General features: G+C 62.5%; 48 protein-coding genes and 2 tRNA genes (2 of these 50 running past the window's edge). 19 read left to right on the forward strand and 31 right to left on the reverse strand.

Annotation, left to right across the window (positions count from 1 at the left end; all coding sequences use genetic code 11):
• Positions 1–682, reverse strand: partial view of a collagen-like protein gene (locus BV071_RS32800; protein WP_075090884.1) — the 5' end (the start) only. It extends 713 nt beyond the left edge of the window; only the first 682 of its 1,395 coding nucleotides appear in the window; its start codon is at positions 680–682; its stop codon lies off the left edge, out of view.
• Positions 682–1,023, reverse strand: a complete 342-nt coding sequence (locus BV071_RS10700; protein ID WP_035606258.1) for a hypothetical protein — start codon at positions 1,021–1,023, stop codon at positions 682–684. Before BV071_RS10700 ends, BV071_RS32800 begins: the two co-directional genes overlap by 1 nt.
• A gap of 48 nt (positions 1,024–1,071) precedes the next feature.
• Here BV071_RS10700 and BV071_RS10705 point away from each other — a divergent pair, with 48 nt between their 5' ends.
• Positions 1,072–1,872, forward strand: coding sequence for a hypothetical protein (locus tag BV071_RS10705; RefSeq protein WP_035606260.1), 801 nt, complete (start codon positions 1,072–1,074; stop codon positions 1,870–1,872).
• A gap of 63 nt (positions 1,873–1,935) precedes the next feature.
• On the opposite strand, the gene BV071_RS10710 is transcribed toward BV071_RS10705, so the two are convergent.
• From BV071_RS10710 to BV071_RS10725, 3 genes are all read right to left on the reverse strand, one after another.
• The gene (locus BV071_RS10710) at positions 1,936–3,120 is read right to left on the reverse strand and encodes a tyrosine-type recombinase/integrase (protein ID WP_035606264.1); all 1,185 of its coding nucleotides are present in this window, start codon (positions 3,118–3,120) and stop codon (positions 1,936–1,938) included.
• Positions 3,121–3,416: 296 nt separating this feature from the next.
• The gene (locus BV071_RS10715; RefSeq protein WP_035606267.1) at positions 3,417–3,824 is read right to left on the reverse strand and encodes a hypothetical protein; all 408 of its coding nucleotides are present in this window, start codon (positions 3,822–3,824) and stop codon (positions 3,417–3,419) included.
• Positions 3,825–4,173: 349 nt separating this feature from the next.
• Positions 4,174–4,614, reverse strand: coding sequence for a hypothetical protein (locus BV071_RS10725; RefSeq protein WP_035606272.1), 441 nt, complete (start codon positions 4,612–4,614; stop codon positions 4,174–4,176).
• Positions 4,615–4,859: 245 nt separating this feature from the next.
• Between BV071_RS10725 and BV071_RS35305 the strand changes: the two genes are divergently transcribed.
• The gene (locus BV071_RS35305; RefSeq protein WP_265594317.1) at positions 4,860–5,345 is read left to right on the forward strand and encodes a hypothetical protein; all 486 of its coding nucleotides are present in this window, start codon (positions 4,860–4,862) and stop codon (positions 5,343–5,345) included.
• Complete coding sequence (locus BV071_RS10740; RefSeq protein ID WP_035606281.1) at positions 5,342–5,776, forward strand: hypothetical protein; 435 nt, start codon at positions 5,342–5,344, stop codon at positions 5,774–5,776. Before BV071_RS35305 ends, BV071_RS10740 begins: the two co-directional genes overlap by 4 nt.
• A 665-nt stretch (positions 5,777–6,441) precedes the next feature.
• Here the strand turns inward: BV071_RS10740 and BV071_RS10745 are convergent.
• Positions 6,442–10,209, reverse strand: a complete 3,768-nt coding sequence (locus BV071_RS10745; protein WP_035606284.1) for an autotransporter-associated beta strand repeat-containing protein — start codon at positions 10,207–10,209, stop codon at positions 6,442–6,444.
• A gap of 42 nt (positions 10,210–10,251) precedes the next feature.
• Here BV071_RS10745 and BV071_RS10750 point away from each other — a divergent pair, with 42 nt between their 5' ends.
• Positions 10,252–11,328, forward strand: coding sequence for a substrate-binding domain-containing protein (locus BV071_RS10750; RefSeq protein WP_035606288.1), 1,077 nt, complete (start codon positions 10,252–10,254; stop codon positions 11,326–11,328).
• 86 nt (positions 11,329–11,414) lie between these two features.
• Positions 11,415–11,915, forward strand: coding sequence for a hypothetical protein (locus tag BV071_RS10755; protein WP_035606291.1), 501 nt, complete (start codon positions 11,415–11,417; stop codon positions 11,913–11,915).
• 150 nt (positions 11,916–12,065) lie between these two features.
• Here the strand turns inward: BV071_RS10755 and BV071_RS10760 are convergent, their stop codons facing one another.
• From BV071_RS10760 to BV071_RS10780, 5 genes are all read right to left on the reverse strand, one after another.
• Positions 12,066–13,667 (reverse strand): hypothetical protein, encoded by a 1,602-nt coding sequence (locus tag BV071_RS10760; protein WP_035606293.1) that lies wholly within the window; start codon positions 13,665–13,667, stop codon positions 12,066–12,068.
• 432 nt (positions 13,668–14,099) lie between these two features.
• Positions 14,100–15,116 carry an aminopeptidase gene (locus BV071_RS10765; protein ID WP_075090885.1) on the reverse strand — a complete coding sequence of 339 codons (1,017 nt, stop codon included), beginning with the start codon at positions 15,114–15,116 and terminating at the stop codon, positions 14,100–14,102.
• Between the two features lie 17 nt (positions 15,117–15,133).
• Entirely contained in the window at positions 15,134–15,586 is a 453-nt protein-coding gene (locus tag BV071_RS10770) for a DUF5069 domain-containing protein (protein WP_052573143.1), read from the reverse strand.
• Positions 15,587–15,663: 77 nt separating this feature from the next.
• Positions 15,664–16,215: an NADPH-dependent FMN reductase gene (locus BV071_RS10775; RefSeq protein ID WP_035606296.1), complete on the reverse strand. Its 552-nt coding sequence runs from the start codon at positions 16,213–16,215 to the stop codon at positions 15,664–15,666.
• Between the two features lie 259 nt (positions 16,216–16,474).
• Positions 16,475–17,311 carry a hypothetical protein gene (locus tag BV071_RS10780; protein ID WP_035606299.1) on the reverse strand — a complete coding sequence of 279 codons (837 nt, stop codon included), beginning with the start codon at positions 17,309–17,311 and terminating at the stop codon, positions 16,475–16,477.
• A gap of 229 nt (positions 17,312–17,540) precedes the next feature.
• Here BV071_RS10780 and BV071_RS10785 point away from each other — a divergent pair, with 229 nt between their 5' ends.
• A complete protein-coding gene (locus BV071_RS10785) occupies positions 17,541–18,917 on the forward strand; it encodes a Gfo/Idh/MocA family oxidoreductase (RefSeq protein ID WP_035606839.1) in 1,377 nt (458 codons plus the stop codon).
• A gap of 102 nt (positions 18,918–19,019) precedes the next feature.
• Here the strand turns inward: BV071_RS10785 and rtcR are convergent, their stop codons facing one another.
• On the reverse strand, positions 19,020–20,624 hold the full coding sequence (gene rtcR / locus BV071_RS10790; protein ID WP_035606302.1) for an RNA repair transcriptional activator RtcR: 1,605 nt from the start codon (positions 20,622–20,624) through the stop codon (positions 19,020–19,022).
• A gap of 209 nt (positions 20,625–20,833) precedes the next feature.
• Here rtcR and BV071_RS10795 point away from each other — a divergent pair, with 209 nt between their 5' ends.
• The 10 genes from BV071_RS10795 (at position 20,834) to raiA (ending at position 29,992) form a co-directional block, all read left to right on the forward strand.
• Complete coding sequence (locus BV071_RS10795) at positions 20,834–22,408, forward strand: TROVE domain-containing protein (protein WP_035606303.1); 1,575 nt, start codon at positions 20,834–20,836, stop codon at positions 22,406–22,408.
• 270 nt (positions 22,409–22,678) lie between these two features.
• Positions 22,679–22,735: transfer RNA gene (locus BV071_RS35310), tRNA-Ser, on the forward strand.
• Positions 22,735–22,858 (forward strand) — tRNA-OTHER (locus tag BV071_RS35315). Before BV071_RS35310 ends, BV071_RS35315 begins: the two co-directional genes overlap by 1 nt.
• Positions 22,859–23,193: 335 nt before the next feature.
• Positions 23,194–23,661: a hypothetical protein gene (locus BV071_RS10800; RefSeq protein WP_035606306.1), complete on the forward strand. Its 468-nt coding sequence runs from the start codon at positions 23,194–23,196 to the stop codon at positions 23,659–23,661.
• A 331-nt stretch (positions 23,662–23,992) separates the two neighbouring features.
• Complete coding sequence (locus BV071_RS10805) at positions 23,993–24,448, forward strand: DUF6714 family protein (protein ID WP_035606308.1); 456 nt, start codon at positions 23,993–23,995, stop codon at positions 24,446–24,448.
• Positions 24,449–24,480: 32 nt separating this feature from the next.
• Positions 24,481–25,269, forward strand: coding sequence for a DUF6714 family protein (locus BV071_RS32805; RefSeq protein WP_075090886.1), 789 nt, complete (start codon positions 24,481–24,483; stop codon positions 25,267–25,269).
• Positions 25,270–25,306: 37 nt separating this feature from the next.
• A complete protein-coding gene (locus BV071_RS10815; protein ID WP_035606311.1) occupies positions 25,307–26,791 on the forward strand; it encodes an RtcB family protein in 1,485 nt (494 codons plus the stop codon).
• Positions 26,792–26,842: 51 nt separating this feature from the next.
• On the forward strand, positions 26,843–27,853 hold the full coding sequence (gene rtcA / locus BV071_RS10820; protein WP_035606313.1) for an RNA 3'-terminal phosphate cyclase: 1,011 nt from the start codon (positions 26,843–26,845) through the stop codon (positions 27,851–27,853).
• Positions 27,854–28,548: 695 nt separating this feature from the next.
• Positions 28,549–29,211 carry an HAD family hydrolase gene (locus BV071_RS10830; RefSeq protein WP_035606319.1) on the forward strand — a complete coding sequence of 221 codons (663 nt, stop codon included), beginning with the start codon at positions 28,549–28,551 and terminating at the stop codon, positions 29,209–29,211.
• A 184-nt stretch (positions 29,212–29,395) separates the two neighbouring features.
• Positions 29,396–29,992, forward strand: a complete 597-nt coding sequence (raiA, locus tag BV071_RS10835; protein ID WP_035606322.1) for a ribosome-associated translation inhibitor RaiA — start codon at positions 29,396–29,398, stop codon at positions 29,990–29,992.
• A gap of 205 nt (positions 29,993–30,197) precedes the next feature.
• Here the strand turns inward: raiA and BV071_RS10840 are convergent, their stop codons facing one another.
• The 8 genes from BV071_RS10840 to BV071_RS10875 all read right to left on the reverse strand — a co-directional run bounded on the left by BV071_RS10840 (position 30,198) and on the right by BV071_RS10875 (position 40,719).
• Complete coding sequence (locus BV071_RS10840; RefSeq protein ID WP_035606325.1) at positions 30,198–33,374, reverse strand: UvrD-helicase domain-containing protein; 3,177 nt, start codon at positions 33,372–33,374, stop codon at positions 30,198–30,200.
• Positions 33,371–36,139, reverse strand: coding sequence for a PD-(D/E)XK nuclease family protein (locus BV071_RS10845; protein WP_265594319.1), 2,769 nt, complete (start codon positions 36,137–36,139; stop codon positions 33,371–33,373). The genes BV071_RS10840 and BV071_RS10845 overlap by 4 nt, the downstream gene beginning before the upstream one ends.
• A 103-nt stretch (positions 36,140–36,242) precedes the next feature.
• Positions 36,243–36,536, reverse strand: coding sequence for a hypothetical protein (locus BV071_RS10850; RefSeq protein ID WP_035606330.1), 294 nt, complete (start codon positions 36,534–36,536; stop codon positions 36,243–36,245).
• Positions 36,537–36,568: 32 nt separating this feature from the next.
• On the reverse strand, positions 36,569–38,638 hold the full coding sequence (locus tag BV071_RS10855) for a thioredoxin domain-containing protein (RefSeq protein ID WP_052573145.1): 2,070 nt from the start codon (positions 38,636–38,638) through the stop codon (positions 36,569–36,571).
• Between the two features lie 56 nt (positions 38,639–38,694).
• Positions 38,695–38,955 (reverse strand): Txe/YoeB family addiction module toxin, encoded by a 261-nt coding sequence (locus tag BV071_RS10860; RefSeq protein WP_035606333.1) that lies wholly within the window; start codon positions 38,953–38,955, stop codon positions 38,695–38,697.
• On the reverse strand, positions 38,946–39,212 hold the full coding sequence (locus BV071_RS10865; protein WP_265594320.1) for a type II toxin-antitoxin system prevent-host-death family antitoxin: 267 nt from the start codon (positions 39,210–39,212) through the stop codon (positions 38,946–38,948). The genes BV071_RS10860 and BV071_RS10865 overlap by 10 nt, the downstream gene beginning before the upstream one ends.
• Positions 39,213–39,238: 26 nt before the next feature.
• A complete protein-coding gene (locus BV071_RS10870; protein WP_035606337.1) occupies positions 39,239–40,420 on the reverse strand; it encodes an aminotransferase class V-fold PLP-dependent enzyme in 1,182 nt (393 codons plus the stop codon).
• Positions 40,421–40,482: 62 nt separating this feature from the next.
• Positions 40,483–40,719, reverse strand: coding sequence for a hypothetical protein (locus tag BV071_RS10875; RefSeq protein ID WP_035606340.1), 237 nt, complete (start codon positions 40,717–40,719; stop codon positions 40,483–40,485).
• 92 nt (positions 40,720–40,811) lie between these two features.
• Between BV071_RS10875 and BV071_RS10880 the strand changes: the two genes are divergently transcribed.
• On the forward strand, positions 40,812–41,330 hold the full coding sequence (locus BV071_RS10880; RefSeq protein ID WP_035606343.1) for a 3'-5' exoribonuclease: 519 nt from the start codon (positions 40,812–40,814) through the stop codon (positions 41,328–41,330).
• A gap of 39 nt (positions 41,331–41,369) precedes the next feature.
• Here the strand turns inward: BV071_RS10880 and BV071_RS10885 are convergent, their stop codons facing one another.
• Positions 41,370–42,452 carry a hypothetical protein gene (locus BV071_RS10885; protein ID WP_265594321.1) on the reverse strand — a complete coding sequence of 361 codons (1,083 nt, stop codon included), beginning with the start codon at positions 42,450–42,452 and terminating at the stop codon, positions 41,370–41,372.
• A 166-nt stretch (positions 42,453–42,618) separates the two neighbouring features.
• Here BV071_RS10885 and cls point away from each other — a divergent pair, with 166 nt between their 5' ends.
• A complete protein-coding gene (gene cls / locus BV071_RS10890) occupies positions 42,619–44,052 on the forward strand; it encodes a cardiolipin synthase (protein WP_035606348.1) in 1,434 nt (477 codons plus the stop codon).
• A gap of 23 nt (positions 44,053–44,075) precedes the next feature.
• Here cls and BV071_RS10895 read toward each other — a convergent pair whose 3' ends face one another.
• From BV071_RS10895 to BV071_RS35320, 10 genes are all read right to left on the reverse strand, one after another.
• Positions 44,076–45,029, reverse strand: a complete 954-nt coding sequence (locus BV071_RS10895) for a histone deacetylase (RefSeq protein WP_035606351.1) — start codon at positions 45,027–45,029, stop codon at positions 44,076–44,078.
• A 2-nt stretch (positions 45,030–45,031) separates the two neighbouring features.
• Positions 45,032–46,900, reverse strand: a complete 1,869-nt coding sequence (locus tag BV071_RS10900; protein WP_075090887.1) for a GNAT family N-acetyltransferase — start codon at positions 46,898–46,900, stop codon at positions 45,032–45,034.
• A 30-nt stretch (positions 46,901–46,930) separates the two neighbouring features.
• Entirely contained in the window at positions 46,931–47,494 is a 564-nt protein-coding gene (locus BV071_RS10905) for a DNA-3-methyladenine glycosylase I (protein WP_035606354.1), read from the reverse strand.
• Positions 47,495–47,511: 17 nt separating this feature from the next.
• The gene (locus BV071_RS10910) at positions 47,512–48,174 is read right to left on the reverse strand and encodes a response regulator (RefSeq protein ID WP_035606357.1); all 663 of its coding nucleotides are present in this window, start codon (positions 48,172–48,174) and stop codon (positions 47,512–47,514) included.
• Positions 48,171–50,819, reverse strand: a complete 2,649-nt coding sequence (locus tag BV071_RS10915) for a sensor histidine kinase KdpD (protein WP_035606360.1) — start codon at positions 50,817–50,819, stop codon at positions 48,171–48,173. The genes BV071_RS10910 and BV071_RS10915 overlap by 4 nt, the downstream gene beginning before the upstream one ends.
• Before the next feature lie 479 nt (positions 50,820–51,298).
• Positions 51,299–51,697, reverse strand: a complete 399-nt coding sequence (locus BV071_RS10925; RefSeq protein ID WP_035606367.1) for a potassium-transporting ATPase subunit C — start codon at positions 51,695–51,697, stop codon at positions 51,299–51,301.
• Complete coding sequence (gene kdpC / locus BV071_RS10930) at positions 51,694–52,284, reverse strand: K(+)-transporting ATPase subunit C (protein ID WP_035606370.1); 591 nt, start codon at positions 52,282–52,284, stop codon at positions 51,694–51,696. The genes BV071_RS10925 and kdpC overlap by 4 nt, the downstream gene beginning before the upstream one ends.
• 7 nt (positions 52,285–52,291) lie before the next feature.
• Positions 52,292–54,313 carry a potassium-transporting ATPase subunit KdpB gene (gene kdpB / locus BV071_RS10935; RefSeq protein ID WP_035606372.1) on the reverse strand — a complete coding sequence of 674 codons (2,022 nt, stop codon included), beginning with the start codon at positions 54,311–54,313 and terminating at the stop codon, positions 52,292–52,294.
• Positions 54,314–54,346: 33 nt separating this feature from the next.
• Positions 54,347–56,110 (reverse strand): potassium-transporting ATPase subunit KdpA, encoded by a 1,764-nt coding sequence (gene kdpA, locus BV071_RS10940; protein ID WP_035606374.1) that lies wholly within the window; start codon positions 56,108–56,110, stop codon positions 54,347–54,349.
• 119 nt (positions 56,111–56,229) lie between these two features.
• On the reverse strand, positions 56,230–56,358 hold the full coding sequence (locus tag BV071_RS35320; protein WP_265594322.1) for a hypothetical protein: 129 nt from the start codon (positions 56,356–56,358) through the stop codon (positions 56,230–56,232).
• 94 nt (positions 56,359–56,452) lie between these two features.
• Between BV071_RS35320 and mgtE the strand changes: the two genes are divergently transcribed.
• Positions 56,453–57,671: the 5' portion of a magnesium transporter gene (gene mgtE, locus BV071_RS10945; RefSeq protein WP_035606377.1), read on the forward strand. It continues 161 nt past the right edge of the window; 1,219 of the gene's 1,380 nt are visible here — the first part of the coding sequence; the start codon lies at positions 56,453–56,455; the stop codon falls past the right edge of the window.

Raw genomic sequence — 57,671 nt, forward strand, 5'->3', positions numbered from 1 at the left:
CGTTTGTGCCCGTTGCCGCGCTCTGGTTCTCAAGCCTGAGGTTCAAGAAGCTTTCCGCTGAACCATCATCCAAGAAGTTAAAGTTCCCGCCGTTGGTGGTGAGGTAAATTCCTTGCTCCCCGGTAATCGCTACGGTGTCGGAAGTGGCAATGTCAATGTGGTCGCTGCCGTTTGCCTCAAAGCAACCAAGAGTAACCAAGTTGCTAGAGCCGGTCCACGCGCTTAGCGCCGTGTTCTCGACGTTGTTTAAACTAAGGGCGGTTTTCAACGCATTGGCCGCGCCCCCGGTGAACGTATAACTTGAGGTTCCAAAGGTAAGGGCACCATTGAAGGCACGGGTAGCCGTGATCGTTTCGTTAGTGTTGCCCTTGCTGTAGTCGGTTCCTGCCGTGGCTGCTGCCACAAGGGTTCCTGTGCCCTTTAAAATGCCCGTGAGGTTGCTTGCCGTGGTGCTGCTGACTTGGTTGGGGCCTGTGGCTCCCGTCGCTCCTGTGGCCCCTGCGGGTCCTGTTGCGCCTTGCGGCCCTGTGGCTCCCTGCGGGCCAGTGTTGCCGATTGGCCCTTGTGGTCCTTGCGGGCCGGTTGCTCCCTGTGCGCCATCGGCTCCCGCCTGTGCTTCCGTGAGATTGATTGAGAAGACGGCGGGGCTGTCTTCAATGTTTATTGTTAAGTAATCGCTCATTAGCGGGACACGTCGGGGGTAAGGGTGAAGGTGCCGGAAATCGGCGTGAGAACGCGACCACTGGCCAAGGTTAGTTGAACGTCGAAAACGTAGGTGGAGGCGACCATGTCCAGAATTGCCGGAGCCACGGAAAACTTGCCCTCAGTCGGGGCCGTGATCGTGATGCCGTTGCCGGTGCTGAATTCTTTGGCTACCTCGGGCGACGTATGGGAACGGCGGAACTGCATGAGGATTGCCGCCCCCGTTAGGTCCAATGCCTCATCGTTAACCAAGATTTCCACTTGGCTCCAACCGGCCCAAGTGTCGCCGCGCTTCTGGGTGATAGAAATTGTTTCCGCCATTTCTGGCGGGGCGTTGTCAAAGGGGATGCTCTATGTTAGGCCGGTCCCGTGAAATCCCGCCTTCTTGCCCTCCTCCTCCTACTCGTAGCGCTCGCCGCAATTGCTTTCCCTCTTTATTGGTCCGTTAAGCTGGAAAAGGAATGGAACGCATGGGAAGCGCCACCGCAAAACCCCACGGGTCAATCAAAGCTAGCGAAGCTCGCGCAACTGGGGGACGCGTTCGGGCCGTTCAACACAGCGTTTGCAATGCTGGCTTTCGTAACCGCGATGGGAACCCTTTGGGGCCAGCACAAGGACGCAAAGGAAGCGGAAGAACTTCGCAGGAAAGATGCCGACCAAAGGACCAAGGACAAAGAACACGAAGACAAGAGGCACGCCGGTTTGGTGGCCGCTCAAACGCGGGTAGCAAAAGTGAGCGGTTACACCTCACTTTTGAATTTCGAGCTTAGCCGCCTTGAAGACGTTTCGGAGGAACTGGCGTTTTTGCAGCTACTCAGGAACCGCTGTGTTACCTTTGGCAACAAGTGGCGCGAAAGCGAGAACCACGAAAGCAGAGCTAACGCTAACAGTGTCTTCGTCGATGGCCCTAAGCATCTAACGCCGGAGAGTTACGACGAGATTGTAAATCTCTACAAGACGGCTGCTGATCTTGCGGCGAGAACTTGGCTCGCGCTCCGAAAACGCGAAGACAACAGGGAAGAACTTGAAACCGATACACGCAAGGCGTTTAAGAAGCTCTGCGGCCATTTGGACGAAACACTTAAACAGGCGAAGGAGCGGCGGAACTCTCTGAGCGAAGGAATGCAAGACTTGCGGCAAAAGCTGGAACTGGAACTCAAGCTTGAATAGCGCCCAACAAAAAGGCCCGCCATTGCTGGCGAGCCAATGAAGCAAAAGAAGGGAGCCGCGCCCCTAGCTGGCCTTGGGTTGCTTTGCCAGCCACTTCCTCAATGCCTCCACCTTCACGCCCTGAGCCTTGGCGAATGCCTCCACGTCATCGGCAGCCGTGCCAAGAATAAGGCCGCCCATGTCGATAACAGGGGCCTTTGTGAGGCCCGCGTAGGTGTCCATTGTAAGCTTAATGTCCGCGTGGCCCAAAAGCACGGAAGCCACGCCTACGCCGTGATGCGTGAAGACGTTCGAGCCGAACTCCTTCCGCAAGCTGTGCAAGGGTTCCGTTGCGGTGATTCCCTTTGTTTTCAGCCACGCATTGACGCGCCTAAAGGTTTTGTCTTTCCGGGAAGCGCCCCTTCCGCTGCCTGCCAATAAGTAAGGGTCAAACTCGCTTGGATTCATCTTGGCCCTGATCGCCAGAAGCTCTTCCGCAAGCGCTTTGCTAATTGGGATATTTCTGTTAGCGCCGCTCTTTGGCGTAAAGTCATCCTCTTTGCGAACATTCAGAATCGCGTGGTCCTTCATCATGCCAAGCCACGCAACCCGCGCCTTGTCTATTTCGTTCTTTCTCAGGCCAGCACCAAGGGCAAGTAGCACCGCAATGGCTTCATCCGGTGGCAAGGCTCTAGCGTCTTCCCAGATGGCTTTGCGCGTTGCCTCTGGCAAGGGTGTATAGGGATTGCGAACCGCTCCCCCTAGTTCCATCCCAACGAAGGGATTGGCGACCTTCACGCCTTGGGTGTTGTAGAACTTTAACGCTGCCGGTTTCAGAATGGCTTTCACCTGCTTGATTTGGCCAATGACCTTTTGGCGGTTCTCGCTGGTGAAGCCCATTCTATCCGCGTTCAAGTCGGCAATGGTGTTTGCCTTGGCGTGCGCCATTAGGCCCTTGAGGCTGCTAACGTTCGTTGAAAAGGTAACCTTGCGAATCGGCTTTGCGCATTGGTCCACGTATTTGCGGTAAAGCTCCTTCATTTCCTCAAAGGTCGGGCTCTCCCCTTTCTTAATGATTTTCTTCCCGTGAAGCTCTTCCTTCGCAGCGTCCCAAGAACCCGTTTCCTCTAGCGTTGTTAGAAAGCGGTTGCGGCGGGTAACGGCCAGCCTCTTGTCATCTGTTAGAAGGGACGTTTCATCCTGCCTTCCCTTCTGCGGATTCTTGGCCTGCACGTAGTAGGTGGAGCCGCGTTGCTTCAGGGCCTTCATGGTGGGATCTCGGATTAAGGGAAATTAAGGGAAACCCTCAGAATGAAGGGGAAACCTTGGGGTTCAAATCCACGAAACTGATGTACTTCACGCAAGGAATTTCCCTTAAATTTTCCCTTAAACCTTGGAAACACGCGGTTTTTTAGGCTAACGGAAGCAAACGGAGAAAAACGCTAAGTCTCTAAGTATCAGCATTCCCACCCAAAATGAAAGCGCTCCCATCAATTTAGTAAACCAATGTTCTATCCGTTGAACTATGGGGACGAGGCGGCGGATTCTCTTGGCCCGGGGCGGTCCTAGCAAGTGGGAAATGGCCCGTCGAGTCCTTGGGAACTCGCCTTGTGGAGTTTCCGCCAGCGCCACCCAAGCCGCCCGATCCAAGCCAAAAAGAACGGAGCGAGCGCGGCACCGAATGTGATCTCCGAAACCTTAGGCCCGTTCAGTGCCGCCAAGCGTCCCTTCCATGCTTCAACGTCCAACGGTCCCGGCTCCACCCACTCAAGGGAGAAGCCGTCGCTCACGGCGTCCGACGTGACCAGGAAGAATTTGGCATCGGCGGCATGCACCTCGTAGGCGCTGCCGGGAATGAAAAGAACCGCCCCGGTTCTCGTCTGGTAGGAATCCCAAGCGGCCCACCCCATGAATACCAAGACGAGCAGGCCAAACCAAAAGGATTTCCAGCGGTAGATCGGGCGCGGGGTCATGAGCTTTTCTTTTGCTCCCGCTTCCAGTGCCAGAAGAGCCAAGCGGACCAAGAGAGAGAGAAAAGGAGCAGAAGGAACCAGTAGGCAAGTGAACGTGTCGGCAATTCCGAAAACCTCACTCCAATTTCGTCTTCAAAAAGTGGATCGCGCCACACTTCCAAGTGAAGCTTGTCGAAGTTGAGAGATTCCCAACTCACTCCGAGCCGTCCGCCTTCACTCCATGCCGCGCCCTGCCGAGGTGAAACCAAGGCGGAGGTGTAGCGGTACGAATCGCTCCAAGCCCAACCAAGGGACCCCAGCACGAGGACTCCTAACCAAAAGGACTTCCAGCGGTAGAGCGGGCGCGGGCTCATGAACTTTCCTTTCGTTGCTTCTGCCTAACCCAGCGCCAGAAAAGGAATCCGGTCCAGCCGAAGAGAAAGGGAAATATTACCGACTCGTCAGGCACGAACACACCGACCAAACCCTTCGTTTTCACCATCGAAGGAAGGCCCGGGCCTACGCTGTCTTCCTCTGGCTTGGCCTCCCGCTGGACGAACTCTTCCCCCGCCGTCCGGGGGGCCGAATGAACAAAGAAGGACACTTGGTAGATTCTGTCCCAGTGCCAATTGGAAACATTGATGGAGGTAAAGTTGCGGCGGGAATCATCCGTTGCCCACACCATAAAACTCAAGGTGAGCAGGCCGAACCAAAAAAACTTCCAACGATAGAGCGGGCGCGGCCTCATCTGCTTCCTGATAGCTTTTTCTCCGCAGGTCGCCAAGCTTGCGGGGTGAAGCTTGCCCAGCATCCGTCTCTAGCGCTCTGGTTTGGTTTGCCAATCGCTGCGGTCTTTCTCACATGGGCGAACTACTTTTTGTTTTTCTGTCCCGTTTACGTTGAGTCTCCGAGCGGCATTGTAGAGCTATCCCTCCCGCGATCACTTGAGGAAAGTTCGCTGTTTCTCATTGTGGAGGCTGTGCAAGTAGCCGTGGCCCTTCTCTGGCTCGGATTCTTGATCTGGCGTGCCCACCTCCTGAAGCACAGCGTCGTTCTATGAAGCTTGCCCTACATCGTTCGGTTACGTTCTGGTCCGGCTTGCTGGTGATGGGGTTTGTTTGTTGGGCGTGGTGGGATTCTATCCACCCAAGATTACCGACCGACTTGCCGGGGAACTTACCAAGGGTGGCCAATTACCAGGGCGGCATCTGCATTGATTACCTCTGTCCTTACATGGCTCAGGACTTCGGAATGGGGGTGGCGACACCTTGGAAGTGGCAAGCAGAAGTGCTGCCGACGCCGTATTTCCGAAGCCACGCAGCTTGGAATAGGGAGGAGTTCAACTTGATCGAAGAGCGCATCTGTTCGGGAATGCCTTTCACCCGGGAAGAGTGGATGTTGCAGGCCCTGGATGCGGCGGCGGTTGGCGCTTGGCGGCTGTTCATCCCCCATTGGCTCATCCTGCTTGCGGTCGCCGCCCCTTGGCTTGGTTTGCTCTTCTGGCGCGCACGCAGGCGGAACAAAACTGCAATCATCTCATGAAGGCCGCTCTCCACCGATCCGTTACGTTTTGGGCCGGCTTGCTGGTGATGGGGTTTGTTTGTTGGGGTTGGTATCGATCCAGCTCCTTCTTGAATGCAGGCGGTAACAGCTTCGTTTACCTCGGGAATATCGGCTCGGGCATTTTTGTTTCCCATGATGAGAAGAAGTCACCCGACTGGCATTGGGTGGACGAACCCATTACCGGAGGAATGCCCCTGCGCATCGCGCTACCTAGCTTCGCGATGCAAACGAACGACATGGAAAGGCCTTTTGTTCTCGGTTCCCGTGACGAAGTCATGGCCTCTACATGGCCGGGAGCATGGGTCGCATTCCTCCCCCATTGGCTCATCCTCCTTGCGGTCGCCACTGTTTGGCTGCTTTTGCTCTCCATACGCGCACGCAGGCGACGCAAAACTGTAATCAACCCATGAAGGCAGCCCTCCACCGATCCATTACCTTCTGGTCCGGCTTGCTGGTGATGACGTTTGTTTGTTGGGCTTGGCGGGATTCTCTCAGAGCAGTGACGGCAGTCAGTGTGGGTTCCATGAGTGTGGGTAACTCATTCGGGGGCATCAACGCCACCTACCACCCGTTGAGGACGGCCCCTGTTTGGATTCGGACGAATGTTCGGGGCCGGGCTTTGCCATTCCGTCCTCAATTGTCATTCATTCGACTTGGCCCCTCCGCGAGCCTGGACCGATTCGACTACTATAGGTTGGAGAGCGACGGTCGCACCCTAACCCCATTGACTCCCGAAGCAGCTTTCCTGAGCGAGGTTCTGGTTGGGCCAGTGCGTGAATCGTGGGGTTTGTTCATTCCCCACTGGCTGATCCTGCTTGCGGTCGCCGCCCCTTGGGCTGGCCTGCTTTTCTGGCGGGCGAGAAGGCGGGCTGCAGCAACAAGATCGTGACGAGCCGTGAGAAGGCGAGCATAGGACGGGCTTTCAGCCCTTGATTGCCTCTTATGATCCGGACCTGGGCTGTTAGCCCAGGCTGCTATCGGACGGGCCTTTGGCCCTGAAGAGATGACGGAAAAGCCGGAGCGCCTTGCGACGCTCCGGCTGTGGACTACGACCCTGGAAGTTTGTGGGGCCCGCTTATTCCGTGGCCTTGGCGCGGAGGAAGGCTTTGACGTGGGCTGAGGTGGGGCCGTTGATGCGGAAGGAGCGGTATTCCCATGAGGCCGAGCTGAGGGGCGCGGTGGGCAGGGTGATGCCGGGGTTGCCGGTGACTTCGGTGAGCGGCAGGGGCCATGCTGTTAGGGTCTCGCTGCCTTGGACGCGGTAGATGACGCCATCGATAGCAGTGGAGACGAGGCCAGTAGCATCGGCGGTGAAGGTGCCTGCGCCGGCGCGGACGGGGATGGTGATGACGAATGCCTTTTCGGCGCCGAGGGTGAACTCCTTGGTCTGGACCTTGGCTGTTAGGCCGGTGCCGGAGCTGGGATTGCCGTCGAAGGCGAACTCGGTGAAGTTGTCGAAGCCATCGTTGTCAGGGTCGTCGGTTTTGCCGCGCTTGTTAGAGTCGGTGATCTGTTGGGCCCAGAGGTCGAAGGGTGTCGCGCCGGTCCAGGTGGGATCGACCTGGATGAGGCCACTGCCGGTGATCTCAGCGAGCTCGGTTACGCCGGTCATGGAGGCACCGATGGGACCATAGAGGCCGGCGGGCTTCGAGACGCCTGCGACGATGAAGGTCTTCACGAGGTTGACGGTGTCCACCGCCGTGAAACCGAGATCGAGCGTGGTGCCGCTGGCGAGGTCGAGGGTCGAGCCGTTGTAGAGCGTGGGATAGAGCATACGGAGCGTACCTTGGGCGACGGTGGTTTTGCCCTGATAGGCATTGGCATCCGAGGCGAGGATCAGGGTGCCGGGGCCTTGCTTGACGAGTGCGCCATTGACGAGATTCACGCCGATGGAGAGAGCGCCATCGCCATTCACGCGGATGTTGCGGGTATCGCCGAGGTCGATGAAGTTGGCGGCATTGGCACGGGTGATGACGACCGTGGAGTCGCCGGACTTGGTGAACTCACCGGCGTTGGCGAAGCGGATGCCGCTGGCGCTGCTGCCGTAGGTGAAGGTGGCGGCGTTCGCGATCGAGAGGCCGCCGCCATCGAGGGTGAGCACGGAGGGGCTGGCACCGCCGAGCTTGAGCTCGCCACCGTTCGGGCCGAAGGCGAGGCCGGCGATGGTTTCATCGGTGCTGGAGGCGGTTTCGAGGGTAGCTACGGAGCCGCTGACACCGGTGTTTGCGGTGACGGTGCTGGTGTTGCCGAGCTGCTCGCTGGCGGCGAGGCGGAGGTAACCGGCAGCGATGGTCACGGGGCCGGTGATGGTGTTGTCGCCGGGAACCGGGTTGGCGAGGATCACGCGGCTGAAGTTGGTGCCGGAGGAGGTGCGGCCGGTGACGGTGAAGCCGCCGCTGCCAGTGAGCTTGGAGGCGATGCGGAGGCCTTGGTCGGAGGTGCCGACGAAGCCTTCATGCAAGTTGGCGCCGGGCTGGAGGGCGAGGGTGCCGCCGCTGATGAGGGTGGCATTCGCGGTGGTGCCGAAGCGCTTGATGCCGGCGACGGCAAGGGGCGTGGCGGGATCGACGGTGATGGCGTAGGCACCGGTGGCGAGAATGGCGGTGGCGCTGCCGTCATTGGCCCACGGCAGGTGGGCGATTGTGCCTTGGTCCCAGTTGAGCAGGGTGGTGTTCCAGTTGCCGGCGGTGGCAGCAGCCGCGGCGTCGCCGTTGGCTACGATGTCGGTAGTACCACCGTCGTAGTAGAGGATCTGGGGGAGGATGTTGGGGCCGGCGTTTTGTTCGAGAAGGATGCGCTTGTTTGCCTGATCGTGGCGGATGCGGTAGCCCGCGGGGACGCCGGTGATCGAGTTGAAGCTACCCTGGAGGGTGCCGGTGTATTCGAGCAAGGTGTAGGAGGGCTGGGTCGCGCCGCTGCCGGTGGGGAGGATGGCGATTTCGCCGATCTTCGCGGGGCCGAGGATGAGGTCGCCGTTGACGACGAGCTTGTCGGCGCTGGTGCCGTTGACATCGAGCTGGAGCGTGGCGCTGCCGGCGGAGGCGAGCTGGAGGCCGCCGATGGTGAAGGTGCCGATGGCGCCCGTGCCATTGCCCGGGGCGATGAAGCCGCGGGCGGTGGCGGCATTGGCGGTGCCCAAGAGGACGGGACCCGCGACCGAGCCGGTGCCGCCGAGGGTGGCGGCGGCATTCACGATGACACTGCCATCGCCGATGCCGAAGCCGGTCGTGTTATTGATGAGCAATGTGCCGGTGCTGACGGTGGCGACGATATTGCCTGGACGGGCGAAGGTGGCTTCGACGGTGCGGGTGAGGGTGCCGCTGCCGCTCTTCTGGATGCTGCCGGTGCCGGTAATCGGCGCATCGTAGGTGAAGCTGTCGGAGCGGTTCAGAATGAGCGCTCCGGCGGAGCCGAGATCAATCGGGGCATCGGCACCGAGCGGGGTCTTGAAGGAGCCCGTGGTACCGCCGCTGCCGAGCTGGAGCGTGGCGCTCGAGGTGAGATAAACATTCTCTGCCACGGTATTGTCGCCGGTGAAGATCACGAAGCCGGAGGCGGCGATGCGGCGGATGTTGATGCTGGCCGGGGCGTTGAAGCTGTCCGAGATGGTCAGGTTGGTGGTGTTCGTGGCGGAGAACACCGGGGTGCCAGTGATGCTGATGTCGCCCGACAAGGTGGAGGCACCGCCGATGTAGTTTTCGACCAGGGCACCGTCCTCGAGGATCAGCGGTGTGGGGAAGGTGCCTGCCGCGCCGGTGCGGAAGGAAGCGCCGTTGGCGACGGTGATTTCATCGCCTGTGGCGGCGATGGCATTCGCTGTTAGGGAGCCTTCGGCGATGCGGATCTTCACGCCGGTGGTGCCACCGGAGGTCGTGTTCGTGCCGCCAAGCTGCAGTGCGCCGGGGCCGGTCTTGGTGAGGACACGAGCGGTGGCACCCGAGCTGGTGATCGAGCCATTGGTCGTGGTGGTGCCGTAGCCGAGGTCCACACTCACGCCGTTCGGGACATTCACGGTGGCATCTGCGGTGAGGAGCAGATACTGGAGGCCGGTCTTGCCGCGGCCGGCGTAGGCGAGATTGCCGAGCGAGGTGGAAGTGATCGCGCCGGCGAAGACGCCCGGCTCCAGCTCGACGCCCTTGCCCGCGACTTCGACCGAGTAGTAGCGGCGGGATGCCGCGGTGGCGTGGACGGCAGCGCCTTGACCGGCGAGGTCGAAGGTCGCGCCTGAGGCGATCTTGAGGACATTGCCCGAGGCTCCGAGGGCGTAAGAAGTGCTGGCGACCAGATTGGCGCTGGTGAGATTCATCACGCCGGCATTGAGCTGGATCTGGCCGCTGAAGCTGTTGTTGCCGCCGAGGCCGAGATAGGAGTCGCCGGTCTTGGCGAGCACGACGCCAGTGCCGGCAATGGTGCCGGCGCCATCGAGCACGTAGTCGTTGAAGCCGGTGGAGGAGAAGGTGAGCTTGGCCGGGCTGAAGGTGCCGTTGAGATTGACGCCGAGGACACCAGTCGTGTTGGGGAAGACCAGCTCATCCGCGGCGGCGGGGGCAGCGGGGTTCCAGTTGCCGGCTGTGTCGAAGTTGGAATCCGCGCCGTTGCCGGTCCATGTCACGGTGGCGGCATGGGCGGAGAAGAGGCCGAGTGCGGTGCTGCCGCCGAGCAGCCAGCGACGGGTGAAAGAGGAGCGCTTGATGCGTGCGATGTTCATCATGATGCAGTGCGTCGAGTTCAGGAGAGGGGGAAGGCGGGCAGACCCAAGTGCCCGCAATTCCAAGCTGAGGAAGACCACATCGGACGGCGCGGTGCCAGTCCGCCGGTCCCGCCAATCTGCATGGCTCAGCATGGCAGTTTGACATCCGCAGGTCGGCTCGCATGATTCCGACTCATGGAATCGCTGCGCCGGATCACGCTGGTGGATCAAGCTGAGGCCGCCCTACGGGAGGCGCTCCGCGAGGGGCGCTTCGGCGAGCGCTTGCCGGGGATGCGGCCGCTGGCGGAGGCGCTGGCGGTGAATGCGCTGACCGTGGGCGAGGCGGTGTCGCGTCTGGTGGCCGATGGCACCTTGGTATCGGAGGGACCGCGCAAGAAGTTCCGGATCGCGCGGCACGGGCGCGGCGGCAAGTCAGCCACGCGGCGCAAGGTGCTGTATCTCACCGCCGAGCCGATGCACGAGATGAAGCCGGTGGCGCTGGAGATCCTCTCGCTGCTGCTGTTGGAGCGGCCCGACTGGGATGTGAAGCACCGCGCGATCGGGCGCAGCGAGGGCCGCACCGACCGGCGGCGCTGGGATGGATTGCTGAAGTCGGAGGAAGCGCGGCACCTCGTTTACTTCGGCGGGCATCCGGCCTTCGCCAAGTGGTCCTTGGCGCGCGGGGTGCCGACGGTCTTCCTCGGCGGCGATACGGCCCGTGAGCCGGTGCCGATGCTCGGGGTGAATGCCGCGCTGATGATCGAGCAGGTAATGGAGAAGCTGATCGCGCTGGGACACACGCGGATCTGCCATCCAATCTGCGGGATGCCGGAGGGCTTCAGCGAGCGGCAACGGCGCTCGATGGGGAAATGCCTAGAGGCTCATGGCTTGCCCTTTGTGCCGAACTATCATGCGCCGATCGTTCCGAAGCTGGATCCGGACGAGTTCACACGCGCGCTGGCGGAGGTGTTCAAGGTCCGGCGACCGACCGCGCTGGTGGTCTTCGACTGGGAGCACTTCATCACAGCTTCGTGCATGCTGCGGGAGATGGGCTTGAAGATTCCCCGCGATGTGTCGGTTGCGATTTTATCTCCGGACCGGCATATGGCCTGGCACCGGCCGCAGATCGCACATTTCCGCTATCCGGTGGGGCCGATCGTGAAGACGCTGACGAAGTGGATCGAGGCGCCGCCGGAGGATTTGCGGGTTTCGATTTCGCTGCCGCTGGAGTTGTTTGAAGCGGATTCGCTGGGGCGGGCGTCGAAGGGGTAGCAGCTCCCCTCCCCTCTTCTTCGCATCTTCCGGGAACTTGCATCCAAACGAATGAATGAATTCCCTGAGGGATGAGTCTCAGGGTCATGATCTTCCATCGCGTGATTCCGCTGTTCCTTTCGGCGCTGGCGCCGTTGACGGCGGCTGAGTTTCCCAATGTCCCCGGTTCGGACCGGGTTTTGACCACCATGGAGGTGAAGAACTTCTGGGTGAACCACTTGCACAATCAGCCGCTGGCGCCGGAGCCGACGAGGCTGCATCCGGAAAAGGCGGAGGCGCGGAGCCATGAGATCACGCGACGACGGGAGCTGATCAAGGCGATCCGGGCGGGCCAGCATGATTTGGCGGCGCGGCTGGTGTGCTTGAGCCACAATGTGGAGGCGTGGACGCGCCAAGGTGACACTGGGAAGGCGCATGAGTCGGAGCGGCAGTTGCTACTGGTGCGGGAGCACGTGGCGAAGATGGCGGCACTGGAGGCGCAGCGGGAAGCGGCGGTGAAGATCGGGAATGCGGCCGAGCAAGTGGCGCAGATGGATGCGGAGTTGCAGCGACTGCAGCAGTTGCAGACGCAGTTGGTGCAGGAATGAGGAGAAGTGGATTGGTTGATTGTGCGGGCCTCTGATTTAATCGCGAAAAGACGCGAAAAACGCGAAATTTGAACAGCCGGGAGAGGCACGAGAGGAGGTGGAGATTGTGGGACCGTTCTTGCGGCTTTCAAAGCCGCTCTCCCCATTGATTTACCAGCCGGCCTTTTGGAGGATGGCTGCGACTTCCTCGATCTTGGAGTAGTCGTTGCGCCACGTGGTATACATGAAGCCTTTGACTTTCTTCACCTTGGCGGCGGAGGCGAGCCAGGCGGAGACGTTTGCCACGGGCTCGTCGTAGAAACCGGCGATGATTTGGGCGTGGCCGCGCTTTTCGAAGAAGGCGAGGCTCTCGTCGCGTTTGCCGAAGTTCCAGTTCATGATCTCGACGCTGGGATCGAGGCCTTCCCATGAGCCTTCGAGGCTGCCGTTGACCAGGTAGTAGTCCTTCACCGCGTTGTGGTGCGGGTCGAACATGTCGTTCCAGACAAGGATGCGGCCGCCGGGGACTTTGTCGCTGAGGAGTTTTGTGCAGAAGCGGAGGTTCTTCGCGGCGATGCCGCCAGGAGTCAGGCCGCTCTTTTTGCAAGACTCATCCCAGCCGAGGAGGCGCCACTCGTCGTGGGCCATGAGGTGGGTTTTGCTTTCCCAGAGGGAAGGCACGCGGTTGGCCTGGTCGCGCAGGAGCTCCTGGAAGGCGGGTTCCTCCACGCAGCCGGAGACTTGGCCGTCGTAGATGATGTGCGTGTGGTAGTACGAGATCCGCAGTATGTCGCCGTCCTTGAGAGTCTTGAACTGGATCACGGGCGGCTCGTGCCAAGGGGTGAATTCTTCGGCCCATGGCTTGGTGCCCATGTCCTTGTCTTCAAGCTTGCCGAAGTCTTGCATCTCCACGAGATCGCGGCCGCCTTCGAGTTTCGCCACCAGCGGAGTGCCGGGGCGGCGGAGGAGATTCACCGGGCCGCATTCCTCGATCTTGGCATCGTCCCAGCACAGGGTTCCGCGGTGGCCACCCCAGACGCCGAAGTAGAGGCTGACTTCATTAGAATCGAGGGAGTTGAAGGTCACGTCGTGCTGGATCCAGTCCTGGTCGGGCTTGACCTTGACGTAGCACCACTGGAGCTGGCGGCCGTTCTTGCCGATCGCCTTGATCTCGGCCATGCCGCCGCCGAAGCCCTCGGACTTGATCCGGACGGAGACGTGATACTGGCGGAAGGGGGAGACCTTGAGCGGCTTCTGCAGGCGGGCATTGCCATCGGTGGGTGCGGAGCGCATCGCCCCGTTTTCCACCACCATGTTGTCATCGATGAAGCCCCAGCCGCTGCGGTCATTCATTTCGCCGCCGGGCAAGGACACCGGTGGATCGGCGACGATGGTGGCGACGCCGCTTTTGATCACGAACTTCGCGTCCTTCACCGGCAGGCCTTCGGCGAGATTGGGGTCGTGGAAGAGTGCGTCGTTCGAGTAGCCGACCGGGAACATTGAGGGCACGATCTCGATCTTCGCTTGCTTGGCGGCGGCTTTTACCTTCGCAACGTTGGGGGCGTAGTTCGACGCGACTGTGGCGAGGCGGCTAAACTTGGAGTCCGCGATGAGGGCGTGGGTGTAGCCGGATTTGCCAGCCCGCTCGAGGAGCTTCGCGACTTCGGCGGCTTTCTCGTCTGCTTGGAAATTCGCGGGGATGTAGATCCAGCGCTCCTTGGTTTGAGCGGTGGCGGTGGCTGCCAAGAGAGCGAGGAGGAGGAAGGGTTTCATGGGTTACCACATGAACGGAGGGAGAAGGGTGCTTATTTCCGGTGGGTTTTGTGGGGGCCGCGTGGTTGGGGAGGAGTTTGGTTTCTACCGCGAAGAGATGCGAAATTTAAAAGGCAAGGAAGAGGGCGCCCCACGCAGATCCAATCGCTCCAAGCTCGGCGTGTCCGTGGCTTTCCGGCTGTTTAGATTTCGCGTTTTTCGCGGTTGAAGACGAAACCTGTAGCGGGGATCGAGCGGAACTTTAAAGGGGGAGCTCTCGCGGTGCTTCACGGCAGCAGGGCTGCCTGCCGGAAAGCGGTAACAGGCTACACGCAGCCCAAAGCGGCGGAGCCGCGAGGAGAAGGCCGAGAGGTGAAATCGGCTGGGTCGGTGGCTTCGTCCGCCTGAAGGCGGGACTACTTACCACTGAAGTCGGAGCCGCTCTGACTACTTTTAGTCCTGCTTTTGAAGCTTCAGGTCCTTGGCCTTCTCGAAGAAGAGATTCAGGTCGCCGCCGCATTCGGCGAGGAGCTTGTGGAAGGCGGGGACATGGTGCTGGTAGGTGGTGAGGGCCACCAGGTGGGCGTTGTTGATGTCCTCCTTCAGCCAGTTCTCCAGACCGCGCCCACCCCAGCGACGGCGAAGCTCGCGGAAGTTGTCCTGGAGCTGGTGGAAAATCCGGGCCTTGTCCCGACGCATTTCCGCTGGCGGCTTGTTAGAAGCGTAGAGGGCCTTGAGGTCGGCGCGGGTGCGGTCGATCTGGTCGTAGAACTGCCCGCGGCGGACGAGGCGCGCCTCGTAGTTCTTCAGGTCCCCGGTGCGCTTGTGATAGCGCAGCCAACGCTTCACGCTTTCCTCCGCGACGGCATTGGCGAGGCTTTCGTTGAAGGTGGTATCGCCATTGCGGAAGAGCCGACGGTGGGTAAGCTCGTGGAAGATCAACTCTGCGAGGTCGATGTCGGAGGCATCGACGAAAGTGTTCAATACCGGGTCGTGGAACCAGCCGAGGGTCGAGTAGGCATCGGTGCCGCCACTCTGCACATCGTAGCCCTGGGCGCGAAGCTTGAGGGTGAGTTCATCCGCCTCTTCCTTCTTGAAGAAGCCGCGGTAGTCGAGCTTGCCGAGGGTGGGATACCACCAGGTCTTCGGCTCCAGGGAGAACTCCGGCGCGGCATAGAGGGTCCAGACCACATAGGGTCGGCCGAGGTCGGCATACTTGCCGTAGCTTTCGTCGCCCGGGAGGGTCAGGTGCCCGGTGGCGAACTGCCGGATCTCCTGCACGGACTGCAGTTGCTTTTTCAGCTTCGGCGGAGTCGCCGGATCGGCGATGATCGGCGGGATCGGCTTGCTCTTCTGGAAGATCTCCACCTGACCGCTGACCGCCTGTGAGTAGAACTGCACGGTCTGGCAAGAGGCCAGCAGGAGCGTAAGCGGCAGGGCCAAGCCCAGCGATGGAAGAAAGCGCGGCATCAGCTCAGTCGCTACTCTTACTTCCAAGCGTCGCGCCACATTTCCGGATGCCAGCGGCCCTCATCCATCTCGATGAGGTCGAAGTCGGTGATCAGCCCGGCATCCTCCGGCAGGCCGTAGTCGCGGATGGCCTGCGGGATGAACTCGGCGGTCTCGTCATCCCGCCAGCCGCGTTTGCTCATGAAACTGTTGTAGATCAGGATCTCCTCCGCGGTGAGGCGCCGGCCGGTGGCGAAGCACCATTCCAGCACCGTCTCATCCTCCTTGCCGGCGAGGACTTGGACCTTCACGTCCTCATAATTCACGGCGAGGTAGCGGCAGGTGCGACCGTCGAAGCCGTGGCCAAGCATATCGAAATAGCTTTCCGGCAGCTTGCCCGCCGCGTGCAGGCGGATTTTCGAGCACATGCGGGCGAAATAGAACATGCCGAGCGTCTTGTCGTAGCAGCCGCGGATTCCTTCGATCTTCATGGATGGTGGATTCGGGCTCTAACGTGGCGCGAACCCGGCGGCTTGCCGAATGGTTTTTTTCTGCTCCCGCGGAATCGTCAGAGCGGCGCATCCCTCTGTGACAGTACCGCCGCGTGGAGGCTCTGGAGCGCCCCTTGGAGGGCCGAGGCGACGGCCGGAGTGTTCACCATTCCATCCTCGTCCAAGCCTGAGCCGACCAAGGAAATCGAAATCGACGCAGGCTCAACGAGATCGGCCGACATAGTTTTGAGGATTTCCCGCAGCGAGGCATCGGCATGGCGGGCACTGGGCGAGGCATTCAGGACGCCGACCGGCATCCCGGGAAAGGCCACGTCGCTCACCAGCCAATCCAAAGCGTTCTTCATCACCCCGGTGATGCCGTGGGCATACTCGGGGCTCGCGATGAGCAGGGCATCCGTCGCGGCCACCTGTCCGCGGAGGCTTCTAACCGCGGCGGGCGGATCGACCTCCAGATCCGGATTGAAGAGCGGCAGCTCACCGAGACCCGCATAGATTTCGACCGAGGTTCCAGGCGGAGCCAAACGGACCGCCGCCCTTAAAAGCGCTGAATTGATGGAGACCGAGCGCAGGCTTCCCGAAATCGCCAGAATCTTGACGGTGGATTTCATTCGCGACGATGGATTCCGCAGCAAAGGCGCCTGCGGAATGGTTCGCGGCGAAGCTCTTGTGCCTTGCCGCCGGCGTCGAGCGATTCCCGGTGGCAAAAGAAAGGCGAGGAGATCCGGCAGGCTTTGATCTATCGGACGCCGCGATGTTTGACGGGGAGGCGCCCTGCCGGAATGGCGCAGCCATGCCGCTACGATGCAAAAAGGCAGCGGAGGGACGGGCCCGCCGCTGCCATTGGGGTAAGGTCTGTCGGTTTTTCAATCACTCCTCCTCGCGCACCCGGTAGAAACGGCGGGTGACGGTGGCGGGGACGTTCTGCTCGACGAAGGAGGTGGTCGGACCTTCGGTCGAGGCGGCGACTCCGGTGGCGATGGTATCCCAGCCACCAGGGGTGCTGGAGGCATCGATGGCGTAGGTGGTGCCACTGGCAGAGGTCCACTCGATGGTGACCTTTTCCTCGGCGCCGTTGCGGATGAGCTTGGTGATCTTGAGCGACTCGGCACCAGCGGCCGCGTCGTAATTGTAGATCATCGAGATGGTGGCGGTGAAATTGGCGGCCAAATCGGTGACGTTCAGGTAGTCCACCTTGACCCCGCTATTGAAGGTCAGGGTGATCGGGCCGCTGCCATTGACCGAGGTGAGGAGCGCCGGGTTGTACATCATTCCGGACTGCGCAACTTGGAAGACCTGCTCGAAGGGCTGGATCGCGAAGGGGACGTCGATCGGCTCGCCGGTGAAGATCAGGTTGTCCAGGCTGCCACCGCCGCCACCCGTGCCGGTGCAGGTATTGCCATCGATGGCGAAGGCACCACCCAAGCTGGCGGAGACTGCGGCGCTATCCGTGTCCGTGCCGACGCTGCCGACCATTTTGCCATTCAGCACGCATTGGATCGCGAAGGACTTGAGCGTGCCCAGTGAGGAATTGAAGGGCTGGAAGGTGGCGGTGAAGAAGCCGTCGTTGTTCGCCACGAGCTGGGAGCTGCCATAGCCTTGGTAGAGATCGCCAGTGTTGGACTTGGCGAAGTTCGCCGCCTGAGGGACGGAGACCGCCAGCAGGGGTTGGGAAGCAACGACGAGGAGCAGGGCTGTCGATTTCATTGGTTGGATTCGGGTAGGAATTTTTTGGTCCGACCCTGCGAAAGCAGGCCCGGGGCCAGCCTGAATGGCATTTCCAAATACATTCGGAAACGCGGCGAACTGAATCCGCGGGCGAAGCTTACCCAAAATCGCAAAAACTTGGCGGCTGGCGGGGTTGCAAGCCGAAAGGGAATTCGCTACCACTCCGTATCAGAGCGACACCAAAAAGATGAACCTCGACGAAAAAGTGATGAATTCCGACTCCGGCCGCCGGACTTTCCTGAAGACCATCGGCGGCGTGGGAGCCGCGCTCGCCGCCGCCACGAGCCGGGGCGCAGCCCAAGGATCGCCGGACCGTGCGTCCGGGGCCAAGTACATGGGTGACTTCGCCGCACCGAAGCTGGAGAAGGTGAAGGTCGCAATCATCGGCGTCGGGGCCCGCGGGTCCGGCCATGCGGCCCAGCTGGCCTCGATCGAGGGAGTGGATTTCGTGGGTGTCTGCGACCTGGTGGAAGGCCGCGCCAAGAAGGCCGCCGATGGCGTCACAAAAAAGGGCCACAAGCCGCAGGTTTACTTCGGCGATGACAATGCATGGAAGAAGATGCTGGCCGAGACCAAGCCGGACGCCGTCTTCGTGGTCACGCCGTGGAACCTGCACGCACCGATGGTCATCGAGGCGATGAAGTCCGGCGCACATGCTTTCTCCGAAGTGCCGATCGCCTACACCGTCGAGGAGATGTGGGAGATTGTGGACACCTCCGAGAAGACCGGCCGTCACTGCATGATGATGGAGAACGTCAACTACGGCCGTGAGGAGCTGATCTACCTGAACATGGTCCGCCAGGGAGTGCTGGGCGACCTGCTGCACGGTGAGGCCGCCTACCTGCACCCGCTGCGGGAGCAGATGGAGAACAACGACTCGACCGGCTCCTGGCGCACCTTCCAGTATGCCAAGCGCAACGGGAACCTCTATCCCACCCACGGCCTCGGCCCGGTGGCGCAGTACATGAACCTGGGCCGCACCGAGGACACCTTCGGCCGGATCGTTTCCTTCTCCTCGCCGGCGAAGGGCCGTGCGCTCTACGCGCAGAAGTCCACCAAGCTGACCAATCCGGAATTCAAGACCCTGGACTTCAAGGGCGGCGACCTCAACACCTCGATCATCAAGACGGCGCTCGGCCGCACGATCATGGTGCAGTGGGATGAGACCACCCCGCGCCCCTACTCGCGCCACAACTACATCATGGGCGTGAAGGGCGCACTGGCAGGCTTCCCGAACCGCATGTCCATCGAGGGCGTGACCAAAGACCACAGCAAGGGCTGGGCCGAAGACGAAGAGTGGGAAGCGATCGCCTCCAAGTATGAGCACCCCTACTTCAAGCGCATGGGCGAGCTGGGCAAGAAGATGGGCGGCCACGGCGGAATGGATTTCCTGATGCTCTACCGCATCATCGAGTGCCTCCGCGAAGGCCAACCGCTCGACCAGAACGTCTACGAGGGCTGCTTCTGGTCCGCCGTCGGCCCGCTGAGCGAGAAGTCGGTCGCGGAAGACGGCATGCCGCAGGTATTCCCGGACTTCACCCGCGGTGGCTGGAAGACCACCAAGCCGCTGGCGATCATTTCGTGAGCTGATCGGGAAGACCGATCACATCACACGTTAACATTTCCTTGTTTGTTGGGTTTGGCGGCCGTCCTAGGGGTAGGGCGGCCGCCGCTTTTTTGGAGTGCTCTAACGGCAGGCGCTGAAGTCGAGGCCGAAGCGGGCCAGATACTTCTTCAGGCGATCCGCATCGTTCGCTACCGCTCGCTTGGTCCGTGAGATTGCAAACAACTCGCGCCCCGCATCCGAGAGGCTCTTGCTGCGCCGGCACACGGCCACGACATGTGCGAGTTGGACGCGATCAAAGGGATCGATTTCATCCAAGGCCTCGCCTAACAGATTCTCCAGGTCGCAGGTCTCCACGCTCGCCGTGGCGCTGCCCGGCCGCTGCCAGCTTTCACGCAGGCGCGTGATCTCTTCATCCACTTCCTCCACGCGGATGCGGCCGCGCGGGGCGAGGGTGGCCATGCGGGTGACGGCGGCATTCAGGTCGCGGAAGTTGCCTGACCATGGGGTGTCCGAGGATTCGGCGAAGCGCAGGAAGGCCTGGCGGGCTTCCTTGTTGATCGCGGCCTGGCGTCCTTGGCTACCACTGAAGCGCTCGAGCTCGAAGTCGAGGTTTGGCGCGATGTCTTCCCGCCGTGCGGCCAGCGATGGCAGCGCGAAGGTCCAGAGATGGATGCGGGCTAACAGGTCTTCGCGGAAGGTCCCCTTCCCCACCGCCGCGCGGAGGTCGCGGTTCGTGCCAGCGATGAGCTGGAAGTCGCTCTGCACCGGACGGTCGGCACCCACGGGCAGGAAGATCTTGTCCTCCAGCGCGCGTAGCAGCATCGCCTGCTCATCGAGGCCGAGCTCGCCGATTTCATCGAGGAAGAGCAGGCCGCCATCCGCTTCGCGCAGGAGACCGGGCCGGTCCTTCTGTGCGCCGGTGAAGGAGCCCCGCACGTGTCCGAAGAGCGCGGAGGCCGCGGTATCGCCGCTCAAGGTCGCACAGTTCACCTCCACGAAGGAGCCACGCAGGCCGCCGCGCTGCTTGCGCAGCTCGAAGATGCGGCGCGCGAGGTGGGACTTCCCGGCACCCGTTGGGCCGGTGAGCAGCACCGGGGCCTGTGAGCGCAAGGCCACCTGTTCGATGCGGTCGATGAGGTGATTGAAGGCCTTGTTCCGCGTGGCGATGCCGCTCTTGAGGAAATCCGTGGTTTCCTCCTGGTCGCTGGCGAATCGAGTACTAAGTGCATCGTACTTCGAGAGATCCAGGTCGATCAACGCATAGCGGCCCGGCACCTTGTGGCGCGGGCGCGAGCCGCCCGGGGGAGGCGAGGTCTGGATCAGCTTGCCTGGCATGAATCCGGCCTCCACCAGCAGGAAGAGGCAGATCTGCGCGATGTGCGTGCCGGTGGTGATATGGATGAAGTATTCCTCCCGCTCCGGATCGAAGGGGTAGGCCCGGGCCCAATCCTGCAGCGCGCCATAGACCCGCTCGAGGTCCCAAGGATCCTTGCCGAAGTCCACCGCGTGGTGCCGCAAGCAGGTCTCCGGGGAGATCAGGGCGATGTCTGCCGCCACCTGTTCGCTCAAGTTTTGATGGAGGTCTTCCGACAGCAGCTCGAAGCGGTCGAAGACCAGATCCTCGTGCTGGAAGAGCGAAATCGTCGGCCGCCAGTCCTCCCAGCGAGAAGGTTGGGTGCCACCGTCAAGGCGGACGCCCAGCAGACCAATCACCACTCGCTTCATGGATATATTCTTATCCCATCGGATAAATTATTTGAAAGCCTGAAGTTCTTCGTCAGCGACCAGGATCAGGTGAATCAAATTATTTTTCACTTAAAATCAAGTACTTACCATCATTTCGATCGACTCCAAAACCCCACTTGGCACGCCGGGTGCAATCTCTATCCCGTCCGCTGCGCAACGCACAAACCAACCCGGCGGGCACTTCACAGATGGCAAACAAGAACCTATTCCAATCCCTGCGTGGCGCCCTCGTCCCGCAGGCCACGACCCGGAACGATGCCGGCGGGGCCGCCTACGAGCTGTCGCCCAAGGCGGCTCTCGCCCGGATGGCGGCGACGGGTTGCTTCGGCCGGACCTTCTACGCCACCCCGGAGCTGCAGCTCGAGCGCGTGCTCGAGGCCGCCCGTCAGGTGGACGATGACTTCCTGGCCCGCACCGCGCTCTACGCCCGGCGCAAGGGTTTCATGAAGGACATGCCGGCCCTGCTCTGCGCGGTGCTCGCCACCCGCGATCTCGACCGGCTCGCCGAGGTCTTCCCGCAGGTCATCGACAACGGGAAGATGCTGCGGAACTTCGTGCAGGTCCTGCGCTCCGGCGTTACCGGCCGCAAGTCGCTCGGCTCCGCGCCGAAGCGCCTGGTCCGCCAGTGGCTCGAGCGTGCCAGCGAGCGCCAGCTCGTCGACGCCACCGTGGGCAATGCGCCTTCGCTCGCCGATGTGGTGAAGATGGTCCACCCGCGCCCGGCCGATGCCACGCGGGAAGCCTTCTACGCCTGGCTACTAGGCAAGCCATACCAGCTCGACCAGCTGCCGCAGACGCTGCAGCGCTTCGAAGCCTGGAAGGCGAACCGCGAGGGCGAGATCCCGGAAGTCCCCTTCCAGATGCTGACCGCGCTGGAACTCGGCGAGCGGGAGTGGGCGATGATCGCAGGCGCAGCCTCGTGGCAAACCACGCGGATGAACCTGAACACCTTCGCCCGTCACGGTGTCTTCCGTTTCGGCGGAATGGCGGAGAAGCTGGCTGAACGGCTGGCCGATCCCGAAAAGGTCCGGCGCGCCCGGGTCTTCCCCTACCAGCTCATGGTCGCCTACCTGAATGCAGGGAAGGACGTGCCACAGAAGGTGCGGGAAGCGCTGCAAGACGCGATGGAAGTCGCGCTCTCGAACGTGCCTGAGATCAACGGCTCGGTGGTCGTCTGCCCGGACGTGTCCGGCTCGATGCACAGCTCGATCTCCGGTTACCGCAAGGGCTCGACCTCGGCCGTGCGCTGCGTCGATGTCGCGGGCCTGGTGGCCGCCGCCTTCCTGCGGAAGAACCGGGACGCCCGCATTATCCCTTTCAAGGAGGATGTCGTGAACCTCACGCTCAACCCGCGGGATACCGTGATGACCAATGCGACCAAGCTCTCGAGCCTGCCTCCGGGCGCGACCAACTGCTCGGCACCGCTGCGACTCCTGAACCAGGAGAAGGTGGCACCGGATCTGGTGGTCTTCGTCTCGGACAACGAGTCTTGGGCTGATCCCAAGGCCGGCCGCGGAACCGCGATGCTGGAACAGTGGGAGAAGCTCAAGAGCCGTAACCCGAAGGCCCGTCTCGTCTGCATCGACCTAGTGCCAAACACCACCGCGCAGGCGCCGGACCGCAAGGACATCCTGAACATCGGCGGCTTCAGCGATACCGTCTTCGATCTCGTCGCCGCTTTTGCGGACGGCGCGGACGGAACGGATCATTGGATCCAAGAGATCAACCAGCAGCCGCTGACCGAGCGTCGGCAGACTGCCTGAATAAAGAATTACCGGCACGGCGGATGCCAGGAGGACTACACGCTCAAAACGTTCGAGCCTAACACGCTCGCTGTCTTCCGAATCCTTGCCGCCGTGCCGGCATTCCATCGCAAACTTCGCACCCCCATGAACCTCACCTGAAACACTTTCCCATCGGCGTGGCGGATGCCCGTGCGTGACTACATTTCGATTGTTACTCGACACACATGTCACGCCACTCCTTTTGCCGCCGCGCCGCTGGGAACCATCACTTTCATTCACCTGCCGAATGCGGTTGGGACTACATTAGGAAACCGAAGGCAGCGGGTTCGACTCCCGCCCTGCGCAAGCGGAGTGGAGCAACGGTAGCTCGTCGGTCTGGCGTCTCACAAATACTTGTCGGCAGCCTCTTTCACGAATGCAGGGAAGACTACATGCAACCATAGGTCGCCGGTTCGAATCCGGCCCCGCGAGAGCGGGTAGCTCAGCCAGGTAGAGCAGTGGAAAATGTCTTCCCGCCCCTTGTCGTGATCCCCTTTCAGCTCATCCATTCATGCTGAATGCCTGCGTGACTACATCTGGTAACCAGCTGGTTCAAATCCAGCACCGGGCTGCAAGGCCCGGAGTTTGTCTCGCAACTTCTTGTCAGCATCCTGCCCCTTTCGCGAATGCAGGAAAGATTACATTGGTCGTCGGTTCAAATCCGACCCGGTCCACTTTCAGGGCCGGTAGCTCAGTGGTAGAGCAGTTATTACGGATCTTTCCCCTCTTGTCGCGATCACTTTCACCATCCCATCGACACCGCGATGACCACGGAAATCGAAGTCAAACAACGCCCATCACAATTCCTCCTCTCCCGGATCGAGAATCTGGCAGCTGCCTTTACGTTCTTCTCCAGGCAGAGCGATCGGAAGGTCGCCTTCTTGCTGCAGCTCGACTTCTGGGATTGGGAGATGGACGAGATGATCTTCGCCGTCAGCAATTTCGCCGAACGTGAGAAGGCTTGGCGGGTCAGCGGGCGGACTGCGGATGACATGCTCCGCGCCGAGGGCATCGTCCTGAAGAACAAAGTCCGCAATGCCTATGGCCCCTCCACTCAGGTCAACCCGGTAAGCGCTCCGAACGCAGAACTGGCCAGACTGATCGCCACGTGGAACGACCTGCTCAACGCATGCAACGAACTGCTCGACGTGAAATGGACCAAACAAACCTCCAAAGCCGGAGGCAAGGCGCAGCTCGATCTTTCCAAATACCGCAAACCCCTTTCCTCATGACATAAGGAAGACACCCCGCGAATGCCGGTGGAACTACATCATTCATAATGACCAGGTCGCCGGTTCGACTCCGGCCCGGGTTGCCTCGCAGCCCGGTAGCTCAGTGGATAGAGCAGGTAAGTTTCACCAACCCTTGTCGCCGGCTTTTTCCTTTCCAGAAACCTTTCGAATCGTGAATGCCGCAAAAGACTACACTTAGGGAGTGAGTAGCGAAAGCTGTGTGGGTTCGAGTCCCACCGGGTCCGCCGAAAGGCCGGACCCGTGGCGGAATGGTAGACGCGCTTTTGTCTTAGCAATCCTTGTCACGATTCGATTCCACCTCACCCGGGCCATGTTCTCCTACGAGGAACACCGTAAACAGACCATCGCCTGCATCGAGGAGGCCTTTCTCCCAGACAGACCGGCACACGCCCTCGACCCCCACGGCGAAAAGCTCTGGCAAGAAGTCTCCGGCGACGAATTGGATGAAGCCTATAAGCAGTATGCGTTTCTCGGCCAGCACAGCCTCCGCTTCTACCTGCCAGCGCTCATGCGCCGCAGACTGGAGGAGCACAGTGCAGGATCGGGAAGCTTTGATGCAGACTACATTCTTCTCGGACTTTCCTGCGGCCCGGGCTTCTTCCACTGCGGGCCATCCAGCTTCTTCCGTCCGGAAGAGGAAACCGCCATCGCTGCATTTCTCTTCTTCATCTCCCGCAACGGCCATGATCTCGAACAGCAAACCGCAGCAGCTGCCCTGGAAATCGGATGGTGGAAGCACCTTCCGGAATTCGCATTCTCAGACTGACTTGATACTTCCTTCCTTGTCCGTCTCACCCCATGCCCGAAACTCGTCATCCCTGTCCCTGCTGCGGCTACCGCACCTACCTCCGGCCAGCCGGCGGGACGATGCAGCTATGCCCGGTGTGCGCATGGGAGGATGCGCCGGGAGAGGCTACCTACAATCACTCTAACAGCGTGGACCTGGCTGATGCCCAATACAACTTCCTGGCTATGCGGGCGGCGGAGCCCGACTTTATCGACGTCGTGCGGGCACCCCAGCCGGAGGAGGCACGCTCCCCGGACTGGCTTTCGATCGAAGACTTCCGCGTGAAACTGATCGGGATGATCGAAGAGGCCTTCCGCAAGACGCGGCTCGAGGGCGGGGTGACACTGCACCAAAGCCTCGAGTTCGACTGCCTCGGTTACCCGAGCGACTCGATGCTCGCCGAGGCAGCGGCCAAGGATCGTGAAGATCGCTGGCAGGATATCCCTGAGGAAAAGCTTTCCCACTTCGCGGGAATCTCCTGGTCCATCATCTATCTCGATCCGGCGGGCTTCCGCTTCCACCTTCCCGCCTACATGCGGCATGCGCTGAAGACCCTCGGCTGGCGGCATACCGACGGCGAGGGGGAATGGATCATCTTCGAACTAGAGGGTGGACCATTGTCGAAGCGCATGAAGAACCGGGTGGAACTGCTGGATCGCCAGCAGCGGGCCTGCGTCGCCGCCTTCCTCCACTTCTTCGCCCGCTATCCGGAGAACCCATGTCACCCGAGCGCCGTGAAGGGCCTCGATAAAGGCTGGGATGAATGGACTCCCCCATTCGTCAAGCTAGCCGCCCTTTAATTCTTCCCCACCAAGCACCCTTTTCCCAATTTTCATCATGCACACCATCCACAAGACCGATGAAGCCTTCGGCTTCATCCCGCTCCCGGGCGATGCCGGCAAGCCGATCACCGTGGTCGGAACCGACGCGATCCGCGATACCTTCGACGAAACCTGCCTCCAGCAGGCCGTCAACTCGCGGATGGCCCCGGGTGTTACCGAGCTCGTCTTGAACCCCGATGCGCACGCCGGCTACGGCGCGCCGGTCGGCTGTGTGATGGTCTCGCCGACGCACATTTATCCGGGCCCGGTGGGCGTGGACATCAAGTGCTCGATGAGCCTACTTCAGCTCGATGTGCCGGAGGATGCGATCCAGGACAAGGCGGTCCGCCGTGCGCTGATCAATGCGATCATCGAGCGTACGCCGACGGGTGCGGGCAAGGGCCAGCGCTCGGTGAAGAAGGCTCGTCATGTCGATGAACTGGTCGGCGTGTCTGCCGTGACCGAAGGTGCGACCCAGCGCGTGTGCCAGGCACTCGGCATCCCGCCGGAATGGGCAATCCGCTGTGAGGACTCGACCCATACCGGCCACGATGGGACCTACGATGCCCTCCGTTCTCGCCTGGAGTGGATCCTGGCGCAGGGGCGCATCCGCAACTTCGTGGACAAGCTCCAGCAGCTCGGGTCCTACGGCGGGGGCAACCACTTCGGCGAGTGCGAGATCACCAAGGTCACCGACCGTCCGTGGGCGCGTGATACCGCGAAGTCCTTCGGACTGAAGGATGGCCACGTGTCCTTCCTCAGCCACTGCGGATCGCGCGGCTTCGGGAACCTGCTGGCGCAGGGCCAGTTCCGGGACTTGGAGAACAAGTTCCGCACTTGGTCCACGCCCTTCCCGGCGGCGGACAAGCAGCTCGTCTACGCGCCGCTCGGAACCCCGGAGGCGGATGCCTACCTCGATGACATGGCGCTCGGCGCGAACTTCGCCACGGTGAACCACCTCCTGATCAATGCTCTCGTGTTAGAGGCATTCCAGGAAGTGTTGCCGGGAGCAAAGGGCCAGCTCGTCTATTTCATCTCGCACAATATCGCGCGGGAAGAGATCCACGAGGGCCGCAAGTCCTGGGTCCACCGCAAGGGCGCAACCCGCGCGATCCCGGGCGGCCACTTCTCGCTGGCGGGAACGCCCTTCGAGAAGACCGGCCACCCGATCCTGCTGCCGGGCAACCCGCGCGACGGCTCCGTCGTGATGGTCGCCCGCGCCGGGGCCGAGCGCACCGCCTACTCCGTGAATCACGGGGCGGGCCGCCGCATGGGCCGCAAGCACGCGGCACGCACCCTCGACCAGAAGGCCGTGGATGCCGACTTCGACCGCGACGACATCCTCAGCAACTGCCGCAAGTACCCGATCGACGAAGCGCCGGACGCTTACAAGAGCTTCCCGGAAGTGCTCCGCAGCGTGGAAAGCGCAGGGCTTGCCGAGACCGTCGCGAGTTTGAAGGCGCGCTTCGTCATCAAGGACGAGACGGCCGCCGATGACTGACTAACAGATCGGTCTGATCCGACGGATCGGACCGATCTTCTTCTCTTTTCCATGAAAGCAATCCAACTCGACGGCAGCAGCGGCGGTGGCCAGATGCTGCGCACCGCCCTGTCCCTGGCGATGGTCACGGGGCAGCCCTTCCGCATGACGAATATCCGCGGCAAGCGCCCGCGGCCTGGCCTGATGCGCCAGCACCTCACCTGTGTGAAGGCCGCCTGCGAGATTTCCGGCGGCACCGCGGATGGCGCGGAGATCGGCTCGACTGAGCTCGTTTTTCGCGCCGGGAAAGTACGAGGCGGATCGTATCAATTCGCCATCGGCACCGCGGGCAGCACCACCCTGCTGCTCCAGACGCTCCTGCCAGCCCTTTGGCAGGCGGAGGAGCCCGCTACTCTCGCCCTGCAAGGCGGCACGCACAACCCGATGGCGCCGCCCTTCGAGTTCATCGACCGCGTCTTCCTCCCGGCCATGGCTCGCATGGGCGGGGCTGCTACCGTGACCCTCGCTAGCGCCGGCTTCGCACCCGCCGGTGGCGGCGTGCTGCATGCTTCAATCCAGCCCTCGCCAAAGCTGCAATCCATCGACCTGATGACCCGCCCGGAGTCCGGCGAGTCGCGCATCCGCGTGCTCAGCCGCCACCTGCCACTTTCGATCGGCGGACGGATGCTCGATTCAGCCCTCGCCCTGATGCCCTGCAAGGACGCCGCGGTGGAAAGCTGCGAGCCCGGCCCCGGTGCCGGCATCTGCTGCCTCGTCGAAGCTGAGTTCGGAGAGCTCCGTGAGATGACCAGCAGCTTCGGCGAGCAGGGCGTCAGCGCGGAGAAAGTCGGGAGACATGCGGCGAAGACCATGCTCGACTTCATCGGCTGCCGCGTGCCCGTCGGTCGCTGCCTCGCGGACCAGTTGCTGCTGCCCATCGCGCTCGCCGGCGGTGGTCGCTTTGCCACCATGGCCCCTGATGCCCACGTGCCGACGAATATCGCCGTGATCGAGAAGTTCCTGCCGGTCCGCTTCAGCATCCGGAAGGAGGAGCGGGGAGTTCACGTGGTCGAAGCCGGGTGACCACTGGGTGCGCCAACCGGAGCGCAGCGGAGCTGGTCCGCGACTTCACTCCACTTTCTGCGGACAACTTTAGCCGGCTCAATTGAATCATCACCTTGTGGACTATGGCCCTCCGATCCGAGCGGGCTACAGCTCAATGCCTTTAGGGATTGGGATGCTTTCATCCCTGTGTGCTCTCTGATGGAAGCCGCAGGCCCTCGGACTGCTGTGATGATTCACAGCTTTCGAGTGCATCTTGCTGCGCGCCTGCTCGATCGAAATGAACCGGCCCACCCGCTCCGACACCGCCGGCCAATTCGTGCGCTTTCCACCGCAAGATCAACGCGGCTCCCGATTCGACCTTCTCCCTTCTATCCACACCATCTGTGGTGTCCTGATATTCGCGGCTCTGCTTCCGGCCCCGATCGTCACCGCGATGGAAAGATCCATATAGTGGATCACCACCGGAGGCTTGCGCCGATGGCGCGCCGGGAGATCGCTTCGTGCCGCTCTGGGATGCGTGCCTCACCTTGCATTCGAGAGCTGTGGATGACCCCAGCAGTCCGAGGGCCTGCGGCTGTCATCGGGCGGACTTGCAGGGGAGGATCACGCCAGTCCTTATCGAGCCGGCTAAAGTCGGCGCACCCCGTGGCGCAAGATGGAGCCGCATCTTTCCCCTCGCCCCCGTGCCACTCACTCCCTTTCATCCGCCCGCGATGACTCCTACCACTGCCGGCCTGATCTTCGACCTCGATGGCACCCTGATCGACTCCCTACCCGGCATCGCCGCGTCCCTCAACCGCTCCTTGGAGCGCCAGGGCTTCGATCCGCACGGCCACCCCGACGTCCGCCGCTTCATCGGCAATGGCTCCTATGAGCTTTGCCGTCGCGCCTTGCCGGAGGATTCTCCCCACGAGTTGATCCTCGCGGTCGAGGAGGGCTTCAAACAGGACTACGCCCATACTTGGCCGGAGGGCACTGCTCCCTACCCCGGAATCCCAGAGCTATTGGACCAACTCGCTGTTAGGAAGCAGCCCTTGGCGATCCTCTCCAACAAGCCCCACCCCTTCACGGTCGAGATCGTCGCCCGGCTTTTCCCCCGCATCCCTTTCGATCCGGTGACCGGCCAGCGCGAGGACCTGCGCCGCAAGCCCTTCCCGGATGCCGCCCTGTGGATCGCCCGGAAGTGGGATTTAGAGCCAAACGCCTGTTGGTTCATCGGTGATTCCACCGTCGATCTGGAAACCGCCCGGGCCGCCGGGATGAAGCCGGTGATCACCGCTTGGGGCTACCATGACCCGGCCGCCCTGTTGGAGGCTGGGGCCGCTCAGGTGTTGGAAAAAGTGAGCGATCTAGCCGCGGTCCTAGGCTTTCCCTGAGCCTAGCAAGGGCCGGTAGCTACAATCGAAATACGCGATCGCCGCTCATCCCAAGCGTGTCAAGGGATGCCGCGATTTTCTCAAGAACTGGATAGCCTTTTGGCGAAATCCAGTCCATCCTGCATGGTGGATAAGGCGGATAGAACCGCCGTCCTTCACCCCTAAACAAAACAGGAGAATAGACATGCAAACTGCAAATGTGAACCTGCCCATCACGGTGACCGTTCGCCACGAGTCCGTGACTGAATCCCTGCGCGACTACGCTCAAAAGAAGATCGAGGGTCTCCATCTCGACTACCCGCGCATCATCGAGGCGAAAATCATTCTAGACGTTCAGAAGAATCGGCACATCGCCGAAATCATTCTCTTTTGCGCCAACCACATCACCATTGAGGCGCACACTGAAGGGCAGGACATGTATGCTGCGATCGACGAGACGATCGACAAGATCGCCCGCCGCATGCGCAAGCACAAGACCCGCCTGATGAAGAAGAAGCGGCCGCACCGCAACGACTCCATCCGCCATCTCGATGAGCGCTTCTTCCGTGAAGAGATCATCGACCACCCGGAAGAATCCGAGAAGGATCCGGAACCCTTCATCGTCCACCCGGACAACTACCGGCTGCGCACGATGTACAAGGAAGACGCCGTCATGGAGCTCGAGCTCTCCGACCGTCCCTTCGTCCTCTACAAGAGCGCCCGCCGCGGTTGCCTCACCATCATCTACCGCCGCAAGGACGGCGACTATGCCGCGATCGACATCAAGGATGGCCCCAAGTGAATGGCAGCCGGCTTATTGACGCGTTCAGCGCGCACGGTTGATCCAAAGCCCGCCACGGAAGTCCCGTGGCGGGCTTTTTGTGGAGTGCGGTGGCACGTCACCGCTTTGGCTCCGGGTAAATGCCGCTATTCTTTTCGGCCACGAATTGGCGTGAAGGATGCGACCCCCAAGCCAAAGCGGCGTCCTGCCGCCGCACTCCATCGCTCTAGACCCCCACCAAGCTCTTCAACTTCGTCGAAACCATCCAGCACTTCACCGGCACCCCCAGGCTCTTCTCCAAGACCTCCCGGTAAGCCTCCATCTGCCCGCGATAGCGCTCGAGCAACTGCTCCTCGCTGCCCACTGCATCGGTCTTGAAATCGATCAACTCCGCGGACTCCGCCTTGCCTGTCGCATCGCGAAATACGTGCAGCCGGTCGATCACACCGCTCAGCCATTGATCCCCGTGGATCGCCTCGACCGGTTGTTCCCGGTGCAAGTCCACCGCTCGTCCATTGCGCACGAAGAGGCTGCGGATCTCCGGCATTCCCAGCAACTCCTTCACCAGCCTACCCGCTCCACTTCCGGGCAGCTCCGGCGCAGCCTCATCCAGCCACCCGATTCTCTCAAAAGCTGCATGCACCTCCGTGCCGAAGGCCATCCCTGCCGGTGAGGCCGCGAACTCAAAGCTGTTCTTCTTCTCCCCCGAGGGACTCGTCCGCGCGCGCCGCTTCAAGCCCGGCCCCAGCAAGACCGGCGCAGCCTCCTCCTCCACCGCCGTTTCCTTCGACTCCACCCGCAAGAACCAATCCGGGTCTCCCGCTTGATGCAGTGTCTGCCGCTCGCGGCCGTTCCAAGTCACTTCGCCCAAGCCCGAAGCCCCAAGCGCCTCCCGGATCCACAGGTCGTAGCGCCGGGTCGAACTCGGCTTCGCTGGTGCCTTCGGCAGCAGCACGTAGCTCCCGTGCTTCGCCCGGGTCAGCGCCACGTAAAGATTGCAGAAACGTTCGTAGCATTGCTCCGCCGACCACGCCTCGAAGCGCTCGCGCAACTGCGGATCCGCCTCTAACAGTTTCCGCCCCGGCGAGAGCAGCAGCCCTTCCGTCCGGCCGCTGTCGTCCTTGAACTCCAGAATCCCAGCCTTCGAGGGGTCATCGAAAACGCCGCCCGCCAAATCCGGAAGGATTACCATGTCGAATTCCAGGCCCTTCGCCTTGTGAATCGTCATCACCTGCAAGGCGCCCTCGGCGGAATACTCGCGCTGTTTCAGCGTCTCCAGCAGCGCCACCCATTCGTCAAAGTCGCGCCGCCCGGATTCATCATACTCCAGCGCGGCCCGCAGGATCCCGGTGAAGCGCCCTTCCAAGAAGCCGTTCAAGGTCTCGTGCTTGCGCAGCCCTTCCGCGAGGTCCTGCAGCAGTCCGGCCATCCCCTCCGCCAAGACCCGCTTGCGGCACTCATGCCAGACCCGCATCGGATTCGGCTCCTCCACCCACTCGTTCAGCACCTTGCCCAGCGGCGTCGCCATCACGTGCCCCGCCGCCAGCTTGTCCGCAGGATGCGCCAGCCAGCGGAACAGATCGGTCAACGCCACACCGGCCGGATTGTCCAGCGCCAGCTCCACCTCCGCATCCATCTCCACCGGCATCGCGGGGAATTCCTTCCGCAGGTAGTCCACCAGCTTGCGCGCCTTCGCGTTCGCCCGCACCAGCACCGCACAGCTCAGCCCGCGCTCGATCGGCCGGACTTCCGCCAGCAGGTCGCGCAGCGCACCATCCACGCCGCCAATCTCATCGTCATCTTCATCCGTCTCATTCTCCGCGGTGTCCACCACCACGGCATAGCCTACCAGCGGCTTCTCACGCGGCGCGCTACGGTGCACGGCGTAGTTCCAGCGCGCCACCGCCGCAGCCGGGAAGAGCCCGCGCAGCACCGCCGGGTCGCAGACGGTATTCACCAGATCCAGCACCTCCGCTGCCGAGCGCCACGAAGTCTCCATCCCCCAAGGATCCATCCGGTCCTTCCAGCCCGGCCGAGCCAACAGATCATCGAAAAGCCGCGGCTCGCCACCACGCCAGCCATAGATCCCCTGCTTGGTATCACCCACCACGAAGAGCGAGCGAGCCCCCTCCGCATCCAGGATCGCTTCATCCACCAGACCTTCGAGAACATCCCACTGCCCGCGGCTGGTGTCTTGGAACTCATCCAGCAGCCACTGGCCGTAGCGGGCATCCAAACGCGATTCGATCCGCGCCCGTCCATGCTCGGTAAGCCCGCCGTCTGCCAGCAGCCGCGTCACATCCGCGAAGCCCAAGCCACCGCGCCGCCGCACCTCTGCCGAGTAAATCGTCTCATAGGCCCACAGCAGCGACCACAGGCCCAGCGTGCGCGTCGCCCGCGCCTCGATCTCCGCGCGCACATAGCCGCCGATCAAGCGGGTCATCGCTCCTGCCAGCTTACCAGAGATGCGGTGCTCCATGTTTGAGAACACATCCACCGCATAGCCGCGCGAGAGCTCTCCCAGCAGCGCCATCGAGCGCTCGATCGCGGTCTCGGTCTTGCGGCCATCGCCCGGCGAATAGATCGCAAACCAATCCACCGCCTTCTCCCAGCCCTTGATCCAGGTCGCATGCGGCTTCTTGTCCACCTGCACGGTAGGCAACAAGACCAGCACCTCCCGTGCGGCAGATCCGAAGTCCTCGATCTCCCCCCACGGGCAGCCATCCGGCCAGATCAGATCCAGATTCCCCCACTGCGTCCGCTCCGGCGAAGCCAGATAGCGCTGGTGGTGCTTGTCCAGGAACTCATCCAGCAAGCGGCACAGGCGGTTGTGCTCCTTGCCATGCGTCGCCAGCCGGAAGGCCCCAAGAAAAGCCTCACGCTGACGGTCCGGCACCTCACGGAAAATCCGTGCCAGCACCTGCGCCTTCTCCGCCTGCATCGCGTCCTCTTCCAGCAAACGAAACTCCGCCAGCCCCAGCTCGTAGGGATAGCGCTTCACGATCCGCACGAAGAAGCTGTCCAAGGTCCCCAGCGAAACCCGGTGCAGACCCGCCACCAGATTCTCTAACAACTCACGGAAGCGCCCCAGATCCGGCTGGATCTCCCCGCCCCCCGGGAACAGCGCCGGCATCTGTGTCTCCGCATCGCCACCCAGCGTGGCCGCCAGCTCCTTCGCCAGCCGCGCCGCCCCCGCCTCGTCCAGTGATCCCTTCGCCAGCCGCGACAGGATCCGGTCCGAGAACTCACCCGCCGCCTTGCGCGTGAAGGTCAGCGCGATCAGCGCACCCGGCTCCACTCCCGCCGCCAGCAGCGCCAGGAAGCGGTTCGAAAGCTGGAAGGTTTTTCCCGATCCCGCGGAAGCGCGGATCATCAAGCTCTTGAGATCCCGCATGCCGCTCATGGTGCCCTCCTTCCCGCATCCCAGTCATCCGCCACATGGCGCAAGGCTTCCACCAGCGGGCCGCTCACCGCCTGCTCCAAACCGTCCGGTGCCAGCAGCGCAAAGTCATCGTAGCCTGCTTCCCCACCGGTCAAGGCCACCGGCGGCCAGTGCAGCCCCGCACGCATCGCCCGGATGATCTCGGTGGACCACTGCATTGCATTGTCCAGCTTGAAGGCATCGAAGTCCTCCCACATCTCAAAGCCTACATCGTTCAGCGTCGCAGGCAGGTTCACGTAGCCGATCTTCGGCACCTGATCGAGGCCCTTCCACCCTTGCACAAAGGCCGCGTAAAGAGGCACCTGCACATTCTTCCACACCTCCGGAGCACCGCGGCTTGCCGGTAGCCCGGCCCCGAACTCACGCCGCTTCTCCGATGAACGCCGTAGATGCGCGGAGCGCGGCACATCCGCCCGCGCGGAGGTCTTGTAGTCCAGCACGCGCCAGCCCAGTTCCGGGTGAAAGTCGATCCGGTCGATCTGCATCGAGATCGATTGCCCGTCGATCTCCCACTCGATGTCCTTGCCGATGTTCAGCTCGACGTTCTTCGTCCGCCAGCCCTCGTGGCGCTGCCCGATTTCCAGCTCGGCGAAGCGCTCCATCCGAGTCCGCGCCGCCTCGCGCTGCACCATCAGCGGCAGCGACAAATTGGATCCATAGCGCGCCAGCCGCTCGTCCATCGTGTCCCATAGGAACTGCCGCAGTACCTTGAAATCAAGCGTCTCCACGATCGCCGGCTCCTTGCCCATCCGCTCCAGCGCATCGTGGCACAGGTTACCGAAGTCCAGCTCGTCCATCTCCAGCTTGCCCGCATCGTGCGGCTGCCACTTGAGCACCCGCTTCAGGTAGAAACGGAAAGGACAGTAGAGATAGTCCCGGATTGCCGATGGACTCAGCTTCCGTTCACCGTTGAGGTAGGGCTTCAGCTCATCCTTTAGGTCCAGCAGCCATTCCCCGCGCTCCCAAGGCAACAAGCGCCCGGCGGACGAAGGTGGACTCGCCGAAAGCTGGATCACCCGCTCCGCCAGCTCCAAGCCCTTCGCCGAGAGCAGCAAGCGCGATGGCCGCCGCGGCTCGCCCACCGCATCCACCTTCGCCACGATCACATCCGTCTCGTGCGAAGCCACCAGCGCATGGAAGAGATAGGCATCACGCACATGGCGGCTGTTAGGATCGCGCAATTTCAGCCCTTCCCGCACCACCTGCGGCAGGAAGGAATCATCCAAGTTACCATCGGGCACGCAGCCCTCATGCATCCCGGCGAGAACCAGCCTCGCCCCGGGCGCATGGCTGAGCTCCAGCCAGCCCGACAAATCGATTACCGAGTCCTCTCGCCCGCTTGCCGAGCGTAGCGTCTCCAGCGAAGCCAGCACCAGCTCCAGTGCTTCGCCCGGCCCTTCTAACAAGCCCTTATCCTCCAGCCTCTCCACGTGCGGCACTGCCTCCGCCAAGGCCTCGAGCAACTGCCCTTCCGCCGCATCGTCAATCCGTCTTGCCCGCATCGCCGCCAGCCATCCCGCCAGCGCATCCGATGGCCGTCCCGAAGCGAAACGCTCGCGCCACGACTCACACCAGCCGAGCACCTTCAGCAGCTTCTCCGCGCCTTCCTCCGGCTTCTCCGCCAAGCGCGCCGCACAAATCTCCGTCACTCGCGCCAAGCTCGCCGGCAGATAAGCCTTCTCGATCTCATCCAGCACCTTCAGCGCCGCATGAAATTGCTTCCGGCCCACAATCTCCGGCAGCAGCGGACTCCGCAAAATGGTTGCTACCGGCTCCCAGATATCCCTGCGCTGTGCCAAGGCCGCGAAGCTCCGCAGCATCAAAATCATCGCACTCCCCGCCGTGCGTCCTTCCGGATTGAAGGCCGGCCATCCCGCCTCCGTGAAGGCCGACTCCAGCGCCGGCCCGAATACCGGATCGCAAAGCCCCAGCGTTACCTCCTTGCTCGCCTTCCCCGAAAAACACCGCAGCGCCTGGGCCGCCAACTCCGTCGGCCCCGCCACCAAATGCACCCGCTCCTTGAGCAGAGGCGTCGGCCGCTTGGTCCACGCGCTATGCTCGCCATCCTGCGGCCGCCCCCATTCATCGAAACCCTCGCTCTCGCCCACCGGCGCGTGCACCAGCACCTTTACCGGCACTCCTGCTCCACCCAATCGCGCCCAGACCTCCACCGCCAGCGGGACCGGATCCGGCACCCCAGCCACCACGATCTCCCTCACCCCCGGCGGCAATTCAAACCCCGCCGCCGCCTCCAGCTTCGCCGCCAGCGGATCTGTTAGCTTCCAGCGCGAGAAGCGTGCCTGCACCCGCCGCTCGATCTCGATCATATCGCCCCAGCGGTCTTTCTCCGGGCTAAACCCGCGCGCCTCCGCAAAATCCTTCGAGCTCTCCGAGAGCGTGTTCCGCACCTTGTCGATCTCCTCCGCCACGCCCGCGGCCCAGGCAAAGGACCGGTCCACCGGCTCGACCGGAAACAAAGCCGGCGTCGAGCCCGCATCCATCCCGCGCAGCACCTCGATCCACGCGAACCGCGACTCCAGCCGCGACGCGATTCCATCCTGCGATGCGGGACGAAAGAAGTGCTCTGGGGTCACCACTCGCGGCGCGATCAAAGCTCCAGCGGCCTCCGCAAGAGCCTCGCGCAGCAGCCGCCCGGCCTGCGCCGTCGGCACCACCACCAGCATTCCCGCCAGGTCATCGCACCGCTCCAACAGCCACGCGCTCAAGAGCGGAAGCAGTGGTCGCTCCCATCCCAAAAACACGCGCTCCGGCATGGCGTCATTCCAAGCGAATGATGCCCCTAGCGGAAGGGCAAAAAGCGCCCCCCGCTTACCTATCCATCAAGTCCTGCAGCCAAGTCAGTTTGAACGCGTTGGTCTTCGCCGGCACATAGATGTAATCCTCGTTGTTCACCACGATCAGCGGCTTCGGGCCGGCGTCGTCCACTTTCACCAGCAGCGTCTTCTGTGGCTTCAGCCGGTCGACATAGCCCTTGATTTTCCCGCCCTGCACGACGGTGATCTTCTGCGGCTTGCCGGTATCATTCTTGATCGCGATCTTCGCGGCGCTGGCACTGAGGGCAGTGGCGAAAAGCGTGGTGGCGATAAGGAGTGCTTTTTTCATACGCTCGTTTGACGGGCATATGGACCGCTTATTCAGGACTTTTTCAAGGGATTTTCCGTCCCGGTGGGGAAAGTGCGCAGCCAACCCGCCGCGTCGCGGATCGGTGGGAGGCAGCTTTGCCCCTCACAGACGATGAGATCTCCGCTCCCCTCCGAGCGCGTCCAGACCGCCCGCGGCAGCCAGGACCACCGCACCGCTTCGCCCAAATCCGCCTGCAAATCGCCGCGCACTTCCACCTTCGTCACCCCGCGCCGGAACAAGTCCAGCGCTCCCAGTAGCACCGGCACCGCGAAGGGCTGCGCCTCCGCGGCCCGCGCTCCAGCCCGCAGGATCGCCTCTGCCCGCTTCGCGTAGGCGGGCTCATCCAGCAGCATCGCCAGCTTCAGCAGATTCTCCGCGGCCACATGATTCGCCGCCGGCTCCGCGCCATCGTAGTCCTCACGGATCGCCAGCAAGGTCTCACCACCCAGCTCCGCCCGAATCACATAGCCCGCCCGCGTGTCATCCCAGAATTCACGGTCCAGCGCTGCTTGAATTTCCTCCACCCACTCCAGCCATTCCGCCTTGCCATCCGCGCCATGCATCTCGATCAGCCCGCTGATCAGGAACGCATGATCCGCCGCAAAGCCCGCTGCCGCACCGCGCTTCCCGCGATAGCTCCGCCACAGCTTCTCTCCGTCCCACAGTTCGCGCTTGATGAACTCCAGCGCCGCCCGCGCCGCTTCTAACAAATCCTCACGTGCCAGCACCCGCGCCCCGCGCGCCAGCGCTGCGATCATCAAGCCATTCCACGCCGTGATCAGCTTGTCATCCCGATGCGGAAGCGGCCGCTTGCCCCGCTCCGCCAACAGAAGCTTCCGCGCATCGCGCAAGATCGCCTCGATCTCCGCTTCTGTTAGGTCAAACTGCTCCGCCAATCCCGGCACGCTCATTGCGCGGAACAAAGTATTCTGACCCACCAGTTCCTCGTGTGGATCGCTCTCCGGCCGGGCGTTGCCATCCGCCTCTACCCCGTAGGCCGCACAGAAAATCGCCGCACTCCGCGGATCCAGCAGCCGGTAGATCTCCGCGCTCTCCCAGGTCCAATATGCACCCTCCCGCTTCTCCCCTGCATCGGCGGTCGGCAAGCTGTCCGCGTCCTCAGCGGCATGAAAGGCACCGCTCGGATCGCGCAGCTCACCCAGCACGTAGCGGAAGATATCCTCCGCCGTCTCGCGGTCGCGCTCGTCGCCCGTCGCCTGCCAGGATTCTAGATACAGCAAGGCAAGCTGCCCCTGATCGTAGAGCATCTTCTCGTAGTGCGGCACGTGCCAGTAGCGGTCCACCGAATAGCGGTGGAAGCCGCCGCCGAGCTGATCATACATTCCGCCCGCCGCCATCGCCCGCAGCGTCCGATGCGTCATCTGCAGCGCCGCCTCCGCCTCGTCATGCCCGCGGAATCGCTCCGCCAGTTGCAGCAACAAGCGCGGCACCACCGGCCGCGGAAATTTCGGCGCATTCCCCCAGCCACCCAGCGAGGGATCGAACATCGCCTCACAGCGATCGATGAAATCCCCGAACACCTTGTCCCCTGGCAAGCCCGTTACCACCGCATCCGCCGCCGCCTCGGTCCGCAGGTGGACCATGATCTTCTCCGCGCTGTCTAACATACGCTTACGGTCCTCCTTCCACAGCCGCCCGATCTCCGAGCACAGCTTAGGAAATCCCGCCCGGCCATAGCGATCCTCCGGCGGGAAGTAAGTCCCGCCTACCACCGGCTTGCCCTCCGGCGTCAGCCACACGCTCATTGGCCAGCCACCCTGCCCTGTCGTCGCCTGCACAAAGGCCATGTAGGTCGCATCGATGTCCGGCCGCTCCTCGCGGTCCACCTTCACGCAGATGAAGTTCGCATTCATCACCGCCGCGATCGCCTCGTTCTCGAAGCTCTCCCGCTCCATCACATGGCACCAGTGGCAGGTCGAATACCCGATCGAAAGGAACACCAGCTTGTCCTCCTCCGCCGCCCGCTCAAAGGCCTCCTCACTCCACGGCTCCCAATCCACCGGATTGTGTGCGTGCTGGAGGAGGTAGGGAGAAGTTTCGTGCGCGAGGGAGTTCGGCATGGAGAGAAGAAAGCATCAAAACCACGGAACACACGCGAGCAATCAACGCGAAGCCCTCAACGTTCGTAATGAAAACGGCAATGCATGATGATTAGCACATCTCCATCGACCCGATAAACCAAACGGTGCTCCTGTGTGATTCGTCGTGACCACCAGCCCTTGAGATTCCCCTTCAAGGGCTCAGGCTTGCCAATCCCCTCGAATGGAGTCCTGAGAGAATCACGGATGACCTCGTTGAGCCTTTGCAAGATTTTTCGATCGGTCGCCTGCCAGTGGAGGTAATCCTCCCAGCCCGTCGGCAACCACATCAATCGCATAGCTTACCCTCTTGCAGCTTCCCGGCCTGATAATCGGCCAAGCCTCGCTCGATCCGTTCGGCGTTCGCCGGTGTGGAGAACAAATGCAAGGTGGCCTCCATCGCGGCATACTCTTCTGCCGCAAGCATCACCACCTCCCCCGTTCCATTCCGGGTAATAGTGATGGGCTCGCGATCCCGCAATGCCGTCTCCATTAGACCGGCAAGGCCGTTGCGAGCGTCGGTGTAGGAAACCGTCTGCATGACTAATTCAAGCACGGTGACAGAATTCTGTCAACCCGCCTTCACGCCGAATAAACTACCACCGGCCCGGTGCTCCCGCCCTGCACCTTCCTGAGCTTCTCCACCGCCTTCGCCACCGCCGCGGCCGCTTCCATCGCCTCCTCCATCGTGTTCAAACACGAGAATCCGAAACGCAAACTGCTCTTCGCCTTCGCGTCAGGAAAACCCATCGCCTTTTGCACGTGCGATGGCTGTTGCTTGCCCGTCATGCAGGCCGAGCCCGCCGAGCAAGCAACTCCGGCATCATCTAACAAAATCAGCAGCCCCGCCGCCTCGCATCCCGTGAAGGACAGGTGGCTCGTCCCCGGCAAACGATGCAGCAGGTCACCGTTCACCGTGGCACCCTGCACCAGCTCCACCACTTTAGCCTCAAAAGCATTCCGCAGCGCCCGCGGCGTCTCACCCGCCGCCAGTCTTGCCATCGCCAGCTCCGCCGCCTTCCCCAGACCTACGATGCCCGCCGTATTTTCCGTCCCACTGCGGCGGTCCTTCTCCTGCCCGCCACCTCGCAGCAGCGGCTCGAACCTTGCCCCGCCGCGAATATACAGCGCCCCCACGCCCTTCGGCCCATGGAACTTGTGCGCGGACAGCGACAGGAAATCCACCGGCGCCGCCCGCACGTTCACCGCAATCTTTCCCACCGCCTGGATCGCATCCGTGTGGAAGGCCAAGCCATTCTCCTTCGCGATCGCACCAGCCTCCTCCACCGGCTGGATCACCCCGGTTTCATTGTTCGCCCACATCACCGAAGCCAATCCGCCACCCTCCTTCGCCGCCTCACAAGCCGCTTGATACTCATCCAGCTTCAACCGCCCGCCCCCATCCACACCCGCCAGCGTCACCGGGTAACCCACTTCGCCGAAAGTCTCCACCGGCTTCAGCACCGCGCTGTGCTCGATCGCGCTCGTCACCACCTTCCCCGTCTTCCGCCCAACCAGCCGCGCCAGCCACTTCAGCGCCGTGTTCGTGCTCTCCGTGCCACCGCCAGTAAAAACAATCTCATCCGGAGTCGCCCCGATCAAAGCCGCCACCTGAGCCCGCGCCTCATCGATCGCCTTCCGAGCCTCCTTCGCCCCGCGATAGCTCGCATTCGGATTGTGAAATCCCTCCCTCAGCCACGGCAGCATGGCGTCCAGCACCTCCGGCAAGAGCGGCGTCGTGGCATTGGCATCAAGGTAGATCACGCCGGAAGGCTAGACCTGCCCGGGCCTCCGTTCAATGGTTTGGAGTTGAGTCTGGCGGAAAACTAGCTAAAGTCCCGCCATGCCTCGCGGGCGAGGACGTGGACGAAACGTCCTACCTGCTCTCCACTGCGGCAAATGCGGCTCTCTTGGCCGAAGCCCTCGGGGAATCCAAAAGTGGCAAGGCCATCGAAAGGGAACTCATCGAGGTGGAGGACTGCCCCCGCGGCAGAATAGGCCCTCCTGAGTTCAAGCAGGCCTTCCGTGTGGTCCGTGTATTCCGTGGTTTGACGGCTGTTCAAATTTCGCGGCCTTTCGCGTTTTTCGCGGTTGAACCCAACTCCACCCCAGCCCAAGCGGCATCCTTACCCTAACAACACCCCCATACACTCTTATGAGCTACATCATGGTCGACATCGAATCTGACGGTCCCATCCCCGGCGACTACTCGATGATCTGCTTCGGCGCCGTCGTCGTCGAAGCCTCCCTCACCCGTACCTTCTACGGCCAGCTTCGCCCCATCTCCGATAAGTGGATCCCCGATGCTCTCGCTGTCAGCGGCTTCTCCCGCGAGGAAGCCCTGGCCTTCCCCGAGCCAGCGCAAGTCATGACCGACTTCGCCGCCTGGCTCAAGGAAGTCTCCCCCGACCGCCTCATGTTCATCTCGGACAACAACGGCTTCGACTGGCAGTTCATCAACTGGTACTTCCACCACTTCACCGGCAAGAACCCCTTCGGCTTCTCCTCCACCAATCTCGGCTCCCTCTATAAAGGCCTCGTCAAGGATACCTTCCAGACCTTCAAGCACCTCCGCAAGACCAAGCACACCCACCACCCCGTGGACGATGCCAAGGGCAACGCCGAAGCCCTGTTGACCATGAAGGAAGAGCTGGGCTTGAAGATCCGCCTCTGAACAGCGCCCAACAAGTTGATGTGACAGCGCCACGGGAGGCTAAGGAGGCGGGTGCCGCTCCAGCATCCAGTTGTTCGCTGCGGCCTCCCCGAATGCCTTGAGCCGATCCGAGTAAAGCATCCAATCGCTGTCGGGAACCGCAGGGTCTTTCATCAGCGCCGAAACGGCCACAGCGCTGCTTGAGAGCTCTTTGCCTTGGCTCTGGATTTCATCCAGGCGGGCGCGGGCTTCGTCCGTGTCCAGGCCCTTCAACCCCCGTTTCTCCAAGTGGATGCCGACCAGCGAGTTCACGATCGCGGTTTGGCCTTTCTGTAGCATCCGGGTCAGCTCGAACTGGATTCCGAGCAGCTCGTCCGCCGCTTCCACATCACCGGCGGCAAGGTAATCCGCGCGGGCTTTTGACATTTCGTCAGTGAGCCTCCGGAGCTGCATGACGTGGGGCGTGGCTTGCGAGTAAAGCGCGTTCATCCTCGCCTCCAGCGGTGGAATTCCCGAGGCGAGATAGGCTTCCTCGTCATTCTGGCTGGCGCTGAGAGTAAAGTCGTCGATGTGCTTGCCGGACAATGCCCGCAGTTCTGCGAGCGCCTCGGCCGGCTTCCCCGTGTCGAAGAGAGCCCGCGCCGCAATGCAATTCGCCAAGGCGTTCTCCGGATCAGCGCGCTTGAAGACCTCGATCATCTCCAGCCGCTTGGCGGGATCGTTCTCCGAGCGCAACGCCATCGCCAGGACCTGCGGGTCATTTGGGAATCGCTCCAGCGCCTCCTTCAGAAAGGCCTCATCCCCGCTGATCCGGAAGGCGGCGAGCAGCGAATCTACATTGCGCTTCCGGGAGGCCAGATAGGCATCGATCTCTTCGCGGCTAAGACGGAGGGGAGAAGACCTTAGCGCCGGGAGCCTGTCCGCAAGTGACTTCTTTTCAGCACGCGAACCCGCTCGCTCCGCTTTCTTGGATGGTGGCCCGGCTTCCGAAGACGACCGGGAGCTTGCCGGCGCACTCCCAAGGGAAGTGGAGGATACCGGCTTGGTTGGCGACTCTGGCAGCCACCACACGGTAAGTGCAGCGAAGACCAGGAAAAGCCCCGCCATCGCCGCCAGCCGGGATGGTTTTCTCCAGATACGCATGGATCCCAGCACCGGACGCTATCTTATCTCCTCCTCAGGTAAAGCCACATCTCTCCTCGCCCCCCGCCCCACCCTGGCTACTCCAACAACTCAAAGTACCCAGCTAGGGGTGCGGCCAAAAAGAGGGAGCTTGGCCCCGCGGATTCCCGCGCCTAACATCCTCCCAATGCCCGACTTCCTCCACTCCACCCCTTGGCTCATCGGCGCGGGCATCCTGCTCCTCCAGATCATCGGCATCTGCCACGTCATCCACGCCCTGATGACCGTGCGCACCTCCCAAGGCACCGTCGCCTGGATGGTTTCCCTGATCGCCGCACCGTGGATCGCCGTGCCGCTCTACTGGGTCGCAGGCCGCAGCCGCTTCTCCGGCTACGTCCGCGCCCGCCGCAATGACGATGCCGAGCTCTTCAAGATCGCCGAGGACATGCACAAGCGCCTCCGCAGCTACGAGATCAAGCCGGACGATGCCTTCGGCCGCGCCGCCGAATACCTCGGCGGCCTACCCTTCACCCACGGCAATGAGCTGACCCTCCTCATCGATGGCGAGCAAACCTTCAAGGCAATCTTCAAGGCCATCGCTGCCGCAGAGAAATACCTGCTGGTGAACTTCTTCATCGTGAAGAACGACCGCGTCGGCACCCGCTTCAAGGATGCCCTCATCGAGCGCGCCAAGGCCGGTGTGAAGGTCTACTTCCTCTATGATGAGATCGGCTCCCACCGCCTGAGCCGCTCCTACCTCAAGGACATGGAGGACGCGGGCATCCAGTGCGCCTACTTCGGATCGAACCGCTTCTGGTGGTCTCGCCTTCAGATCAACTTCCGCAATCACCGCAAGATCGTCGTCGTCGATGGCAAGATCGGCTTCATCGGCGGCATCAACGTGGGCGATGAATACCTCGGCCGCGACCAGCGCTTCGGCGCCTGGCGAGATACCCACATGAGCATGCGTGGGCCCTCCGTCCAGGCGATCCAATTGGTCTTCATCGAGGATTGGAACTGGGCCACCGACGTCGTGCCGGAACTCGAGTGGACCGGCACCGTCGAGCCAGCCAACCAAGTCGCCGCCATCATCCCCACGGGCCCTGCCGACCCCACCGACTCCTGGCAGCTCGTCGTGGCCGAGGCCGCGAACTCCGCCCGCGAGCGTCTCTGGATCGCCTCTCCCTATTTCGTGCCGGATGGTGGCGTCCTCACCGCCCTCCTTGCCGCCGCCATCCGCGGTGCGGATGTGCGCATCCTCATCCCGGAGAAGGCCGACCACCTCCTCGTCTGGCTCTCCGCCTTCACCTACTTCGAGCAAATCATCCCCTTCGGCGTGAAGCTCTACCGCTACCAGCGCGGCTTCCTCCACCAGAAGGTCATGCTCGTCGATGACAAGCTCGCCTGCGTCGGCACTGCCAATCTCGACAATCGATCCTTCCGTCTCAACTTCGAGATCTCCGGCTTCTCCCCCGACCCCGTCTTCGTCACCGAAGTCACCCGCATGTTAGAGACCGACTTCGAGCACTCCGAGCCCGTCCAAGTGTCTGAGTTCACCGAGCGCCCCTTCTGGTTCCGCGCCGCCTGCCGCGCCGCCCGCCTCATGGCCCCCGTCCAATAGAAATACTCCTGCCTCTCGACCGTTCACCCGGAACTCTTCGCCATCTCCCTCACACACGCCACCGCTGCCGAAGCCAATCCCGGCGGCCAATACCCACCTTCCAAGGAAGCCACCACCTTTCCCCCCGCCCACTTCTCCGCCACGCCACACACCCGTTCTGTTAAACCCTCAAAAGTCTCATCCTCCCACTCCAATCCCCCCAGCGGATCCCTCACCCGCGCATCAAAGCCCGCCGATATCAGCACAAACTCCGGCTTGAACCCATCCAGCGCCGGCCCCGCAAATTCATCCCAAGCCGCCAGCGCCGTCGTCCCTCCCGAAGCATGCTTCAAGGGCAAATTCAAAGCCCCCACCACTCCCTTCCCGGCTCCGCGATTCTCCGCCCGACCGGTAAAAGGATAAATCCCCGCCTCGTGCAGCGAGAGGTAAAACACCTCCGGCTCCTCGTAGAAGATCTCCTCTGTCCCATTCCCATGGTGCACGTCCCAATCCACGATCGCGATCCGCTTCAGACCATGCTGCTTGCGCAAATAATTCGCCGCGATCGCCACATGGTTGAAGATGCAGAAACCCATCCCCCGCGCCCTGGTCGCATGATGCCCCGGTGGCCGCACCGCACAGAAGGCCCGTAGCACCTCCCCACGCATCACCGCATCCACCGCCGCCAGCACCGCGCCGGAGGCCTCCAGCGCCACCTCATAGCTCTCCGGGCAGATATTCGTATCACCGGTCCTCAGCACATCCGAGCAAGAGACCACATCACGATACACCAGGTCGTGGTAGTGCGCCTCATGCGCCAGCAGCACCTCCGCCACCGTCGCCGTCCTCCGCGGCAATCTTGGAAACTCTTCCACCGGCAATTCCTCCAGCGCCGCCCTCAATACCCGATAGCGCTCCGCCGACTCCGGATGCCCCGGCCCCGTATCGTGCGCCTCGTAGCAGGAATCGTAGTGAATGCCGGTGAGCTTGGATTTCATCGTCATCGTGCCGGGTCTTGGATTTTCTTGCGCGAGAGATAGCCCTTCCGCCAGCGCAAGATGCGGGACACTTCCATCTCGAAGTGAGTCTCCTCCTCCCCCGGCTCCGCCTTCCCTCCCGCCTGCGCCAGCAGCGCCGCCATTCCGTGATTGCCCGGCAGCACACTCGCCCACAATCGCTTCATCCCGCGCTCTCCCGCCGTCTTCGCCAGTTCGCCTAACAGGAATCCCGCCATCCCACCGCGCCGCGTCTCCTCGTGCACCACGAAGGCCACTTCCGCGCTACCGCCGTCCGGGTCCAGATAGTAGCGGCCGATCGCCCGCAATTCCTCTCTTCCTCCCGCCTCCGAAAAGATCCCCAGTGCGCGGTCCTTCACCTGATCGATCGCAGACAGCTTGTAAGCGGACTCCCCGCTCATCCGGTCGCGCTGGTAGCCGTAGCGCAGCCGTACCGTTTCCTCGTCGTGCGAGTAGAAAAAGTCCTGCAGCGTGTGCATGTCACTCGGATACAGCGGCCGCAGGCGAAACTTGCCGATCGAAAACTCGACCCAGCGCGATTCCACCCCGCTGCGCGTCCCGCCCGGCATGGTGTAAAACTTCGGCAACCACCCGCGCGCCCGGGCGCCCTCCAAGAGCTTCTCCCGATGGTCGGGATGCGCGATCTCCACCAGCTTCGCCACCCGTTCGCGGATGCTCAGCCCGTAAATACTAGCAATCCCGTACTCCGTGACCACGTAGTGAACGTCCCCGCGCCCTGTGCTCACTCCGCTGCCCGGCGAAAGGCCGTCCACGATCCGCGATTCATTCCCATCATCGGAAGTCGCCGTCAGCGCCACGATCGGCCGGCCGTCCTTGCTCCGCCCCGCACCACGGATGAAGTCCTGCAGCGCGCCGATCCCGCCGTAGAAGCGGTGCCCGCGCGAGTCCCGCACCACCTGGCCCGTCAGGTCGATCTCCCGCGCTCCATTGATCGCCACCATCCGCTCATTCCGCGCGATCCGGTAGGGATCATTCACCCAATCGCTCGGGTGCAGTTCCACATCCGGATTCCCGTCCACGAAGCGATACAGCTTCCGGCTGCCCATCACGTAACTGGCGATGATCTTACCCGGCTTGTAGCTCTTCCGCGAATTGTCCACCGCCCCGCATTTCACGAGGTCCATCAACACATCGCTGAAGACCCCGCTGTGGATTCCCAAGTTGCGGTGCTTCTTTAGTGCCCGCACCACTGCCTCGGGCGTGTTGCCTAGTCCTACCTGGATCGTCGCCCCATCCTCCACCAGCTGCGCCGCATAGCGCCCGATCCGCTCATGCCGGTCATCAAAGTCCGGCTTCTCACACTCCGGCAGCGGCACCTTGTGATTCAGGAAGTAAGCAATCTTCCGCGCCGCCAGCCTGGTATCGCCACAGGTCCGCGGCATCAGCGGATTCACCTGCGCGATCACCAGCCGCGCCGCCGCCACTGCAGGCCGCACGATGTCCACATTCACCCCCAGTGAGCAGTATCCCTCCTCATTCGGCGGCGATACTTGGATCAGCGCCACATCCAGCGGCAGCCGCCCGTTGGTGAACAGCCCCGCAATCTCCGACATCGCACAGGGCGTGTAGTCCGCCTGCCCCCGCGCCACCGCATCCCGCAGCGTCGGCGTCAGGAAAAACGAATTCGTCCGCAGGATCCCATCATAGGCCGGATCGATCCACGGCGTCGGCCCCAGCCCATAGATGTGCACGATTTCCACATCCGTCAGCCACCGCGCCTGCCGCAGCAGAGAGGCCACCAGCGCCTGCGGCACCGAGGCTCCGCCGCCGATGAACACACGGCTCCCCGGTCGCAGCAAACGGGGCCAATCGCGTTCATCCAGTGGGCTCACCTTTTCAGCCTAACACAGCCGCCAAGCCCCTCACTTCTTTTTGTAGCGGAAGCAATCCACCGTGTGGTCATTCATCATCCCCACCGCCTGCATGAAGGCCTGCATCGTCGTGCTGCCCACGAAATTGAAGCCCGCCTTCCGCAGCGCCTTGCTCAGCGCGTCCGACTCCGGCGTCTTCGCCTGGATCTCGCCCATCCCCTTCGGTGAATTGACCTTCGGTTTCCCGCCCACAAAGCTCCACAGCCACTCCACCGGATCGCCCTCGCGCTGCGCCAGCTCCAGCCAAGCCTGCGCATTCGCTCGCACCGCCTCGATCTTCCCACGGTGCCGGATGATCCCCGGATCGAGCACCAGCTTCTCCAGCTCCGCATCCTTCATCTTCGCCACCTTCTCCGGCGCGAAGTTGTGGAAGACCTTCCGGTAATGCTCCCGCTTCTGCAGCACCGTCCACCACGAAAGGCCCGCCTGCGCGCCTTCCAAGTTGATCATCTCAAACAAGTAGCGCGGATCCCGCGATTCCACACCCCACTCCTTATCGTGGTAATCCACATAAAGCTCACGATCAGCAGGCAGCCAAGGACAACGGGTCTTCATCTTCGATATTTGAAATCCTAAAGCGGCTCCACCAAGCGATACCCGATCCCCGGCTCATTCCGGATCAGCAGCAAATCCCCCAGCTTCTTCCGCAGCAAATTCGCATACACCCGCAGGTAGTGTGTCTGCTCCTCCGCCTGTGGGCCCCACACCTCGCGCAGAAGTTGCCGCTGTGTCACGATCTTCCCCGCATGCCGCGCCAATGCACGCAGGAAGGCGAATTCCGTGGGGGTCAGCTTCAGCTCCTCACCGCCTAAGATCGCTTCGTGACGGTCCAGCCTCACCAACAGCGGCCCGAACACGATCTCCGGTGTATCATTGCCATGATGTCTCCTCTGGATCGCGGTTAGACGCGCCAGCAGCTCGCCGGTGGCAAAGGGTTTGGTCACGTAGTCATCCGCGCCGCTCTCCAGCGCCGCGATCTTGCCCTTCTCCTCATCCCGCACGGACAGGATCAGCACGGGCACAGTGCTCCACTCCCGCAAGCGCCGGAGTACCTCGATCCCGTCCATGTCCGGCAGGCCTAGGTCTAGCAGCACCACATCCGGCCGGTGCACCGCGCAAGCTTGCAGGCCAAGCTGCCCGTTTTCCGCCTCATGAACCTCATAACCACGCGACTCCAGCGCCAGCCGCAGCAAACGCCGGATCTGAATCTCGTCATCAATGATCAGTGCAATCACGGTTCAGACGCGAGGGCAGCAGCAGTGGGCTCCATGGTTTCAGCCGGCAGCCGGATCGAGAATTCCGCGCCGCCCGAGGGATGATTGCGCGCGACGACGGTCCCGCCAAGCGCGCGAACAAATCCCTTCACGATCGAGAGCCCCAGGCCGGTTCCGCCCGCAGCGGAGCCAGGTGAACGGTAGAACTTATCGAAGACCTTGTGCTCTTCTCCCTCTGCCAAGCCCTTGCCGTGATCCCGGACGGTGAACTCCATCCCTTGCGCGCGTCTGGACACCATAAACTCGATGGACGTTCCCTCCTGTGTATGCACCGCCGCATTGTGCAGGAGGTTCACGAAGCACTGCTCCAACAGGTTGTGATCCGTCTTCAGCAGTGGCAGGTCCTCGGGCAAATCCACCGTGAGCTTATGCCGTTTCAGAGCGTCGCCCACCGTGTCCACCGCATCACTGACGATGTCGTTCATGTCGCACCATTCCAGCTTCGGCTCGACCACGGAGGCTTCCAAGCGCGTCATGTGGAGCAAGCTGTCCACGATGCGTTGCAAGCGGCGTGAAGCGGTATCGATCTCGCCGATCCGCGGATCGTGGCTGCCGCTGGTTTCGACTGCGGCGCGGATCACCGCGATGGGAGTTTTCAGTTCGTGGGAGACGCTGTCGAACAGGGCGCGGCGGAGTTTTTCGCCTTCTTCGAGGCGTTCCGCGTGCTGGACGGCTTGGATGAAGTGTTCCTTTTCAAGGACCAGCGCGAGCTGGAGCGCGAAGGACTCCATGGCTTGTCGTTCCGTGAACACCATGGTGTTCGCTTCGTGCTGGAGGCCGATGACCCCCATCGTGGAGGTGGCGGTCTGCAAGGGGAACCAAGTGGCTTCCGCCGAGGGCAGGGTGTCGGTGAAGCGTCCGGCGATCTGGTGATTGGAGAAGGCCCAAGCGGCTACGGCAAACTCAGTGTCAGTCGTTTGGAAGGCGCTGGCGGTATGGGCGAGGTGACCGAGGGAGTGGTTGTCCTGGCGCTCTAGCAGGCTTACTTGTCCGCCGAGGTAGCCTTCGATGACTCGCAGGGCTGCCTCCAAACCTTTTGAGCCTTCGGGATTCAGGGCCGCCTGCTGGGTAACACTGAGGAGTGCCGCGGTGTGCTTCTGGCGGCGGCGTTCGGCGTGCTCGCGCTGGCGCAGGCGGGTGGTCAGTTGGCCCATGGCGAGGGCCACCACGAAGAAGCTCGCTAGCATCGCCATGTCCTCCGGCTTGTCCACGTGGAGGGTGTAGCGCGGCGGGATGAACAAGTAGTTCCAGGTCAGCGCGCTGACCGCAGCCATCAGGAGGGTGGCGCTGCGCTTCCAGCGCATGGAGCCGAGGACGATGGCGAAGAGGTAGGCGAAGGCGGGAACCAGGTAGCCGGTGAAACGCAGGGCCAACCAAGCGCCCAAGGTCACCAAGGCGGTCAACAAGATAGACTCCATGCCATCTTTCCAAGGGGGTGTGGCACGGGGAGTGTCGGGGGTCTTAGGCGGCTTTTTTGCGGCAAAAGGCCGTACCACACACACGTCGATGTCACCACTGCCGGCAATCACGCGATCGGTCAGGGAGGATCTCCAGAAGGACTTCTTGTCCGACTTGCCGACGACGATCTGGCCGACGTTGCGATCACGGGCGACTTCGAGAAGGGCGGTCGCGACGTCGTTGCCGGTGACGTGGACGACCTCGCCGCCAAGCTTGCGGACCAGCGCGAGGCCGCGGGCGAGGAGCTCCTCTTCCTCGGGGCGGAGAGTGCGGATTCCTTCGACCCAGACGCCGATCCAAGGGCAGCCGATGCGGGCGGCGGCGCGGCGGGTCCAGCGGACCAGGCTTTCCGAGTAGGGTGTGGGCGCGACGCCGACGAGCAGGCGCGCATTGGTCTTCCAAGGGCTGGAGTCGCGGCGGGCGCGGCGGAAGTCCTCCATGTCGCGGTCCACTCGCTCGGCGGTGAAGCGCAGCGCCATCTCACGGAGGGCGGTCAGGTTGCCCTCGCGGAAGAAGCCGTCGAAGGCGGCATGGGCCCGCTCGCTGCGGTAGATCTTTCCGTCGGATAGACGTTGGAGCAGCTTCTCCACGCTGAGGTCGATCAGCTGGATCTCGTGGGCGCGGTCGAGGATCGAGTCCGGGACCGTCTCCTGAACGGTGACGCCGGTGATCTGCCGGACGACGTCCACCTGGCTCTCGATGTGCTGGACGTTGAGAGTGGTGTAGATGTCGATGCCAGCATCGAGCAATTCGAGCACGTCCTGGTAGCGCTTGCTGTGGCGGGTGCCGGGCGCATTGGTGTGCGCGAGTTCATCGACGAGCAGAAGCTCAGGGCGGCGGGTCAAGGCCGCATCGAGATCGAACTCATCGAGGAGATGGCCACCGTGATCGATGCGTTTGCGGGGCAGGAGTTCGAGCCCATCTAACAGGACCTCGGTCTCCTCGCGATCGTGGGTCTCCACCACGCCGATCAGCACGCCCACGCCTTCAGCGTGCCTCTGGCGGGCGGCTTGGAGCATGGCGTAGGTCTTGCCGACGCCGGGGCACATGCCCAGGAAGATGAAGAGGCGGCCCGGGCGACGGCTCCGCTCTTCGCGCTGCACCTGCGCGAGGAGCAGATCGGGATCGGGGCGGTGGTCGGAAGTCATAGGTTCAGCAAGCTGTCAGCACTCTTCAGCTTCCTCGCTGTTCCTCCCAGAAGCTTCCACCTCTTGGGGTGTTGGCGGTCTCATGACAGCCACTACTCTGTCGCCCGCCACGATTTCGACTGACTCACCTTTCTCGACCTGTTGGACAAGCGTGTAGAGAGCTTTCCTGAAGTCCTCGGTGCTAACCGTCCTCATGGGCATATGATGGATTGCATCGCGGTGTGGTCAAGGCAGGTATCCGCGGGCGGGGTCAGGCTGGCGCGAATGGAAAGGCGGAAGGGGAATCCATGTGATCTGCCGGGATGCGGTGGTGGGAAGCAGACGAGTTGGCTGGCGGTTGCGCAGCGGGTAGGCTGGTTCATTCCGATAGAGCGGGCGTACCGTGAAATGCATTCGAGAGCTGTGAATAATCACAGCAGTCCGAGGGCGGCTGTGCCGCAGTCATAGGGGAACACGATTCGACGCCAGCCGGCCGGAGCTCATTTCATGCCGTCCAACGCCAGGTTCAGCCTGGCGAGGTTGATGCGCTCGCCGCCGATGATGCGGGAGGGGTGCGGCTCGGAGGTTTCGTCGATCAGCTTGAGGATCTTGTCCCTGGCGGTGGCGTTTAGCTCGCGGACACTGAGGACCTCATCGACTTGGTCCCGGGCGGCGGCCGGGGAAATCCACAGGATCCCCTTTTCATCCGGGGTGCTGGCGTTGGGCACGGGATGGAAGTAGCGCGGACCGGTCTGGGATCCGGTGAGGACTTCCATCGCGACCTTCCTTTCGTCCGGAAGCGGTAGCTGCCCGGTATCCCTCCACCAGAACCATCCACCCAAGGCCGCGAGCAGGCCAAGGGTCAAGCCGGCCAGGAAGATGCGGAACGAAGGCTTCATCGCGGCAAGGCGTCGAGCGCCAGGTTGAGTTTGAGGACATTCACGCCGGGGTCGCCGAGGATCCCGAGGTCAGCTTGGGCGGTGTGTTCCGCGATGAGGGCTTGGACCTGTTCGAGGGGCAGCTTGCGGGCGGTGGCGACGCGCTGGGCCTGGAGGGCTGCATTTGCTGGGCTGATGTGGGGATCGAGGCCGCTGCCGGAAGCGGTGACAGCATCAGCAGGGACTTCCTGGTTGTCCGCGAGGCCGTTGGTGCTGCGGTAGGTGGCGATGCGTTCCTTGATTTGGTCGGCGAGCTTTTGCGAAGTCGGGCCGAGGTTGCTGCCGCTGGAGCTGGTGGCATCGTAGCCGCTTGCACCGGCGGCAGAGGGTCGGGAGTGGAAGTATTTCTCGCCGGTGAAGGTTTGGCCAAGGAGGGACGAGCCAAGGAGCTTGCCGGAGGAGTCCTTGATGAGACTGCCATCGGCTTGGTCACGGAAGGCGGTGCGGCCGATGGCGGTCACGACCAGCGGGTAGGCACCGCAGCAGATAATGGCGAGGACGAGGGTGGAGCCGACGGCGGCGCGGATCTGGGTAGCGAAAGAGTTCATGATCGGTTCAGATGAAGTGAAGGTTGGAGACGAGGAGATCGACGGCCTTGATGCCGGCGAAGGGCAGGAGCAGGCCGCCGAGGCCGTAGATGAGAAGATTGCGGCGCAAGATGGCCATGGCACCGAGGGGCTTGTAGGTAACGCCCTTCAGGGCCAGAGGAATCAGGGCGATGATGATGAGGGCATTGAAGATCACCGCGCTGAGGATCGCACTCTGCGGTGAGGCCAGCTTCATGATGTTGAGCGGGGCGATGGCCGGGAAGGTGGCCATGAGCAGCGCGGGAATGATCGCGAAGTACTTCGCGACGTCATTGGCGATCGAGAAGGTGGTCAAGGAGCCACGGGTCATGAGGAGCTGCTTCCCGATCTCCACGATCTCGATGAGCTTGGTGGGATTGCTATCGAGATCGACCATGTTGCCAGCCTCTCGGGCGGCCTGGGTGCCGGTGTTCATGGCGACGCCGACATCGGCCTGGGCAAGAGCGGGAGCGTCGTTGGTGCCGTCGCCGGTCATGGCGACGAGATGACCGGCAGCCTGCTCGGCGCGGATGCGCTTGAGCTTATCCTCGGGCGTGGCCTGGGCCATGAAGTCATCGACACCGGCTTCCGCGGCAATGGCGGCGGCGGTCATGGGGTTGTCACCGGTGATCATCACGGTGCGGATGCCCATCTTGCGGAGCTGGGCGAAGCGTTCCTTGATGCCCCCCTTCACGACATCCTTGAGCTCGACGACGCCGAGGACCTTCTTGCCATCGGCGACAACGAGGGGAGTGCGACCTGCGCGGGAAGCGGCCTCGACGGAAGCAGCGACGTCTTGAGGGTATTGCCCTCCCTGTTGTTCGACCCAGGCCTTCACCGAATCGGCGGCACCCTTGCGGATGCTGCGGCCATCGAGATCCACACCGCTCATGCGGGTCTGGGCGGTAAAGGGCACGAAGACAGCGTGAGGCTGCTGGAGGTCGCGGCCACGGATGTTGAACAGCTCCTTGGCGAGCACCACAATGCTGCGGCCCTCCGGGGTTTCATCGGCGAGGGAGGCGAGCTGGGCGGAATCGGCGAGTTCCTGTTCGCTGACGCCGGGAGCGGGCAGGAAGGCGGAGGCCATGCGGTTGCCAATGGTGATGGTGCCGGTCTTGTCCAAGAGGAGCACATCGATGTCGCCGGCGGCTTCCACGGCGCGGCCACTAGTGGCGATGACATTGCGGCGGATCAGGCGGTCGATGCCGCTGATGCCGATGGCGCTGAGCAGGCCGCCGATGGTGGTCGGGATGAGGCAGACGAGGAGGGCGACGAGGACGGGAGTGGTGAACTCCATGCCGGCGTAAATACCGAAGGGCTTGAGGGTGATGCAGACCAGGAGGAAGATCAGGGTCATCGCGGAGAGCAGGATGGTCAGCGCGATTTCGTTCGGAGTCTTCTGACGCTTCGCGCCTTCGACCATCGAGATCATGCGGTCGATGAAAGTATTGCCCTTCTCGGAAGTGATCTGAATCACGATGCGGTCGCTGATGACCCGGGTGCCGCCCGTAACGGCGCTGCGGTCGCCGCCACTTTCCCGGATGACCGGTGCCGACTCACCGGTGATGGCGGCTTCATCGACGCTGGCGATGCCTTCGATGACTTCGCCATCGGAGGGGATGATGTCGTTGGCCTCGCAGACAACGAGGTCGCCTTTTTCGAGGGCGGTGGCGGGAACTTGTTCTTCGGTGCCCTTCACCAAGCGGCGCGCGGTGGTGTCCTTGCGGGCCTTGCGGAGACTATCGGCCTGGGCCTTGCCTCGGCCCTCGGCGACGGCTTCGGCGAAGTTTGCAAAGAGGACGGTGAACCAGAGCCAGACGGCGAGTTGGGTGATGAAGGATTGGTCGGCCTTGGTGGTGAAGATGGAGGTGGTGGTGAGGACGGCGGCGACCTCGGTGACGAACATGACGGGGTTCTTCACCATGAGGCGGGGGTCGAGTTTCTTGAAGGAGTCCCCGAGCGCAGGTAGGACGATTGCCTTGTCGAAGAGGGATGGAGCTTGAGTGGACATGGAATGACGAAATTTGAAATTTGAGAGGACGTGTTAGAAGAGCTGTCCCGCTTGGGTGAGGAAGTGTTCGACGATGGGGCCGAGGGCGAGGGCGGGGAGGAAGTTGAGGGCACCGATGAGGAGGACGGTGCCGATCAAGAGCACGGTGAAGGTGGTGCCGGAGACGGGGAAGGTGCCGGGACTGGGCGGGGCGATCTTCTTTTTCACGAGGGCCCCTGCCATGGCCATGATGGGGACAATCATGAGGAAGCGGCCGATGAGCATGGCGAAGCCAAGGGTGACGTTGTAGTGCGGGTCGCCGTTGGCTGGATTCGCTGTCAGGCCGGCGAAGGCGCTGCCGTTGTTCGCGGTGGCGGAGCTGTAGGCGTAGAGGATTTCGCTGAAGCCGTGGGGACCGGCGTTGTTGAGGCCCGCTTGGCCCCAGGCGCTGACGGTGGCCCAAGCGGTGAAGCCGAGGATGGTGAGGGTGAGGACCAGAAGGGAGAGCATGGCCATCTTGACCTCGAAGGCGTTGATCTTCTTGCCGAGGTATTCGGGGGTGCGGCCAACCATGAGACCGGCGATGAAGACGGCGAGGACGACGAAGACGAGCATGCCGTAGAGGCCGGCACCGACGCCGCCGATGACGACTTCACCGAGTTCCATCATGAAGAGCGGGATCAAGCCACCGATGGCGGTGAAGGAGTCGTGCATGGCATTCACCGCGCCACAGGAGGCAGCGGTGGTGATGACGGCGAAGAGTGAGGAATTGAAGATGCCAAAGCGGACTTCCTTGCCTTCGAAATTGCCGTCAGCGGCAGAGACCCCGAGGGCTTGGTGGATGGGATTGCCATGCGACTCCGCCCACCAACAGGCGAGGGTACCGGCAACGAAGAGAATCATCATGGCGGACCAGACGGACCAGCCGTGGCCCTGATTGCCGGTGGACTTGCCGAGATACCAGGTGAGGCCGCTGCCAATCGCGAAGATCGAGAGCATCTGGACAAAGTTCGAGAGCGGCGTGGGGTTCTCGAAAGGATGGGCGGCGTTGGCATTCGCGTAGCCGCCGCCATTGGTGCCGAGCATCTTGATCGCGACCTGGGAGGCGACGGGACCCTGGACGATGGTCTGAGTGTCAATGGTGACAGTCTTGCCATCTTCGACCTGCACGACCTGGGGCTCCAGGACTTGGGCGGCGTCGTAAGACTTGAAGTTTTGGACGATGCCCTGGGAGACCAGAAAGATCGCGAGGGCGGTGCAGATCGGCAGGAGCAGGTAGTAGGTGCTGCGGACGAGATCGACCCAGAAGTTCCCGATGGTGCTGGCAGTCTGCCGGGCGATGCCGCGGACGAGGGCGGCGGCGATGCCGATGCCGGTGGCAGCGGAGACGAAGTTGTGGAAGGTCAGGCCGACCATCTGGGAGAAGTACGACATGGTCGATTCACCGCCGTAGCTCTGCCAGTTGGTATTGGTGGTGAAGCTGACCGCGGTATTGAAGGCGAGGGCGGGGCTGAGCGCGGGGAGCTGCTGCGGATTCAGCGGCAGCAGGTGCTGGAGGCGGAGGATGGCGTAGGTGAAGAAAACGCCGACAGCGCTGAAGAGGAGGATGGAGAAGGTGTAGGCTTTCCAGTCCTGCTCCCGGCGGGGATCGACGCCCATGAGCTTGTAGGTGAGGCGCTCAAGGGGGCGGAGGATGGGGTCGAGCCAGGTTTTGCCATCGGCATCGAGGACCTTGCAGAGGTAGATGCCGATGGGCTTGGTGAGCGCGGCGAGAATGCCGAGGAAGAGGGCGAGCTGGAGCCAGTCGTTGGGGTGCATGGAGAGCGGGATGTGTTATGTTGCTTAGAACTTCTCCGGCCGGACCATGGCGGCGAAGAGGTAGGCAAGGAGGGCGATGGCGATGAGGCCGATGATGAAGGTTTCCATGGGAACGTGGCTTAGAGGTTGCCGCAGAAGCGGGCGTGGGAGAGGGCGGCACAGAAGAAGCCGGCGGTGAGGATGAGATAGATGAGATCGCTCATGGCTATGGAGCCATGGTCCCACGGGATCCGGAGAGCGGGAGTCAAAGGGGGGCGGGAAGGCGTCAAGAAAGTGTCAAAAAGCGGAGTCCCACGGGTGATTGGGGTTGCCCGGACGCGGGGAAGAGGCCATGGCAGCGGCATGGACAGGGAGTTCGTCACCAAGGCGCTCGCGGAACTGCTGGCCGCGAGGAACTTCGTGAGCATCCGGGCTGCCTTCGGTGGCTTGAGCCCGGCGGATTCGGCTGAGGTGATCTCGGAGTTCGACTCGACCGAGCAGGTCGCACTTTTCCGGCTGCTGCCTGCGGAATTGGCGAATGAGGTTTTCGAATTCCTATCGGTGGAGGTCCAGGAGTCGCTGATCCAGGCGATGGGAGACGAGCGGGCAGCGGCGCTGCTGGATGCGATGTCCCCGGACGACCGCACGGCACTGCTGGAGGAGCTGCCGACCCAGGTCTGCGCGCGGCTGATCAACGCGCTCTCTCCCGCGGAGCGGGCGGTGGCGCTGCGGCTGCTGGACTACCCGGAGGATAGCGTGGGGCGCCTGATGACCTCCGAATATCTGACGCTGCGGGACGAGTGGAGCGCTTCAGAAGCGCTGGACCACATCCGCAAGTACGGAAGCGATCGCGAGACGCTCAACGTGCTCTACGTGGTGGACGGCGGCGGCAAGCTGGTAGATGACGTGCGGATCCGGGAACTCCTGCTCTGCCCGCTGGAGACGAAGGTCCGCGAGCTACGCGACGGGGTCTGCATTTCGCTGAGCGCGACGGATGACCGCGAGACTGCGGTGGCCGCCTTCAAGAAGCACCACCGCACGGTGCTGCCAGTGGTGGATGGTCACGGCGGCCTGGTGGGAATCGTGACCGGTGACGACATCCTGAGCGTAGCCGAAGAGGAGGCGACCGAGGACATCCAGAAGCTCGGCGGTGTCGAACAACTCGACGAGCCCTACCTGGACATTTCGCTGGGCAGGCTGGTGCGGAAGCGGGCGGTCTGGCTGGTGATCCTCTTCGTCGGCGAGATGCTGACGGCGACCGCGATGGGGCACTACGAGAATGAGATCGAGCGGGCCGCGATCCTGGCGGTCTTCGTCCCGCTGATCATCTCGAGCGGTGGCAATAGCGGATCACAGGCCGCCTCGCTGATCATCCGCGCCATGGCGATCGGTGAAGTGGGGCTGCGCGAATGGTGGCGGGTGATGCGCCGCGAAATCCTGTGCGGGCTTTCGCTCGGGCTGATCCTGGCGACGATCGGGGTGCTCCGCATTTCGGTGTGGTCGATGTTCTCCGACATCTATGGACCGCACTGGGCGCTACTGGCAGCGACGGTCGGGGTATCGCTGGTGGGCGTGGTGCTGT

This window comes from Haloferula sp. BvORR071, assembly GCF_000739615.1.
GTDB lineage: Bacteria > Verrucomicrobiota > Verrucomicrobiia > Verrucomicrobiales > Akkermansiaceae > Haloferula.

Bases quoted from the DNA above. Each gene is read 5' to 3' on its own strand.
- BV071_RS10700 (WP_035606258.1), bottom strand. From the start codon at position 1,023: ATGGCGGAAACAATTTCTATCACCCAGAAGCGCGGCGACACTTGGGCC.
- BV071_RS10710 (WP_035606264.1), bottom strand. From the start codon at position 3,120: ATGAAGGCCCTGAAGCAACGCGGCTCCACCTACTACGTGCAGGCCAAG.
- BV071_RS10715 (WP_035606267.1), bottom strand. From the start codon at position 3,824: ATGACCCCGCGCCCGATCTACCGCTGGAAATCCTTTTGGTTTGGCCTG.
- BV071_RS10725 (WP_035606272.1), bottom strand. From the start codon at position 4,614: ATGCTGGGCAAGCTTCACCCCGCAAGCTTGGCGACCTGCGGAGAAAAA.
- BV071_RS35305 (WP_265594317.1), top strand. From the start codon at position 4,860: ATGAAGCTTGCCCTACATCGTTCGGTTACGTTCTGGTCCGGCTTGCTG.
- BV071_RS10740 (WP_035606281.1), top strand. From the start codon at position 5,342: ATGAAGGCCGCTCTCCACCGATCCGTTACGTTTTGGGCCGGCTTGCTG.
- BV071_RS10745 (WP_035606284.1), bottom strand. From the start codon at position 10,209: ATGCTGAGCCATGCAGATTGGCGGGACCGGCGGACTGGCACCGCGCCG.
- BV071_RS10750 (WP_035606288.1), top strand. From the start codon at position 10,252: ATGGAATCGCTGCGCCGGATCACGCTGGTGGATCAAGCTGAGGCCGCC.
- BV071_RS10755 (WP_035606291.1), top strand. From the start codon at position 11,415: ATGATCTTCCATCGCGTGATTCCGCTGTTCCTTTCGGCGCTGGCGCCG.
- BV071_RS10760 (WP_035606293.1), bottom strand. From the start codon at position 13,667: ATGAAACCCTTCCTCCTCCTCGCTCTCTTGGCAGCCACCGCCACCGCT.
- BV071_RS10765 (WP_075090885.1), bottom strand. From the start codon at position 15,116: ATGCCGCGCTTTCTTCCATCGCTGGGCTTGGCCCTGCCGCTTACGCTC.
- BV071_RS10770 (WP_052573143.1), bottom strand. From the start codon at position 15,586: ATGAAGATCGAAGGAATCCGCGGCTGCTACGACAAGACGCTCGGCATG.
- BV071_RS10775 (WP_035606296.1), bottom strand. From the start codon at position 16,215: ATGAAATCCACCGTCAAGATTCTGGCGATTTCGGGAAGCCTGCGCTCG.
- BV071_RS10780 (WP_035606299.1), bottom strand. From the start codon at position 17,311: ATGAAATCGACAGCCCTGCTCCTCGTCGTTGCTTCCCAACCCCTGCTG.
- BV071_RS10785 (WP_035606839.1), top strand. From the start codon at position 17,541: ATGAATTCCGACTCCGGCCGCCGGACTTTCCTGAAGACCATCGGCGGC.
- rtcR (WP_035606302.1), bottom strand. From the start codon at position 20,624: ATGAAGCGAGTGGTGATTGGTCTGCTGGGCGTCCGCCTTGACGGTGGC.
- BV071_RS10795 (WP_035606303.1), top strand. From the start codon at position 20,834: ATGGCAAACAAGAACCTATTCCAATCCCTGCGTGGCGCCCTCGTCCCG.
- BV071_RS10800 (WP_035606306.1), top strand. From the start codon at position 23,194: ATGACCACGGAAATCGAAGTCAAACAACGCCCATCACAATTCCTCCTC.
- BV071_RS10805 (WP_035606308.1), top strand. From the start codon at position 23,993: ATGTTCTCCTACGAGGAACACCGTAAACAGACCATCGCCTGCATCGAG.
- BV071_RS32805 (WP_075090886.1), top strand. From the start codon at position 24,481: ATGCCCGAAACTCGTCATCCCTGTCCCTGCTGCGGCTACCGCACCTAC.
- BV071_RS10815 (WP_035606311.1), top strand. From the start codon at position 25,307: ATGCACACCATCCACAAGACCGATGAAGCCTTCGGCTTCATCCCGCTC.
- rtcA (WP_035606313.1), top strand. From the start codon at position 26,843: ATGAAAGCAATCCAACTCGACGGCAGCAGCGGCGGTGGCCAGATGCTG.
- BV071_RS10830 (WP_035606319.1), top strand. From the start codon at position 28,549: ATGACTCCTACCACTGCCGGCCTGATCTTCGACCTCGATGGCACCCTG.
- raiA (WP_035606322.1), top strand. From the start codon at position 29,396: ATGCAAACTGCAAATGTGAACCTGCCCATCACGGTGACCGTTCGCCAC.
- BV071_RS10840 (WP_035606325.1), bottom strand. From the start codon at position 33,374: ATGAGCGGCATGCGGGATCTCAAGAGCTTGATGATCCGCGCTTCCGCG.
- BV071_RS10850 (WP_035606330.1), bottom strand. From the start codon at position 36,536: ATGAAAAAAGCACTCCTTATCGCCACCACGCTTTTCGCCACTGCCCTC.
- BV071_RS10855 (WP_052573145.1), bottom strand. From the start codon at position 38,638: ATGCCGAACTCCCTCGCGCACGAAACTTCTCCCTACCTCCTCCAGCAC.
- BV071_RS10860 (WP_035606333.1), bottom strand. From the start codon at position 38,955: ATGCGATTGATGTGGTTGCCGACGGGCTGGGAGGATTACCTCCACTGG.
- BV071_RS10880 (WP_035606343.1), top strand. From the start codon at position 40,812: ATGAGCTACATCATGGTCGACATCGAATCTGACGGTCCCATCCCCGGC.
- BV071_RS10885 (WP_265594321.1), bottom strand. From the start codon at position 42,452: ATGCGTATCTGGAGAAAACCATCCCGGCTGGCGGCGATGGCGGGGCTT.
- cls (WP_035606348.1), top strand. From the start codon at position 42,619: ATGCCCGACTTCCTCCACTCCACCCCTTGGCTCATCGGCGCGGGCATC.
- BV071_RS10895 (WP_035606351.1), bottom strand. From the start codon at position 45,029: ATGAAATCCAAGCTCACCGGCATTCACTACGATTCCTGCTACGAGGCG.
- BV071_RS10905 (WP_035606354.1), bottom strand. From the start codon at position 47,494: ATGAAGACCCGTTGTCCTTGGCTGCCTGCTGATCGTGAGCTTTATGTG.
- BV071_RS10915 (WP_035606360.1), bottom strand. From the start codon at position 50,819: ATGACTTCCGACCACCGCCCCGATCCCGATCTGCTCCTCGCGCAGGTG.
- BV071_RS10925 (WP_035606367.1), bottom strand. From the start codon at position 51,697: ATGAAGCCTTCGTTCCGCATCTTCCTGGCCGGCTTGACCCTTGGCCTG.
- kdpC (WP_035606370.1), bottom strand. From the start codon at position 52,284: ATGAACTCTTTCGCTACCCAGATCCGCGCCGCCGTCGGCTCCACCCTC.
- kdpB (WP_035606372.1), bottom strand. From the start codon at position 54,313: ATGTCCACTCAAGCTCCATCCCTCTTCGACAAGGCAATCGTCCTACCT.
- kdpA (WP_035606374.1), bottom strand. From the start codon at position 56,110: ATGCACCCCAACGACTGGCTCCAGCTCGCCCTCTTCCTCGGCATTCTC.